The sequence below is a fragment of the Pseudofrankia coriaricola genome (genome assembly GCF_032027725.1).
Classification (GTDB): domain Bacteria; phylum Actinomycetota; class Actinomycetes; order Frankiales; family Frankiaceae; genus Pseudofrankia.
Genome location: NZ_JASNFO010000063.1, coordinates 1 through 57,671, shown reverse-complemented (window position 1 = coordinate 57,671; position 57,671 = coordinate 1). Strand labels below are relative to the sequence as shown.

Genomic DNA, 57,671 nt, shown 5'->3' with positions numbered 1-57,671 from the left:
GACACCGCCGGCCGGCGCGGTCCCGGTCAGCTCCTCGGCGCCGGAGCGGGCCCGCGGCAGCCGGGGCCGGCGGCGCACGGCGTTGCCAACGAGCGCGCCGGCCGCGACCACCAGCACGACGGCGACCACGACGATGATGTACAGGTACTCCACGCTTCGATCCTTCCAGCCCTCGCGAGTCGAGGTCGTCCCGCCCCAAGCACCGCCATGGCCACAGCGCCTGCATCACGCCAACACAGCCACCTCAGTAGGTGCGATGCCGCTCCGACGAGCAAGGCGCACACCTTCCAGCCCGGCGAGCCGAGGTCGTCCCGCCCCAAGCACCGCCATGGCCAAAGCACCTGCACCCGCCAGCCCAACCTCAGTAGGTGCGATATCGCTCCGACGAGCAAGGCGCGCAACCCAGCCACAGATGGTGACGGCGCATCAGCGCGGCGCCAAGCCAGCCACCTCGTCAGCCCGGGATCGGCCCCACCACCGCCATAAGCCAGGGCCCGGAACCACGTGGGGAGGGCGCTCTGCGCCCGACAGGCTGCGCCCGGCGGCGGGCGCGGAGCGTCCGCCGCGGGACAGCCTCAGGCGGAGGCCCGCTCGCGCAGCCGCTGGCTGATCACCGTGGTCACACCGTCACCGCGCATCGAGACTCCGTACAACGCGTCGGCGATCTCCATGGTGCGTTTCTGGTGCGTAATGATGATCAGCTGCGACTTCTGCCTGAGCCCCTCGACGGCGTTCAGCAGGCGGCCGAGGTTGCGGTCGTCGAGCGCCGCCTCGACCTCGTCGAGGACGTAGAACGGCGACGGCCGGGCCCGGAAGATCGCCAACAGCATCGCGAGGGCGGTCAGCGAGCGCTCGCCGCCGGACAGCAGTGACAGCCGCTTGACCTTCTTGCCCGGCGGGCGGGCCTCCACCTCGATTCCGGTCGTGAGCATGTCCTCGGGGTCGGTGAGCACGAGCCGGCCCTCGCCGCCGGGGAACAGCGTGTCGAAGACGATCTCGAACTCGCGGGCGGTGTCCTGGAACGCGGCGGCGAACACCTCGCGGACCCGGGAGTCGACCTCCTCGACGACGAGCAACAGGTCGCGCCGGGTGTTCTTGATGTCGTCGAGCTGCGCGGACAGGAACGCGGCCCGCTCCTGCAGGGCCTCGAACTCCTCGAGGGCGAGCGGGTTGATCTTCCCAAGCCGAACCAGCTGCTTCTCCGCGGTGGCGAGCCTCGCGGTCTGCTCGGCGCGGTCGAAGGGCCGCTCCTTGCCGCCCTCCTCGTCCGGCGGTACCGGCAGCGCGGGGCCGTACTCGGTGACCAGGTCGTCGGCGGCGATGCCGTGCTCCTCCAGCGCCTTGGCCTCGAGCGCCTCGGACCGCAGCCGCTTGGCCTCCCGGGCCAGCTCGTCCCGGTGAGCCTCGTCGCGCAGCGCGGACAGTGCCGCGGCGTAGGCGCGCACCCGGTCGCGCACTCCGGCGAGCTCGGTGTCGGTCGCCCGGCGGGCGGTCTCCGCCTGCTCCCGCTCAGCCGCCGCGGCGGCCAGCGAGGTCTCGCAGGCGGCGAGCGCCTGATCGGCCGCGGCCGCGACGGCGGCGGCGATCTTCGCCTGCCGCTCGCGCAGCGCCCGGGTGCGGGCGGCCGCGGCGCGGGCGGCGCGTTCCTGGGCGGCCTGGCGCAGCAGGGCGTCGGCCCGCCCGGCGAGCCCGCGGGCGCGCTCCTCGCTGGTGCGCACCGCGAGCCTGGCCTCGACCTCCTCGCCCCGGACCGCGGCCGTGGCGGCGACGAGCCGGTCGCGCTCCTCGGCCGACCGCTCGTCGACGTCCAGCTCGTCGTCGCTCGCCGCGAGTGCCGCCTCGAGCTCGGCGAGCGCGCCGTAGGTCTGGTCGCGCGTCGCCTCGGCGGCGAGCCGGCCGCGTTCCAACCGGCTGATCTCCCCGGCGACGGAGCCCCTGCCCCGGTCCAGCTGGGCGAGCTGGTCGGTCAGCGCCCGGTGGCGGGCGCCGGCGGCGGAGCGGTCGGCGTTGGCCGCGTCGATCGCGGCCCTGGTCCTGGCGACCTCCTCGCGGGCGGGCTCCATGGCGGTGCGCGACGCCTCAGCCCGCGCCTCGGCGGTGGCCATCGCGACCGCGGCCTCCTCCGCGGCGGCGGCGAGCTCGAGCAGCGAGGGCGCGTGCGCGCTGCCGCCGACCGCGGCCGGCGGGCCAAGGGTGTCGCCATCGCGGGTCACCAGCCGAAGCCCGGGCCGGGCCGCGGCGAGCCTGGCGGCGCCGGCCAGGTCGTCGACGACGACGACCCCGCCGAGGATGGCGGCCACGGCCGGCGCGAACCGCTGGTCGACGACCCGCACGAGCTCCAGCGCCGGCACGGCCTCGGCAGGCAGGCCGTCGGCGAGCTCGCCGGCGGCCGGCGGGGCGGGCGGCGGAAACGCGGGGACGAAGGCGGCCCGGCCGGCCTCGGCGGTCCGCAGCCAGCTCAGGGCGGTGACCACGTCGTCGACGGACCCGACGGCGAGCGCGTCGGCGGCCGGCCCCAGGGCGGCGGCGATCGCCACCTCCGCGCCCGGCGTGACCGCGAGGATGTTCACCAACCGCCCGAAGATCTGGATCGGGGTCCGCGGCGGTTCGAACACCCGCGCGGGCTCGGCTGGTCGCCCCTGCTTGCCCTTGCCAGCCGCTCTGCCCCCGCCGGCTCGCCCGCCACCCGTGCCTCCGGGCTCGGATCCACCGGTCTGGGAGGAAGCCCGCGCCTGGCCGCCGCCTCGCTCGTCCGTGGCGTCGCCGGTGGCCGTGAGCAGCGCGGCGGCGCCGTCGGCCGGGGCCAGCGACAGCGAGAGCGCGTCCCGGCGGGCGGCGGCCGACGCGCGGTCCCGGTCGGCGCCGCGCTCCTGGGTCCGCAGCGCCTCCAGCCGCTCGGTCGCCGCGGTGTGCAGGGCGATGGCCGACTCGTGCCGGCCGGCCAGTTCGTCCCGCTCCGTCTCGATCCTGGCGAGCTCTGTGTCGAGCGCCTCACGCGAGCCGCTGGCCTCGGCGTCGCGGGCCTGAGCCGCGTCGAGCGCCTCGGTAAGCCGGACGATGTCGGACTCCGCCGCCGCCGCGCGGGAGCGGGCCGTCTCGACCTTGCCCGCGAGCCTGGCGATGCCCTCGCGCCGGGCCGCGGCGGCGCGGCTCGCGGTGAGCAGGGCCTGCTCCTCCGCGGCGAGGGCGGCTTCCAGCTCGGCGCGCCGGCTCACGACCTCGGTCAGCGTGTCCCGGTCGCGTTCCAGACGGGCCTGCAGCGCGGCCTCGCGCTCGTGAACGGCCGCCGCCTCCTGCTCCAGTTCCTCGGGGTCGCGCCCGCCCCGGGTGGCCTGGGCGCCGGCTCGCAGCAGCCGGGCGCGCTCGGTGGCCAGCTGGCCGGTGCCCCGCAGCCGCTCGCGCACCGACGAGAGGGCGTACCAGGTCTCCTGGGCGGCGGCGGCGCGGGGGACGATCCGGGCGAGCTCGGCCTCGAGCGCCTGCTCCCGCTCGGCGGCGGCGGCGTGGGCGCCCTCGGTCTCGGCAAGCTTGGCCCGGACGGTCTCCTCGTCGGCGATGTCGGCGGCGAGCTCCGTCCGCGCGGTGACCAGGTCGTCGGCGAGCAGCCGCAGCCGCGCGTCGCGCAGCGTCGCCTGGATGACGCCAGCCTTGCGGGCGATCTCGGCCTGCCGGCCCAGCGGGCCCAGTTGGCGGCGCAGCTCGGCGGACAGGTCGGTCAGCCGGGTGAGGTTGGCGGCCATCGCCTCCAGCTTGCGAAGCGCCTTCTCCTTGCGCTTGCGGTGTTTGAGGACGCCCGCGGCCTCCTCGATGAACGCCCGGCGCTCCTCGGGGCTCGCGTGCAGCACGGCGTCCAGCTGCCCCTGTCCGACGATCACGTGCAGCTCGCGGCCGATCCCGGAGTCGCTCATGAGCTCCTGGATGTCCAGCAGCCGGCAGGAGGTGCCATTGATCGTGTACTCGCTCTGGCCGCTGCGGAACATCAGCCGCCCGACCGTGACCTCGCTGTACTCGATGGGCAGCGCGCCATCGGAGTTGTCGATCGTCAGCAACACCTCGGCGCGGCCCAGCGGCGGCCGCGACGGCGTCCCGGCGAAGATGACGTCGGACATCGTGCCGCCACGCAGCGCCTTCGCGCCCTGCTCCCCGAGTACCCAGGCCATCGCGTCGACGACGTTGCTCTTGCCCGAGCCGTTGGGCCCGACGACACAGGTGATCCCCGGCTCGAGGCGCAGCGTCGTCGAGCTCGCGAAGGACTTGAAGCCCCGCAGTGTCAGGCTCTTGAGGTACACCGGTCTCCGCAGCGATGGGGCGGTCGTGGTCGGGCCCGAAGGTCGCCCTCCGGATGAGCGCCGCGGTGCGCCGGAAACCGGACCGACGATCTTCGCCGCGACCGGCCGCCGATCAGGATGCCGATCAAGGACCATGGGCGCCGGCACCGCGGCCGGCCCGCATCCGGGCCGCCGCCAACGATATCCGCCAACTCACTGTCACGAACAGGACACGCCACTGTGCGCACGGAGTGGCCAGAACGCGATAGTCTGCCCGGCACCATCAGACTCACGCCGGGACACCAAGATCCGTAGATCACGGACATGCGTGCCCCACGCGGCCATCAACCACAGCGCGATCCCGCTCGGCCGGCCGTCGGCAACCTGGCACGACCCCGCCGAACCGGCCCGGGCCCGTCGCCAGGGTTGTCGGACACGTGGGTGTGCATGGTTGGAACGACAGGAGTAGGCACCCCACGAGAAGGGCAGCACTGACCCGAGGCGGGTGACCCGCCCGGCGACGCCGTCCAGCGGCCCGCGATGCGACGGCGATCTCCGGACCCGGAGAGCTCGTCGAGCCACGGAGCGGCTACGACAGCCACGAGAGCACGCGAACCGGTGGGCACGGACCGGACCCTCGTCGACATACCGCGGGGAGGCTCACAAGGAAACCACTCCCAAACCGACGGCCACGAGGCAGGCCGGAAGCCGAAGCGCCACGACGACATCCCGCCGGAGCGGACAGGCCAATGGGGACGTACCGGCCGGAAGCCCCAGAGGACCTCACCGACCAAGCACGATCACCGGGCCCACGGCAGCCGCGAACGCCCCGCAGGTGCGCCCACAAAACCGAGACGCCGCCGTCGGATCTTCACCCGACGAGGCGCGACGGCGAGCAGAACGGACAACTCCAGACCCGTACACCCACGCCACGGCGAGACCGTCGGGCCACGAGCGAGCGGGTGGCGGAGCCGATCTCCGGCCGACCCTGGGCACACGTAACGTCGCCCGAGGGTCGATCGACAAGATCGTTGGTCCGGGTAGCCAGCTCCGAGAACCGTCCGGGCGTTCGAGGATCCTTCAGCGATCCGAGAACAGACCGAGTGAGACTCGGCCTGAGGGTTCCAGGAGGCGGCCCCCAGCGAGACGTCTGACCCGACGCCTGGCGAAGCCGCTCGAAAGGCGGCTAAGAGGTCAGGTCAGGTCAGGGCCGGTTCGACGTCCAGCTCGCGGACGTCCTCAGGGACGTCAACGCCGACGAGCGCGTCGTTGACGTCACGCGTCCGGGCGAGCTCAGCCTCGAGCTCGGCTACGCGGGCACGCAGCCGACGTACCTCGTACGAAAGCCGGAGGTCGTTGCCGGAACCGACGTGGCCGAAAAGGGCCTTCGCCATGGTGATGGTCCTCCACGATGAGTGACCTTGCGGGATGCTGGGCGCGACAAAGCCCGGGACGAAGCCGGTAGACTCGTCCCTCCAACCACTGGTGTTACTCCAGCCGCTGGTCTACTCCGGCCAGCGTGCGTGACCTTGCGCCACGCACGTAGACGGAGTCCGCCCCAAAGAATGACCTAAGGTTCCCACACCCGGTCACCGAAAGTCAAGAGCATGCCACATGGCAGGGCATCCGTCCCTGAAACACGGGAATCTTGAGCCTCGTTTTGACCCGGCCGTCAGGCCTGTCTGTCCAGGTCAACGGGGTGCCGACGGCTCAGCGGCGCACAAACCCAGTCATGCCGCCTATCGCGGCACCGATCGTGTGTTCTACCCGATCGGTCCGCCCGGGGGTATGGCCGGTTACAAGGAGTTCCAGCAGCGCCTCGCAGGCGTCCGCCGGCCCCTCAGCCACGACATCGACTCCGCTGTCCGCGCGGTTGGTCGCCGAGCCCACCAGGCCGAGGCGGCGGCCCTTTGTGCGTACGTAGTCCCGGAATCCGACACCCTGCACCAGGCCGAACACGGTGGCGGTCAGCCGCACGCGTGCGCCCGCGTCGGCCGTCTCCCGCGCCTGGTCACCGCCGGTGTTCGCCGGTCCACCGGGCTCGACCGGCGGCCACTTCTGAGGAAGGTCATTCATCGGCACGGTAGGCTACTGAGCCATCGTGAACACGACATCTCTCCTCCTCAGCAGCCTGGCCCGGCGTGCCGCCCGGCCTGGCCGAAGCGCCGCGGTGGCGGCCATCGCAGTCGGGGCCGTCAGCTGCTCGATGCTGCTCGCCGGCTGTGGCCAGAACTTCCAACAGGACGGCGGCTCCGTGCCGGTGCCACGAGCCACGATCGTGGACGGGCCCAGCGCGACCCCGTTCGGCAACCCGAACGCGGTACCCGCGCCGAGCGACGGCTACGCGCCCCCGCGCACGGCCGGCCCGACCCAGACCGCCGCCCCGAACCTCCCTGGCGGCAAGCTCTAAGATCTCCCGATTCCGGGCGATCCCACTGTCCCGTTGGACGCTTGCCTCAACCGAGGGCACGACGGGCGGTTGGCGTCTCGACCCGGCCCTGGGTGCCGAGGTCGGCGCGCTGGCCGGCGCTGTAACCGGCATGGCCGCCGGAGCCGGACAGCTGACGTCCACGCGCCGCCCGCAGCTGCGGATAGACGCTCGCCAGGTGCGCCTCGACCCGGGAGGAGCGGTCGGCGAGCACAAGTGCCACCGAGGCCCCAGAGCCGGACTTTCCGGTTTCCGGCTCGGCCGCGGCCCTGGCGGCCTGTTCCGCGGCCGTCAGCCGCTGCTGCACGGCGACCGCGAACCCCGCCATCCAGGACCGGCGAAACGCCCGTGGGTCCTCCCAGGACGGGGGCACCGCGACAGCGATCCCGTGTGCCTGCTGGACGAGCAGCGAGGTGAACAGCAGCTGCGCCCTGGTGAGATCGGCCTCCATGCCGAACAGGTGCGCGGTGTGGCCGGTGCGCCCCTGCTGCCGCTCGGTGCGGTGCACCAGCCGGCAGCCCAGCGGCGCGACGATGCTGGCCAATAGAGTGATCTTGTCCCGCGCATATGGGGGGTGGATGTCGAGCACCAGGTCGGCGGCGGCGACCTTGCTCGGCCCGGCCTCCTCGAGCAGCGCACGGTCGATGCCGTACTGGGCGATCAGCTCGGCGGCCTTGGCGTTGTAGGTCTCCCTGGCCGCGTCGGTCAGCCCCTCGGCCTCGGCCATCGCGAGCAGTTTGCGTACCCGGCCGAGCAGGGCGTCCGAGTTCATGGGTCGTCTCCTTCGTCGACGCCGAGCACGGTCCATGGGCCAGATCGCGGACCGTCCGCTGACGAGCGGACCGGGTCAGGGTGCGCGGGCGGCATCCCTCGCGGTCCGCTCACGGGTCGTCCGCGACCCGCTGGCACGCCGTCAGGGTCCCCGGCCACCCGACCCGGTGGGCCCCCGGATGCGGCCCCTGAAGGGCGCTCAGGTTCCCGCGGTGCCCGACTCGCCGGGGCGCACCTGGTCAGGCCCAGTGTGGGTGCCGGCATGACCCTACGGACATCGGGGGGTGCACCCCCCGAATCGACACCCCACCGGGACTGGCGAAGAATCGTTGACGGCGCCGAACGCGGCCGGGTTCCTGCCGGCTGGGCCTACTTCGGCTGGACCTACCGGTAGGCCAGCGCACGTTCGCCCAAGCCGGCACGACGGGCGTCGCCACGTCGGGCCGGCGGCCTACCAGCGGCCGCCGCGAGGGCGGGGCTGGCAGGTGGGGCAGGTGAAGCTGGATCTGTTCATGAACGCGTCGCGGCGGATCTGGCTCGCGCACCGCCGGCACGGCGCTCCCTCGCGGCCGTAGGCCGCGAGCTCCCGCTCGAACAGTCCGCTGACACCCTCGGTGGAGACATAAAGCTGGTCGAACGACGTGCCGCCGGCCTCGAGCGCCGCGGTCAGCACGGCACGCACCTCGGCGAGCAGGCCGCGGGCTTCGGACCGTCGCAGGGTGTCGGTCCCCCTCGCGTAGTGCAGTCCGGCTGCCCACAGGGCCTCGTCGGCGTAGATGTTGCCGATGCCGCTGACCAGCCGCTGATCGAGCAGCGCCCGCTTGAGCCCGGTACGGCGAGCCCCGAGCCCGGCCACGAAGGCGTCGTCGTCGAACAGCGGGTCCAGCGGGTCGCGGGCGATGTGGGCGATCGGGTCGGGCAGCGACGCTCCCCCCGCCACGATCGCCATCCCCCCGAACGTCCGCTGGTCGACGAACCGGAGCTCGCGGCCGCCGTCGGTGAAGGTGAAGCGGATCCGCAGGTGGGTCTGGTCCGGCGTGCTCGGCGGCACGACAAGCAGCTGGCCGCTCATGCCGAGATGCCCGAGCAGCGCGTCACCGTCCTCGGCCGGCCGGAGCGGGGCGGGCAACTCGCCGGGCACGCCCGGAGTGTCCAGGTCACCTGGGGCCGCGAGCGCCAGCCACAGGTACTTGCCCCGGCGGCGGGCAGCCGTGATCGTCTGGCCGATGAGCGCCGCCTCGAAGTCGGCGGCGCCCGTCACGTGCCGGCGCACGGCGCGCGGGTGCAGCACACTCACTTTCGCGATCGTGCGGCCGACCACGCCGCGTTCCAGGCCGCGCCGTACCACCTCGACCTCGGGCAGTTCTGGCATGGCTCAGCCCGGCTCCCCCGCGGGCGCGGGAGCAGCAGCCTCGGCGCTGGCCATCCGTGCCAGCGGGTCCGTGAGACCGGCCTCCGGCGGCGTCGGGGACGGGCCGGCCGGGCCGCCGTCGCCTGGCAGGCCCGAAGCATCGGCGGTGGCCGCGGCAACGGAGGTGGCCGGAGCAAGGCCCTGGAGGGCTACGAACGCATGCTCGGCCGCGCGCTGCTCGGCCTCCTTCTTGCTGCCCCCCTCGCCCTCGCCGTAGATCCGGTCGGAGATGCGAGCTCTCGCCCGGAACCTCTTGGCGTGATCCGGGCCGGAGTCGGTGACCACGTAGTCGGGCGGGCCCATCCCCAGTTCGGCGGTGCGCTCCTGCAGGGAGGTCTTCCAGTCGAGGCCCGCGCCGCGGCCGGCCGCCTCGTCGAGGAGCGGGTCGAAGTGGCGGTGCACGAACTCCGAGGCGACCTCGAGCCCGAGCTCCAGGTAGACCGCGCCGATGAGAGCCTCGAGCGTGTCGGCGAGGATGCTCGGCTTGTCCCGGCCCCCCGTGGTCTCCTCGCCCTTGCCGAGCAGCAGATAGGGGCCGATGCCCGCCGGGCCGATGTCGCGGGCGACGGCGGCGAGCGCCCGCATGTTCACCACCGAGGCCCGTTGCTTGGCCAGCGCACCCTCGGCAAGGTCCGGGTGGCGCCGGTAGAGCGCATCGGTGACGACCAGCTGAAGCACGGCGTCGCCGAGAAACTCCAGCCGTTCGTTGGTAGGCAGGTTGCCGTTCTCGTAGGCGTACGACCGGTGGGTGAGCGCCCGGTCGAGCAGCCTGGGGTCGAGGCGCAGGTCGAGCGCGGTGAGCAGCCCCTCACGGCCCTGCGGGACCGTCGCGCCGCGGCTCACCGTCTCTCGGGTTCGCTCCGTCGCCGCACTCCTCGCTCCCCCGGTCGTCGCATCCGCGCCGAACGGGGACCCCTGCTCGCGGCCGTCCTCCGGGGTTCCTGCCGGATCGACGGAGTCGATCTGGGAGGTCCGCCTCGGACGACCACTCCGCTCGCTTGCTCCTGCGCTCACAGCGACAGCCCCGCGATCGCTCTGCGCCGGGCGATCAGGCGGGCGAGCTCGGCGCGGATCTGGGCGACGAGCCCGCCCCGCCATACCGTCGCCGCCGTCGCGAGCGCCGCCGGAATGCCGGTGGAAAGGTCGTCCGGGCCGCCGACGGGGTCGCCCGCCCGCACCGCGACACCGTCCACTCCCAACACGATCGTCCCCCCCTGCAGATCCGCGCCGGCCGGGCTACGCCAGGCCGGGTCGAGCCCCGTCGGCGTCTCCGGGAAGGCAGTCGTTGCCGCCGTCCTGACCGCCCGCAGACATGCCAGCACGACGTCGCCGGTGAACCCGTCGGTCACGACGACGTCGGGACCTTTGCCGGTCACCGTGCCAGCCTGGCCGGTGTCGACCAGCACTCCGGCGTCCACCTGGCCGACGTAGTCGACGCCAAGCGTGCCGAGCAGCCCGTGCGCCGCCCGGCGCATCGTGTCCGGCAGCGCGGGGCGGGCGGCGAGCAAGCCAACCCGCGGCTCACCGGAACCGGCACGCACCCTGGCGTAGGCCGCCCCGGCCAGCGCGAACTGGGCAAGGTCGTCCGCGGCCACGTCGACGGACGCGCCGGCGTCACACAGCACGATGCCTGGCGCGTGACCGACGTCCACGACGGCCGCCAGCGACGCCCTGGTGGCGCCGGGCAGCAGGCCGAAGGTGAACAGCGCCGCCGCGGCGACCGCCTCGGGCGGCGCGACCGAGACCATCGCGTCGGCGCGCCCGTCCCGGACCAGCCGGGCGGCCACGCGCACGCCGCTGTCCCGCCGCGCGCGCACGTCACGGACGGCGTCGGCGCCGGCGGGGATGCCCCGCGCGGCGGTCACCAGGTGGACGCGATCGCCGGTCACAATGCCGCGGCCGGCCAGGTCTTCGGCCGTCGGGCCTGGCGGGACGACGAGCGTGACCACCAGCTCCGGATCGGCATCCAGCGCGGCAGGCAGAGCGTCCAGCACCGATTCCGGTGGGACGCCCTCCCCGAGGAGGTCTACGGCGACGCGGATCACGTCAAGATCAGACGTCGAGCACCTGTCGGTCGTTGTACCGGCCGCAGGTCGGGCAGGCGTTGTGCTGCCGGACCACGTGCCCACGCGGGCAGCGCGACAACGCCGGCAGCGTCGCCTTCCACTGTGCCCGCCGAGACCGGGTGTTGCTGCGCGACATCCGCCGCTTCGGGACGGCCACTAGTCCTTCTCCTTCGTTTCCCGCCCGGCGACGTCGCCGACGGATCCAGCTTGGGTCAATGCCGACAGCGCGGCCCACCGGGGGTCGGCACTGTCGTGGGAGTGGTCTGGGCCGACCTCGTCCAGCCGCGCGCCGCAGTCGACGCACAGGCCAGCGCAGTCGGGGCGGCACAGCGGTGAGAGCGGCAGGTCGAGGACCAGGGCATCCCGCACGACCGGCGCCAGGTCGAGGTGGTCGTCCACGATCACGAGCACGTCCTCGTCCTCGTCGTCGATCTCGGCGGCCCGGTCGGGGTAGTAGAACAGCTCGCGCAGCTCGACGGACACGTGATCGTGCACCTCGTCCAGGCAGCGCGAGCACTCACCGACCAGGTCGGCCGACACCGTTCCGCTGACCAGCACGCCCTCGTGGACGGACTCGAGCCGGAGGTCCAGCTCTACCGGGCCGCCCTGCGGCACTCGCAGTACCGGCGTGCCCAGCTCGTTCGGCGCGAGCGCCCTCGTGACGACAGGCCTCATCGACCCCGGCCGACGGCCCAGCTCACGGGTGTCGAGCACAAAGGGGCCACGGGGGGTCTGACGGCGGGGACGGTGGTGTCCGGTCATCGCTTGTCCGGTCAAGGCTGCGGAGTTCACGGGATCTCATCAAGGTGGTGGTTGCTGGAGCGCATCTGGAAGCCACCGGCTCCAGGCACGGATAACTAGCCTATCCGATCCCAGCTTCCAACCCGGTCCCGGCCAACTCGACGCACCACCTCACCGATGCGAGGGCGCCCCAGCGCCCGGCAGGCACCGCGGCGTCCCCGCCGGATCCGGCGGAGCCCGGGGTCCCTTCCGGATCGCGGAGCCGGGGTCCCTGCCGGATCGCGGAGCGATCTGGGGGGTCTGCTGGGAGGTCTGCTGGGGTCTGCTGGCAGGTCCAGGTCGGTGCAGGCGACCGTCCCCGTCAGCGTCGCCCTAGGAGACCGCCGAATGACTCGGGACCGCGCCGGGCTCGTCCCAGGTTTGCCCCGATCGACCTATGCGGACGGACTCTGGCGAGTCGGGCCGCCGGAGCTACTTATTCGGCGGTCTCCTGGAGCCGTTCGCGCAGGTGCTTGAGGACGACGTCGGGGACCAGGCCGCTGACGTCGCCGCCGTAGCGGGCGACATCCTTGACCAGGCTCGAGGACAGGAACGCGTACTGCGGGTTCGTGCTCATGAACAGCGTCTCGACCCCGGCCAGCCGGTTGTTCATCTGCGCCATCTGCAGCTCGTAGTCGAAGTCGCTCACCGCACGCAGACCCTTGACGATCGACATGACGCCGTGTGCCTGGCAGAAGTCGACCAGAAGCCCATGTGACGTCTCCACGACGACGTTGGCCGTCGCCTGCGGATGGTCACGCACAGCCTCACGGATGAGTTCCATCCGTTCCTCGACGGTGAACAGCGTCGTCTTCGTCTTGTTGATCGACACCGCGACGATGACCTCGTCGAAGAGCTTGCTCGCCCGCATGATGATGTCGAGATGGCCGTTCGTGATCGGGTCGAATGAACCAGGACAGACAGCCCTCCTCATGATCGAGAACCGTACCAGAGGACGGCCTCCCCGTACCCCCTCGAACGGAGCTCGGTCACACCGTCTGGCCAGGTCGGGGGCGGCGAACGGCGAGTTCGCTCGACCACACAGACACCGTCCCTGTTCAGCCAGCACTGATCTACGAGCTGACGGAGCACCTCGGCGAGCCGAACGTCGTCAAGCGCGTACGGAGGGTCCAGGAAAACCACGTCGTAGGGCTGCCCGACAGTGGCGTCCACCACACGCTCCACGGCGCCCACGACGACCTCGGCGCCGGCGAGGCCCAACTCGGTGGCGTTACGCCGCGCGACCCTCGCCGCCGCCGGGTCACGCTCGACGAGCAGGGCATGCTTGGCGCCCCGCGACAGCGCCTCCAGGCCGACCGCCCCGCTGCCCGCGTACAGGTCGGCCACCCGGGCACCCGACAGGTCGACAAGGGTCGCCAACGTGTTGAAAAGTCCCTCCCGCGCTCGGTCCGAGGTGGGTCTGGTCCCCATTCCCGGCGGCACGGCGAGCCGGCGCCCACCCGCGACCCCACCCACGATCCGCGTCATCCGGTCCAAGCCTCCGGCCGATCAAGCGACATCATCAGCCGCGACCTGCTCTGATAGGCGATCAGCGCAACCCAGCCACCACAAGTGACAGCGCATCGGCGCACCACCAACCCAGCCACCTCCCCGACCCCGACTCAGGCCGACCCCGGCCATACGCATCAGCCCCGAATCCAGGCTAGGAGGGCGCTCTGGCGCCCGACAGGCGCCGCCCGGCCGGGGTCCCTGCCGGATCGCGAAGCGATCTGGGAGGTCTGGGGCGCGAAGCGTCCGGCCGCGGGAGCGCCCTAGCCCTTCTCGAGGTACTCGACGGGACGGTCGTCCAGGGCCAGCGCGACGCGGCGGGCCAGGGCCGGGTGGGAGGCGAGATCCGGGTCGGTGGCGACGAGACGGCCGGACTCCTCCCGGGCATCCAGGATCAGCCGCTCGTCCTTGAGCAGCTCCAGCAGGCGCACCGTGCGGCTCCGGCCGGACTGGCTCGCGCCCAGCACATCCCCCTCACGGCGCTGGCCCAGGTCGAGGCGGGCGAGCTCGGCGCCGTCGGTGGTGGCCGCGACGTTCGCGAGCCGCTGCGTGGCCGGCGTGTCGCCGTCGACCTCCGTGTGTAGCAGGCAGACGCCGGCGGCCTCCCCACGCCCGACCCGCCCGCGAAGCTGGTGGAGCTGGGAGACGCCGAACCGGTCCGCGTCCATGATGGCGATCACCGTCGCGTTGGGGACGTCCACGCCCACCTCGATCACGGTCGTCGCGACCAGCACGTCGACCTCGCCGGCCGCGAACCTGGTCATCACCGCGTCCTTGACGTCCGTCGGCAGCCGGCCGTGCAGCGCGGCGACCCGCAGACCAGCGAGCGGCCCCTCGGCGAGCCAGGGCAGCAGCTCCTCGACTCCAACCCCGGCGAGCGAACCCGCTCCATCGCCGAAACCGAGCTCATCGGCGCGGCCGCCCGCCTCCGCGGCGGGCGGACCCGTCCGCGACCCCGGTGGACGGCCCGGCGTGGTTCCGCTCGGTCCGTCCTCCGGCTCGAGCGGGTCCTCGTCATCGTCCTGGCCGGCCGCCACAGAGCTGATCCGTGGGCATACGACGTACGCCTGGTGACCGGCGGCCACCTCGTCACGGATGCGGCCCCAGATCCGGTCACGCCAGCTCGGATGCGCGGCCGCGTCCACGACGAACGTGGCGATCGGCGACCGGCCGGCCGGCAGCTGGGTGAGCGTGGAGACCTCGAGGTCACCGAACACCGTCATCGCGACCGTGCGCGGGATCGGCGTAGCCGTCATCACCAGCACATGTGGGGGGTCGGTGGCCCGGGTACGCAGCGCGTCGCGCTGCTCGACCCCGAAGCGGTGCTGCTCGTCCACCACGACGAGCCCCAGATCGCGGAAGGCGACACCCTCGTGCAGCAGCGCGTGCGTGCCGATCACCAGACCGGCGCCGCCGTCGGCGGCCGCCGCCAGCGCCTCCCGCTTCGCCCGGGCGCCGAGCGAGCCCGTGACCAGCGCGACCCTGGTCGCCGGCGGGGTCTCGTCCAGCTCCCCCGCCCGGCCGAATCCGCCCAGCAGGGCACGGATACCCCGGTAGTGCTGGACCGCGAGGGTCTCCGTCGGCGCGAGCAGGGCGGCCTGGCCGCCGGCGTCGACGACGGTGAGCATCGCCCGCAGCGCGACCACCGTCTTGCCCGATCCGACCTCGCCCTGCAGCAGCCGGTGCATCGGGACCGGCTCGGCGAGCTCGGCCTGGAGCGTCGCCCCGACCTCGCGCTGGCCGTCGGTGAGCGTGAACGGAAGCTGGGCGTCGAAGGCCGTCAGGATCCCGTCGGGGCGAGCCCGGCGGGCGATCGTCGCCATGGCCGAGATCTCGTGGCGGCGGCGGGCGAGGATCACCTGCAGCGTCATCGCCTCGTCCCACTTCAGCCGCCGGTGGGCCCGCTCGACGTCGCCCGTCGACTCCGGTTGGTGCACCAGCTCGTAGGCCTTGCGCAGGTCGACCAGCCGGTAGCGGGCCCGCAGGTCGGCGGGCAGCGGATCGGCCAGCTCGCCCAGCCCGCCGAGCAGCACCCGCACGCAGCGACCGATCGCCGGCGAGTTGACCTGCTCGGTGGCCGGGTAGATCGGCACCAGCGCCCGGGCCCACCGGTCCGGGTCGTCGCCAGGGCCGTCATCGTCCTCCAGCGGGTGCGTCTCCGGGTTGACCATCTGCAGGCGTTGGTTGAACCGCTCGACCTTGCCGGAGAACACCGCCACCGAGCCGCCGGACAGCCGGCGGACCGGCGACCTGGCTGGGTTGAAGTAGGTGACGGCCATCTGGGCGGTCCCGTCCGTCACGGTCAGGACCGCGTAGCGCCGTCCGGTGCGAGCAGTCTTGCTCTCGGACCTGACGACCCGCGCATGCACGGTGGAGACCTCGCCCTCGACGAGGTCGGCGAGGTTGGTCAGCTCCCCACGCCGGTGGTAGCGCCGCGGCAGGTGCTCGAGCAGGTCGGCGACGGTGACCAGCTCTAGCGGGCGCTCGCCCAGCCGCTTCGCGTCCTTCGCCGGCAGCAGGTGCCGCAGCGGGGTGTCCAGCTCGATCACATTCCCGATACTGCACCCGGACAGCGACAGTCTGGCGCCGCGTGCCGCCTGGCCGCGCCGCCCGCCGCGACTCGCGGGCACCTCAGGGAACCCGCGGGGACCCACGGCGGCCCAGGCACCAGTCGCGCTGTCTCTGCGGTAGCCTTCAGTGAGTACCGCCGTGTCCGGGTTGTTTCGGCGCCCGTTCGGCACCACTCGTCCGCCGGCATCCGCCCGTGGGCGGGCGCCAGCGGCGGGCCAGCGCGGCCGGAACCCCGGCCACGGCTTCATCAACAACCTCTCGGCGGAGTGTTTCTCGTGTCTTCGGTGTGCGACGTCTGCGGCAAGGGACCGGGCTTCGGCATGTCGGTCTCCCACTCCCACCGGCGCACGCGGCGGCGTTGGAACCCCAACATCCAGACCGTGCATGCCCTCGTCGGCCGCACCCCCAAGCGCCTGAACGTGTGCACCTCGTGCATCAAGGCGGGCAAGGTGACCCGCGCATAGGGCTGTCCCGCGCCGGACGCTTCGCGCCCGCCGCCGGGCGCAGCCTGTCGGACGCTGAGCGTCCTCCCCACGTGGTTCCGGACCCTGGCATATGGCGGTGGTAGTGCCTGGTTTCGGGCTGGCGAGGTGGCCGGCTTTGACGCAGCGCTGAGGCGCCGTCACTTTCTGTGGCTAGGTTGCGTACATAGCTTGCTAAAGAGGCGCCACGTGCGTGGCGCCTCTTTCTTGTCCGGTGATGGCGCTTATCCGGTGATGGCACGAATGCCCGCCGGCTGACGCCTCGCGCCCGACGAGGTGGCCGGCAGGCTGGCCCCCTGGCTCAGGCCGGTCTTCGCCGGGGGCGGACGAGGCGGCGCGGAGCCGAGGAACACTCCCGTCGTAGGACGCTTCGCGCCGGTGACCGGGGATGGAGACAACGGCTCACCACCGACCGGCGATCAGGCAGGTGCCCCTGACGATCCGCCGACCCAGGCGTGCTGATATGAGAGGGATCGTTTCTCGGACCCTCTTGTACCGGAGCCGCCGACATGCCCCAGACCTTGCCGGACCTGAACACGCTCAGCCTTGAGCAACTGGTCTCCTACACCGCCGGGCTCCCCGACGCGGCGCTTGAGGACCTGATGAGCGGGGCGGAGCGATCGGTCCTCCTCGACGAGTACTTCGACCGGATGGCGAAGCAGGCCGACCCAAACAAGATCAAGGACCAGAACGCGGTGGTGCACTTCCACATCACCGAGCGGCCGGGTGGCGGCACGGACAACTACGAGATGGTCATCCGGGACGGCGCCTGCGTCATCAACCGCCAGCCCGTCGAGAGCCCCAAGGTGACCGTCACCCTCGACGGCGTCCGCTTCATCAAGCTGATCAGCGGCACGGCCGACCCGACGAAGATGTTCCTGACCCGCAAGCTGAAGATCAGCGGCGACATGATCTTCGGTGGCAAGGTGCTCGGCTGGTTCGACATCCCCACTCCCTGATCCACGGGCGTCCGGGCGCGCGAGGCCTCGATACCGTCGCGCGCCCTTCGGCCTGGCCCGGTTCGGGACCCGCTCTCCGGCCCGGCCCGCCGTGCGCCCGGAGATCACGCGACCGGCCTCATGCCATCGGCCTCGGGAGATCAGCGATCTGAGAGGCCGGCGACGGCTGCCTGGGGCTGGTATAAGGCCGGACCCGCCAACACCCTCCGGGGCCCCTACCTGGCCAGTCGGTGAGAAGGAGCGATCGGGGGTGACGGCGCTTCCCCGCCCGCCGACGCGGCCGACGCGGCCCGCCACCGCCAGCCGTGATCGACCGGCCCGATCCCGGCCCCCAGGGCAAACCCCACCCGCAACGCGCCGGTGACGTAGTCCTTGGCGACCCGCGCCGCCGCCGGAACGTCGAGCCCCATCGCGAGCCCGGCGGCGATCGCCGAGGCGAGCGTGCAGCCCGTCCCATGCGTGTGTCGGTTGTCGGCTCGCTCGGCCCGCAGGACGACATCGGTCGTCCCATCGGTGAGCAGGTCGACCGCCTCACCGGGGAGATGTCCGCCCTTCACGAGCACCCAACGCGGCCCGAGGCTCAGCATCGCCTCAGCGGCCCGCCACAGCCCGGCCTCGTCGCGCACCTCGACGCCGGTCAGCAGGGCCACCTCGTCCAGATTCGGCGTCGTCACCGTGGCCAGCGGCAGGAGCAGGTCGCGCAGCACCGACACGGCGGCCGGCTCGAGCAGCCGGTGGCCGTGCTTGGACACTCCGACCGGGTCTACGACGAGCGGCGCCGAGAGCCCCCTCAGCTCCTCGGCGACCACCCGGACCAGCTCGGGCGTGGCCAGCATGCCGGTCTTGACCGCGTCCACACCGATGTCGCTGACCACCGAGACGATCTGTGCCCGCACGGCCTCGGCCGGCAGCTCCCACGCCCCCTGGACGCCGACCGAGTTCTGCGCGGTCACCGCCGTGACCGCCGTCATCCCGTGCACGCCGAACGCGGCGGCCGTCTTCAGGTCCGCCTGGATTCCGGCGCCGCCGCCGGAGTCGGAACCCGCGATCGCGAGCACCCGCGGGGGCGCGGTACCCGGCCCCGGAATGGCGGTGACGGCCGCGGCCGACGTCATCGTGATGCCCCGGAGGTGGCCCCGCCCGCCCCCGGCCTCGCGGCTCCGTCTGTCTTGCTGGTCACATTTCCTCCGTCACGCCGGTCACGGCCATGTTGTCATCCGGGCCCCTGGAACCGCGCCGCGCGACCGCGCCAACCCGACGGTTCGCCCACCTGAACCCAGGTTCGGCCTTGGCCAGACAAACGCATGGTGGTATCAATCACAGATCGGGGGTCGTGATTGTTCCGCGGTGGTGGCGCCGTCGCCCGAACCGAGGCCGGTCAAGCCCTCTGGCGGCACGGAGACTCGCGCGTTCACAGCAGTTCCTTCGGCTGGGAGCCTCTCCCGGAGGCCGATTGCCTGTTACCGTCTCTCGGCCCGTACTTCTGCTCGACGGGCTGTCGACGTCCGACGAGGGAGCGTCTGTGGTTCACGCGTACATCCTTATCCAGACCGAGGTCGGCAAGTCCGCGTCGGTGGCAAAGGAGATCGAGCAGATCCCCGGTGTCACGCAGGCGGAGGACGTCACCGGCCCGTACGACGTGATCGTGCGCGCGGAGGCGAGTTCGGTCGACGATCTGGGCAAGCTGGTCATGGCCCGGGTGCAGGCCGTCGAAGGAATCACCCGCACGCTGACCTGCCCGGTCGTGCATTTCTGACCGGATGAGCAACTGGCGGGCGGCCGGCCTGGCGGCCGCGATGGCACTTTTCGCCGCGGGATGCGCGGGCGGGCCCAAGCCGGTGACGGTGACGGGTGCGCCGACGCCGACCGGCGAGGCCGCCGCGTCGTGCCGGGCTCTGCTGGACGCACTGCCCGACTCGCTCGGCGAGGGGCTGGACCGGCGCCAGGTCACTCCGCAGGGGGTGGCCGCCGCCGCGTTCGGCTCCGCGCCCGTCCTGGTCACCTGCGGGGTCGAAGGCGTCGCCACCACCTACCGGCCGGACTCCGTCGTCTCCGAGCACGACGGTGTGCGCTGGTTCCCGGAGGAGGCCGAAGGGAGGTCACGCTGGTCGACGCCGACCAGGCGGCCGCAGGTGACGCTGACCTTTCCGGACGACATCGTGCCCTACAACGTGATCGCGGCTGTCAACCCCGCCGTCCTGGCCCATACCGTCGACACCGCGCCCTGAGCCCTGGGCCCTGAGACGAACGGAGGACGCCGGGGCTACCGCCGGTCACTACCGCAGGCCGCTGCCGCGGCGCAGCGCCAGCTCGATGAGGCGGTCCACCAAGGCCGGGTAGTCCAGGCCGCTGGCCGCCCACATCCGGGGGAACAGCGAGGTGGGGGTGAAGCCCGGCATCGTGTTCACCTCGTTGATGATCACCCCGCCGGCCGGGGTGAGGAAGACGTCGACCCGGGCGAGCCCGGCGCAGTCGAGCGCGCGGAACGCGGCGGCCGCCGCGGCGCGCACCCGGGCGGCGGTCTCGGGTGGCAGGCCGGCAGGGACGTCCAGGCGGGTGTTCGATGAGGCGTACTTGGCCTCGAAGTCGTAGAAACCGGCCGAGGAGTCGACGACGATCTCCGCTGGGACGCTGGTCTCAGGCTCGCCGCCGCCGAGCCGGTCGAGCACGCCGCACTCGATCTCCCGACCGACGATCGCCGCTTCGACGAGCACCTTCGGGTCCGACTCGCGCGCGGTCTTGATCGCGGTGTCCAGGTCCTCCCAGGCGTCCACCCGGCTGATCCCGATGCTCGACCCGCCCCGCGCGGGCTTGACGAACATCGGCAGGCCCAGACGCGCCTTGTCGGCCTCCGAGAGGGTCTCCCCCACCCGCAGCACCGCATACGGACCGACCGGCAGCCCGGCCGCCGCCAGCAGGGCCTTCATGTGCTGCTTGTCCATCGCGGCGGCACTGGCGAACACCCCGGAGCCGACGTAGGGCAGCCCGGCCATCTCCAGCAGGCCCTGGATCGTGCCGTCCTCGCCGTAAGGGCCATGCAGCAGCGGGAAGACCACGTCAACGTCCAGGCCGCCGGGCTCACCGCCGACGATCCCGGCCGCCAAGGCGGGCGCGGCCGCCGCCTCCGTGACGGAGTCCAGCGCGACGAGGGCGGCCCCGTTCGGGCCCGGTGAAAGGATGACGCCCTGGCCGGCGCCCGAACGCACCTCGGGCAGCTCATGGCCGTTACCGGCCAGCGCCGCCGGGTCGTCGGGCAGCGCCAGCCACCGCCCGTCCGGCGCGATGCCGACCGGGACGACCTCATACCGGTCGCGGTCCACCGCGGCCAGCACGCCGCGAGCGGACACGCAGGAGATCGCGTGCTCCGGGCCGCGCCCGCCAAACACGATCGCCACCCTGGGCCTTCGCGCGAAGCCAGCCATGCGGGGACAGTAACCGAGGGTCTGTTGCGGCCAGGTGAACCTCTTCCCACCGGCCCGGGCCCGAAGGGGCCAGGCGCGATGTGGGCGAGACGTGGTGTGGGCGAGACGTGGTGTGGGCGAGACGTGGTGTCCAGCGCCAACCGGGTGGCGCCGGGTCACACCGCCGAAGCCGTCTGGTTGAATTCCCGGGGCCGGCTGTCGTCGGCCCGAAGCCCTTGGACCACCGGATCGCGACCGACAGTGATCGCGCATTCCGCCTTGGCCCGCGTCCCGAGGGCGGGCCAAGAAGTTCGCCGCCCAGCGCGGCGCCTCGTGGCCCGCCCATTCCGCCCAAGGGGCGCCCCGGACTCCGGGAGACCCGCCCCGACCGCGAGGAGGCCACCCCATGCCCCCGACCTCCCAGCAATCCTCCCCGCCGGCCTCCCGGGCTGGCGAAGCCGACCCAGGAGGAGCCCCGGGCTCCGCGGGGCCGAGAGGAGCTACGCCGGCGCCTGGCTCTATCACCTCCCGGCGGGAGGCGCCCCAGGCCACGGCCGGCCCCGCGGCGCCGCTCCTGGCCCCTTCCGCCAGCGACCGGCACCGGTACCGGATCGTCGGCGGGCAGCCGCTGGTCGGCTCCGTGGAGGTCTCCGGCGCCAAGAACTCGGTGACCAAGCTCCTGGTCGCGACGCTGTTGACGGACGAGCCGTGCACGCTGGCGCGGGTGCCCCGCATCGTCGAGGTCGACGTCGTCCTCGGGATGCTCGCCGAGCTCGGCGCGCAGGTCGAATGGCTCGACGACCACCGGGTGCGCATCGCGACGCCACGGATCGCCGACGCGTCGCTGTCCGAGGCGTACTCGGGCGTCAACCGGATCCCGATCCTGATGATGGGACCGCTGCTGCACCGGGTGGGTGAGGCGGTCGTGCCGCTGCCCGGCGGCTGCCGGATCGGGAAGCGCCCCGTCGACTTCCACCTGGCCGGGCTGCGCGCGATGGGCGCGGAGATCGTTGAGCAGCTCCGGTCGGTGCAGGTCAAGACCCTGGGCCTGCACGGCGCGCATGTCGAACTGCCGTTCCCGAGCGTCGGCGCCACCGAGAACCTGCTGCTCGCCGCCGTCCGCGCGAAGGGCACCACGGTGATCTCGAACGCCGCCGTCGAGCCCGAGGTGATCGACCTCATCCTGTTCCTGCAGCAGATGGGTGCCCTGGTCGACGTCGAGGTGGACCGCACGATCGTGGTCCAGGGGGTGGAGCGGCTGCACGGCGCCGACCACACCGCGATCCCCGACCGGATCGAGGTCGCCTCGTTCGCCGCCGCCGCGGTGGCGACCAACGGCCGCGTCGACGTCCGCGGCGCTCATCAGGAGCACGCCGCGACGTTCCTGAACCACCTGCGCCGCCTCGGCGGCGAGTTCAAGGTCACCGACGGTGGGATCACCTTCTACCGGGCCCGCGAGCTCACCGCCACCCATGTGCAGACGGACGTCCACCCCGGCTACATGACCGACTGGCAGCAGCCACTGGTCGTGCTGCTCACCCAGGCCCGGGGCGCGTCGGTGGTCCACGAGACGATCTACGAGGACCGGTTCGGCTACACCCGCCAGCTCAACGAGATGGGCGCGAGCATCGCGCTTTCGACGACCTGCCTCGGCGGCAAGGCCTGCCGGTTCGCGGCCAGGGACTTCGAGCACTCGGCGGTCGTGTCCGGGCCGACCCCGCTGGTCGGCGGCGATCTGGAGATCCCCGACCTGCGCGCGGGCTTCGCCTACATCCTGGCCGCGCTGGTCGCGGGCGGCGCCAGCACGATCTCGGGCACCCGCTTCCTCGAGCGCGGCTATGAGGACCCGGTCGGCAAGCTCCGCTCGAGCGGCGCCCTCATCGAGCCGCTGCCCAGGTTCCCCGGGTATTTTGGCTGACGCAAAAATCCACGGGGACCCCTCGCGTCGGGCCGGGGCAGAAGGACCCCATCGGATGTCTCCCGCGCGGCTACGCCTCGGTGGGATCTTCGGAACAGTCGTCCGAAGATCCCACCGGAGCCTGGCATCAGGCCCACACCTCCGGCGACGCCCCGACAGGTCTTCACCCGCCGCCTCGGTACACGGGGCGGTTCTCGGGTCCCGGCTCTCGGCTCATCAGCTCCTTGACCGCCTCCAGCGGCGGCAGCCCGTCGTAGAGGACCCGTTCCACCTGCCGGCTGATCGGCATGTGCACGCCGAGCCGGTAGGCGAGCGCGAGCAGGGGGCGGCACGACCGCACCCCTTCCGCCACCTGACGCTGTTCGGCCAGCACCGCCTCCAGCGTCATCCCGCGGCCGAGCTTCTCGCCGACGGTGCGGTTGCGCGACAGCGGCGAGGAACAGGTCGCGACCAGGTCCCCCAGGCCCGCGAGCCCGGCGAAGGTCATGGGATCGGCGCCCAGCGCCACCCCCAGCCGGGAGGTCTCCGCGAGCCCTCGGGTAATGAGCGACGCGACGCTGTTCGCCCCGAACCCGAGACCCTCGACCATCCCGGCGGCGAGCGCGATGACGTTCTTCGTCGCGCCGCCGAGCTCGCAGCCGATGACGTCGGTGTTGGTGTACGGGCGCAGGTACGGCGTCCAGCAGGCGGCCTGGACGGCGGCCGCAGTCGCGGCCGAGACGCTGGCGATCACGGTCGCCGCCGGGTCCTCGGCCGCGATCTCCCTCGCCAGGTTCGGCCCGCTGACGACCGCGATCCGCTCCGGGCCGCAGCCCGCGATCTCGCCGATCACCTCGCTCATCCGCCGGCTGCTGCCGTCCTCGATGCCCTTCATGAGGCTCACGTAGATCGCCGTCGGCTCGACCAGCGGCGCCCAGGCGGCCAGCGCCGGGCGAAGCGCCTGCGCCGGCACGGCCAGCACCACGAGGTCGGACCGGGCCAGCGCCTCAGCCGGGTCCGATGTCGCCAGTACCCGGTCTGGTAACCGGACCTCGGGCAGGTAGCGCGGGTTCTGGTGCTCCCGGTTGATCGTCGCCGCCAGCGCGTCGTCGCGGGTGACCAACATCACCCTCCGCCCGGCGTCCGCGAGGATCTTCGCGAAGACCGTTCCCCACGACCCGGCGGTGAGCACCGCGGCCGCCCGCAGCGGACCGCCGCCGTCACTGCCGTTCGTCGTCATGCTGCCGAAGTCTCATCCACTCGTAACCGGCTCGTCGACCAGCTCAGCCGTACCGGGCTTGGGCCGACGTTATGTCAGCGCCCTCCGTGCGGCGGCGCCGCCACCGCGCTATGACCCGCCGGGGCACCCGCCGGACGTGGTCTCGACGTCTCGTCACGCCAGACAAGCCCATATGGTCGGGTCGTGGCGGGCGGGCGACCCAAGGGGTGGATCGTCGTGCTGCCGTTGAAGCGGCTGGGCGCGGCCAAGAGCCGCCTGGAGCACCCGGGCCGGGCGCTGCTCGCGCTCGCGATGGCGACCGACACCGCCGCGGCGGCGGCGGCCGTCGGTCGTGACGTCGTGACAGGCGTGCTGCTGGTGACCAACGACCCGGCGGCGAGCGCCGCGATCACGACTCACGCCGCGGACGGCGGTGACCTCGCGGGAGACGGCCCCGAGGGCCAGGGCCACGGAGGCCTGGCACCGGTGCTGGCCGTGCCCGACCTGCCCGACCTGGGGCTCAACGCGGCGCTGCGGCACGGCGCCAGGATCGCCACGCGGCGCTGGCCGGGGCATGGCATCGCCGCGATGTCGGCCGACCTCGCCGCGCTGCGGCCGGCCGAGCTGCGCGCCGCGCTGCTGGCGGCGCCGCCCACCGGCCGCGCGGTCCTCGCCGATGCCGCCGGAACGGGCACCGTCCTGCTGTGCGCGGCGCCAGGCAGCGAGCTGCTCCCCCGGTTCGGCGAGGACAGCCACGCGCTGCACCTGCGGTCGGGCGCCGTCGACCTGACCGGCGGGCTCGCGGCCACGGTTCCCGGTCTGCGCCGCGATGTCGACACGGTCGCGGACCTCGCGGCGGCGCGGCTGCTGGGCGTAGGCCCGGCGACCAGCGCCGCGCTCGCCACGGCGGCGGCGAACGCCGGCTGACCTCACCGTGCGGTAGAGGCCGGCGACGGCACAGGTAGAGGCCGGCGACGGCGGCCGTCCAGGCCGCAAATGCCAGCGCGCCCACCACCCAACCCGGAACAAGGCGAACCCGGTCGAGGAACGTCTCGCCCAGCAAGGAGAGTTCGCCGCTGGCGGCCGTCCAGGCCCGCCAGCCCTCACGAGCTCAAATACGCGCCGACCGCCGAGCCAGCCAGCGGCGCCACGGGCGCGGCGGCCGCCAGCAGCGGTGCGAGCGTCGCCAGCGGCGCCGGGCGGGCGAACAGGTAGCCCTGTCCCAGCTCGCAGCCGAGCAGGGCGAGGTCGGCGCGCTGCGCCCGCCGCTCGATACCCTCCGCGACCACCACGGCGCCCAGCGAGCGCGCGACCGTGATCACCGACCGCCCGAGCCGCGAGGCCCGCCCCGGGCCGAGCGGGTTCTCGATCAGGCACCGGTCGAGCTTCACGACGTCGACCGGCAGCTCGTGCAGCGCCGCGAGGTTCGTGTGCCCCGCGCCGACGTCGTCCACCGCGATGCTCGGCCCGAGCGCGCGGATGGCCTCCAGCACCCGCGCGGCGACGGCCAGGTCGGCGATCCGGAACGTCTCGGTGATCTCGACGACGAGCCGGCGCGGGTCGAGGCCACTGGCGCCGAAGGCTCTGGCGAACACGTCGGGCAACGCGGGGTCGGCGAGCCGCGACGCGGAGACGTTGACATGCAGCCGGGTCGCCGGGATGCCGCGCGCCGCCGGCAGCACCGCGGCGACCTCGGCACAGGCCCTGCCCAGCACGAGCTCGTCGAGCGTCCCCACCAGGCCCCCGTCCTCGGCGGCGGCCACGAACGTCAGCGGCGACACCGGGCCGCGCCCCGGTTCGGTCCAGCGCGCCAGCGCCTCCAGCCCGACCACGGCGCCGTCCACGAGCCGCACTATCGGCTGGTAGTGCACGTCGAAACCAGCCTCGTCCCAGCCGTGGTGGCGCACGGTCACGAGCGCCTCCGCCAGCCGGGCGCCCAGGGTCGCCCCCGTGACCTTCCCGGCGAGGCCTCCCTCGGCCTGCGCGGCCCGCTTCCCTGCCTGTTTGACGCCCTCGCCCAGGCCGCGGGCCACGGCGAGGCCGGGCGGGAACGGCCTCGGCAGGGCGACGAGGGCGGCGGCGGCCAGCAGCGGCGCCGCGAGCGCCCCGGCCGCCACCGCCGCCCGCGCGAGCCCCGACGCGGGCGCGGGGCCCAGCCCCACGCCGACGGCCTGCAGGACGGTCCAGCCCGCGAGCGCCATCGTCAGGCGCCCGAGCCAGCCGCGGTCGGGAGCCGTCGCCCTCCACAGCGACCAGCCCGCGACTCCGGTCGCGGCGACACCCGCGCCAGCGGCGCCGGCCTCGACGATCGTCACGGCGCCGTCGTCAGTGACGACCCGCGCGAGCCCGGCGACCAGCGCCGCGAGCAGCGGCACCAGGGAGGCCGGCCGCGCCGGAACCGAGACGGTCGGCGCCGGCCCGGCGGGGCGTCGGGGCGGCGCATGCCGGCCGGCTGGCATGCCGGTGGCGAGGACTCCGCCCGGGCCCAGCGGGCCGCCGATGCCCAGCGGGCCAGGCGCGCCCAGGGGGCTGCCCGCGGCCGCCGACCGGCTCACGGCGTCGATGTCTGTCACGGCCTGAGCCGCCTCCCTCTCCCGCACCGCGCGGTGCCCGCCGCGCCCGGCCCCGCCACCTGCGCGCGCTCGAGCCAGGCGCGCCCGCACGGGCGCGCCTCCGAACGGTGTCCCTGGGCCGGGTGCCCGCCGCCTGTCCCAGCCGCGATCCCGCTGAGGACAGGTCAGACCGACGGACAGTCATGCCAGTCGTGCATCCAACCCGCGCACACTTTGACACGCACCGTATCCGCACTGCGGCGGAACACTGCATCGAGTGGCGAATGAATCACGACCAGTCGCCGAAGTGGCGATCAAGTGGGCCATCGCGCGGGCCGCCGGAAGCCGGCGGAGACCGGAGTGGGCAGGCTGGCGGCGGCTGGGGAGCGGATTCGTGGTGAGGGCCGCCGCGGGTCACCACCGGCGTGTCGCGACACGCCGACGGTCGTGATCCACTTCCGGCCGCCCCCACGGACCCCCGTGAGAGGCGTCCGTGGGAGGCGCCTCTGGGAGGCGTCCGGCCGCGGGCGCCGGCGTCTTGCTCCGGGCGGTGGGGCGCTCAGCCCTCGCCCAGGTCGATGACGTCGACACGCTGGCTCGCGGCGAGGACACCCCGGCCGGTGCCTCGGTACGCGCCGGAGGTCGGCATGACGTCGTGGTAGTCCCGGCCGGCCGCGATGGTCACGTACCGGCGGTCGGCGAGCCGGTTGTGGCATGGGTCGAGCGCCACCGCCACGGCGCCCGCGCCGCCGGGCGCCGCCCAGGCCGCCCGGCCCCGGCCCGGCGTCGACGGGCCGGGCGGAGGCGGCGCCCAGCCATCGGGCAGGACCACCTCGACCCAGGCGTGTGACTCACCGTCACCGACGAGATGGCCGAGCACATACCGGGCCGGAAGGCCCGCCGCCCGGCACAACGCGATCATCACGTGCGCCTGGTCCTGGCAGACGCCCGCGCCGCCGGCGACCGCCTGCGCGGCTGTCGTCCCGACGTGGGTCGTGCCCGGGCGGTACGCGATGTTCTCGAACACCCATGCGCAGCACCGACGCGCGGTGGTCAGCGGATCCGGGCCGGTGAGCCGGCTCGCGACAGCGGTGAGCGTCTCGTCCGGGGTGGTCAGCGGCGTCGGCGTGTGCAGCCGCCGGCCGGTGAGCGCGGACGCGGGCAGCGCCGGCCAGCCGGCGGACGGGCCGCGTTCGACGATCGCCGTGACGTCGAAGTCGAGAACGGTGGGCACCTCGTCGAGGAAGACGGTCGCGGTCCGCGCCCCGTCGGGCCCGCGTTCCCAGCGGACCGACGCCGCGGCCGCCGAGACGGCCAGCTCCCCGTGCCGGGCGGTCTGGTCGCCGTGGCGGCGCGGCGGCAGCACGACCAGGCGGTGCGCCAGATCACGCGCGGGGCCGTCGTAGCTGTAGCGAAGCCGCTGGCGGATCCGGTAGGTCACCCGCCCGGCCGCCGCCAGGGCCTCCGCGCCGGCGTCGACCGCGGGTCTGCCCAGCAGATCACCATCGATGCCCGGCTGGCCGGCGCTCGGCTGGCCGGCGCCCGGGTGCTCGGCCGGCGTGGCGTGGCCGCCGTCCACCGAGGAGCCCTGGGCGGAAGGGACGATGGGGCGTGGCCGGGACAGCAGGTCCTGCACGGTCAGCGCACCCATCCCTCCCCCGCCGGGCCCAGACGCGGCGACACCCAACTACCGCCCGGCTGCCTCCGCCCGCCTCGTCGGCCGGCGAGCCGGATCGACGCTTCGGCTCTCCCAGGCCCGGCCGTCGCACCCACGCTAGGGGAATACCGGCGGGCGTCCGGCCTCGGGGCCGGCGCACAGGTGGCCGACGGCGTCTCCCGTGGACCGCGGCGGCCCGGAGACCCTCGCTGACGGACGTGCCGCCGCCAGCGCGAGCGGCCACCCGCCCGCCGCTCTCGCCCCGGGAGGGCGACACTCGTCAGCCTGCAGAGTGAGTCGTTTGGTAACCCGCTCGCAACCGATGGTCCGCCCAAAGTGTTTCCCGCTCATTAACAGACGTGATCCGGAACAGACGTCATCCGGACAGCGAGCGCCGTACGCACCACGGCGGGCGCGCCGAGTGACGACCGATGCAGGACATCGGGATCGGCTGCCGAGTTCACCTCGGGCTGGCACCATCGCTGGCATGGCTGAGCTGGTGGTGACGAGGTCCGGTACCCAGTCTGAGCAGGGTTCAGATCAGCAGCGGCGCAAGCCCCGCAGTGGCCTGCTTGAGCCGCTGGAGGCGCCCAGGCCCCCGCTGCCCTCCGACCTCCCGGATGACCGGTTCATCAACCGTGAGACGTCCTGGCTGGACTTCAACGCGCGTGTGCTGGCGCTCGCGGAGGATGTGAGCACTCCGCTGCTGGAGCGGGCCAAGTTCCTCGCGATCTTCGCGAGCAACCTGGACGAGTTCTACATGGTCCGGGTTGCCGGGCTGATGCGGCGGGAGGCGACCGGGCTCACCGTCCGCTCCGCCGACGGGCTGACCCCCCGGGCGCAGCTGGACCTGATCAGCGGCAAGACCGCCCAGCTCACCGACCGCGCGATCCGCTGCTTCACCGACGAGGTGCTGCCCTCGCTGGTGCACGCGGGCATCAGCATCCGGTTCTGGCACCAGCTGACCACCAAGCAGCAGCAGCGCCTGCACGAGTTCTTCCACGACCAGATCTTCCCGGTGCTCACCCCGCTCGCCGTCGACCCCGCGCACCCGTTCCCGTACATCAGCGGCCTGTCGCTCAACCTCGCGGTGACGGTGCGGGACCCGGGCGACGAGGCCGAGCGCTTCGCCCGCGTCAAGGTGCCGCAGAACGTTCCCCGGCTGATCCGGGTGGACCTCTCCCCCGAGGACGCCGCCGGCGACGAGACGGCCGGCCTGGACGGCGCGGGCAACGGTGTCGAGGGCGGCGCAGGCGAGCCGGAGCCCGACCGCTACGCGTGCTTCGTGCCGTTGGAGGAGGTGATCGCCGCCCATCTGTCCCAGCTGTTCCCGGGCATGGAGGTGGTCGACTCCCACATGTTCCGGGTGACCCGCAACGCCGACCTCGAGGTCGAGGAGGACGAGGCGGAGGACCTGCTGCAGGCGTTGGAGCGCGAGCTCGCCCGCCGCCGCTTCGGCCCGGCGGTGCGGCTCGAGGTGGACGCGGACATCGACGACGGCCTGCTGAAGATGCTCTGCCGCGAGCTGGAGGTCCTGCGCCGTGACGTGCACCTGGTGCACGGCCTGCTCGACCTGTCCGTGCTGTGGGCGCTGTTCGACCTCGACCGGCCGGAGCTGAAGTTCCCGCCGCGGGTCCCGGTGACCCACCCGAGCCTGGTCACCGAGGCGGGCGAGGCTGCGGACTTCTTCACGGTGCTGCGCGAGCGCGACGTGCTCGTCCACCACCCGTACGACTCGTTCACCACCTCCGTCCAGCGCTTCATCGAGCAGGCCGCGGCCGACCCGCGGGTGCTGGCGATCAAGCAGACGCTGTACCGGACCTCCGGCGACTCCCCGATCGTGGACGCGCTGATCGCGGCGGCCGAGGCGGGCAAGCAGGTGGTCGTGCTCGTCGAGATCAAGGCGAGGTTCGACGAGACCGCCAACATCCGGTGGGCACGTGAGCTGGAGCGTGCGGGCTGCCACGTCGTCTACGGCCTGATCGGGCTGAAGACGCACACCAAGACCTGCCTGGTCGTCCGCCAGGAGGAGGACGGGCTACGCCGCTACTGCCACGTCGGCACCGGCAACTACAACCCGAAGACGGCCAGGCTCTACGAGGACCTGGGCCTGCTGACGGCGGACGAAGAGGTCGGCGCGGACCTGACCGACCTGTTCAACGTGCTCACCGGCTACAGCCGCCAGACGGTGTACCGGTCGCTGCTGGTCGCCCCCGAGCGCATGCGCGACGGCATCATCGAACGGATCGAGCGGGAGGCGGCCGCGGCCAGGGCCGGCGAGCCCTCCGGGGTCCGGATCAAGGTGAACAGCCTCGTCGACGAACAGATCATTGACGCTCTCTACCGGGCATCCCGGGATGGCGTGCCGGTACGTTGCCTGGTGCGCGGCATCTGCGCGCTGCGTCCCGGAGTGCCCGGCCTGTCAGAGACCGTGCTGGTGCGCTCGGTCCTCGGCCGCTACCTCGAGCACAGCCGGGTCCTCGACTTCACCTCGCTGGACGAGGTCTGGATCGGCAGCGCGGACATGATGCACCGCAACCTGGACCGCCGGGTCGAGGCGTTGGTCCGGGTGACACAGGCCGACAACCGGAGGGCCCTGCGCCGGATGCTCGACTACGCGTTCTCGCCCGACGTGTCCGTCTGGGACCTCGCGCAGGACGGCCGCTGGGAGCGCCGCGTCACCGGGCCCCAGGAGAACCGTCTCTCGGACTACCAGGCCGATCTCGCCGCCTGGGCACTGCGCCGCGCCTGAGCCGGGACGGAGACCCCTCGGCGCGGCGCGGCCCGCCGTTTTCGCCGCCTTTCCGGAGGTGAAACACGGCGGGCCGACGCGACCCGCTCGGGCTTGGAGCTAGCCGAAGTCGCTCCCCCCGGAAGACCGGCTGGCGCCGGTCTTCCGGGGACCCCTGCGGCGATGATGGCGAAGCCTCGCGTGGCCGGAGGCCGTCAGACGCGGCCTAGTCGTTGGACGAGACGCTGGACTTGAAGTCCGAGCCCGGGCGGAACTTCGGCACCACCGACGCGGGGACGTGAACCGGTTCGCCGGTCGCGGGGTTGCGTCCGGTCCGCTCGGCACGCTCCACCCGCTCGAAGACCCCGAAGCCGGTGATCGTCACCTTCTCGCCGGCGGAGACGGCCTCCTGGATCGCGTGGAACACCGCGTCGACGGCCTTGGTCGCGTTCGACCGGCCGCCTTCGATCTGCTGAGCAATGCGGTCAACCAACTGGGACTTGTTCACAACAACCTCCGGACACCCCCCGCGGGTGCGGGGTGGGGAGCAGATCGGGCATCACACTGCGCTGCACCGTAGGCATCTCTACTGTCGAGGGCAATTCCCAGAAGCGTGTCGCGTCACACAAACCCGCACGTCAGCGGGTTCGAGACAATCGGCGACCGGATCACTCTCTTCTGTTGCGGCGCACAGTCGAACACGATCAGCACAATCAACCCGCCGATTTTCGAGCCGTTTCAGACGTTCTGTTACCGTTTGGTCGCCCGCCGCCGCGACCGACGCGGCCCCGTTCATCCCTGAGCGCGCAGCGCGAGGCATTGGCGGCGGGGTCAGCGTCACTGCCCACCCTGTCCGCGGCCCGACACCCGGATCGCCAGTTCCTTCGGCGCGCTCGGCCAGAACGGCACCGCCGGGCCAGAAACCCCGCCTTACCGGGAGCCCTTCCCGAGACGGCCTGGTCCCCACCGCCCGCCGGGCGGCGGGGACCAGGCCTCCGCTTCCCCGCCGATCCGACGGGGACCCTCGCGCCACTCGACGCGGAGGATCAGGCCGACGCCGTGGTGGGAAGCCAGGACGGGCGGGTCTGCTCGAAGGCTGTGATGGCATCGGCGTGGCGGAGGGTAAGGCCGACGTCGTCAAGGCCCTCCATGAGGCGCCAACGGGTGAAATCGTCCAGCTCGAACGGCGCGACGATGCCCGCGCCGCGGACCTCGCGGGCCCCGAGGTCGACGGTGATCTCCGTCGCCGGGTCATCCTCGACGGCCAGGAGCAGCGCGTCGACGGTCTCGGCCGGCAGGACGACCGTCAGCAGGCCGTTGCCCAGCGAGTTGCCACGGAAGATGTCGGCGAACTTCGGCGCGATCACGGCGCGGAAGCCATGGTCCTGCAGCGCCCAGACGGCGTGCTCACGGGAGGAGCCGGAGCCGAAGTTCGGCCCGGCCAGGAGGATCGTGGCGCCGGCGTAGGCCTGGTTGTTGAGCACGAACGACGGGTCGGTCCGCCACTCGGAGAACAGGCCCGCGCCGAAACCGGTCCGCTCGATGCGCTTGAGCCAGTCGCTGGGGATGATCTGATCGGTGTCGACGTCGCTGCGCCGCAGCGGCACCGCCCGGCCGGTGTGCGTGGTGAACGCCTCCATCGGGCGCTCTCCCTTCCTGACGAGGTCTGAGAAGTTGTTCAGGTCGTGACGTTCAGCGGCACGTAAGCGAGCTGGCCCGGAGGCGCGCCTCGCGGAGGCCCGGCCCACGCGCGAGGCGAAGGGCTCCCGGACAGGACCCGCTGTGGCCTGGTGACGTGCAGTGGTGGGTGACCCCGCGGCGCGGAGGCGCACCTCGCGGAGGCCCAGCCCACGAGCGAAGCGACGTGGGTTGGGCCGCAGCGAGGTCGCCGGAGCGCCCGTGAGCGGAGGAGGCGGACCTCCCAGATTGGCTCCGCAAGCTCCGCCAATCCGGCAGGAACCCCGTCGCGCGGAGGTCCCTCGGGAGCGAAGCGAGTGAGGGGCCGGAGCGCGGTGCCCGGACGGAGCGAACCAGAGACACAGCGAACCAATGTCACAGGTCGGCGGGAGCGGCGAACCGGCCGGTGACGGCGGTCGCGGCGGCGACCTCGGGCGAGACCAGGTGGGTCCGGCCGCCCTGGCCCTGCCGGCCCTCGAAGTTGCGGTTCGAGGTCGACGCGCTGCGCTCCCCCGGCTTAAGCGTGTCCGGGTTCATCCCGAGGCACATGGAGCAGCCCGCGCTGCGCCACTCGGCTCCGGAGGCGCGGAACACCTCGTCCAGGCCCTCGGCCTCGGCGTCCGCCTTGACCTGCATCGAGCCGGGGACGACAAGCACTCGCAGGCCGGCGGCGACCTTGCGGCCGCGCAGGATGTCGGCGGCGGCCCGCAGGTCGGAAAGCCGACCATTCGTGCATGAGCCGATGAACACCGTGTCGACGGCGATCTCGCGCAGCGGGGTGCCGGCGGTGAGGCCCATGTAGGCCAGCGCGCGCTCAGCGGCCGCCCGGGCGCCAGGGTCGGCGAACGAGGCCGGGTCCGGCACGGAGGCATCCAGCGGGACGCCCTGGCCGGGGTTGGTTCCCCAGGTGACGAACGGCGTGAGCGTGCTCGCGTCGATGACCACCTCCCGGTCGAACACCGCGTCCTCGTCGGTCGCCAGCGTCTTCCAGTAGGCGACCGCCGCGTCCCAGTCTGTGTCTCGGCCGTGCTCCGCCGCGGAGCCCTTCGGCGCGTGGGGGCGGCCCTTCAGGAACTCGAACGTCGTCTCGTCGGGAGCGATCATGCCCGCGCGGGCGCCCGCCTCGATCGACATGTTGCAGACCGTCATCCGGCCTTCCATCGACAGCGACCGGACCGCCTCGCCCCGGTACTCCAGGACGTAGCCCTGCCCGCCGCCGGTGCCGATCTCGGCGATGATCGCCAGGATCAGGTCCTTGGCGGTGACGCCCTCGGGCAGCGCGCCGTCGACCGTGATCGCCATGGTCTTCGGACGGCCCTGCGGCAGCGTCTGGGTGGCCAGCACGTGCTCCACCTGGCTCGTGCCGATGCCGAACGCGAGCGCCCCGAACGCGCCGTGGGTGGCGGTGTGGCTGTCGCCGCAGACGACCGTCATGCCCGGCTGGGTCAGGCCCAGCTGGGGGCCGACGACGTGCACGATGCCCTGGCCGGGGTCGTTCATCGGGTGCAGCCGGACGCCGAAGTCGGCGGCGTTCTTGCGCAGCGCCTCGACCTGGGCGCGGGAGACCGGGTCCGCGATCGGCAGCAGCGTGTCGGTGGTCGGGACGTTGTGGTCCTCGGTCGCGATGGTCAGGTCCGGCCGGCGGACGGGCCGGCCGGCGAGCCGCAGCGCCTCGAACGCCTGCGGCGAGGTGACCTCATGCACAAGATGCAGGTCGATGTACAGCAGATCGGGCTCACCGTCGGCACGTCGCACGACGTGCGCGTCCCAGACCTTCTCCGCGAGTGTGCGCCCCATTGGCCCACTCCTTCTCTGACAATGTCGCAGTGCTGTGTCGTCGCAGTGCTGTGTCCCGCCGCCGGCCAGCCCAGCCGTCTCGCCCTGAGACGGCACCCTCGGCGCTTCCGTTCGAAAGTCACCGTTCGAAAGTCACTGTTCGAAAGTGGCCGTTCGAGGGTCGCCGTCTCAGCGATTGGGATGGCAGTATCAACGTATGGAACAGCGTATCCCCTCTCCGGGCCTGGCCGTCGGCACCCCTGGGCTCGGCGCGGACAGCCTCACCGGCGCCGACGGCATCGGCACCCAGGAGGTGACCAGCGGGGTCGGCGTGCTGGACAAGGCGGCGCTGGTGCTCTCGGCCGTCGAGGCGGGCCCCATGTCGCTCGGCGAGCTGGTGGCGCGCACCGGGCTCAGCCGCGCCACCGCGCACCGGCTCGCGATGGCGCTGCAGACGCATCGGCTGGTCGGGCGGGACGCGGACGGGCGGTTCGTCGCCGGGCCGCGCCTGGCCGCGGGGTCGGCGACCGCCGCGCTGTGGCCGCTGCCCTGGCAGGTACTGCAGGCCGCCCCGACGGTGCTCGCGGAGCTGCGGGACGCCACCGGGGAAAGCACCCAGCTCTACGTGCGCCGTGGCGCCGAGCGGGTGTGCGTCGCGGCCGCCGAGAGCGGCAGCGGGCTGCGGGACACGGTCCCGGTCGGCGCCATCCTGCCGATGACGGCCGGGTCCGGCGCCCAAGTGCTGCTCGCCTTCGTCTCCGGCGACGATGCGGGCGGTGGCGAGGCGCCCGGCCAGGGACCGCGAACCGGAGGTGTCCCGGCCGGCTCGGTGTTCGACGAGGCGGTGCTGGCCGAGGTGCGCGCCCGCGGCTGGGCGCAGAGCGCCGGCGAGCGCGAGGCGGGGCTCGCCTCGGTGTCGGCGCCGGTCCGCGGTGCCTCCGGCGCCGTGATCGCCGCGCTGTCCATGTCCGGGCCCGACGGCCGGCTCACCCGTGCTCCGGGCGAGCTGTTCGGCGCCACCGTCGCGGCCGCCGCGGACCGGTTGTCCCTCATCGCCGGCTACACACGGGTGTCACATGTGACTACCCCCAGCGGACTACCCGCGGATGCGACAGCGTAGCCTTTTCCGTGTCGTCCTGGGTGATATCGGTAGTCTCAATGCCGGTACGTCAGGGTCGGTGGTCGCACGGTCGTGGCATTTCAGGCCGTGGCACGCCGGCGACCACTGGCCCCGGCCGCTGCTCCGGACCCGGCCCTGTGGCGTCGGTCCGGACCAGCCGGCCACCCGCCCAGGACCGACACGAGCCGTCGTTCGGGGGGTCGGACGGGCGGCTCGGGCGAGATCGTGACCGGGCATGCCGCGCGCCCCGCCGCGGCCTCGCCGTCGTGGCCGTCACCCGCCTCCCGCTGGGCGGCGCGTAGAGGGGGAGTCTGGCAGTGCGCACACTCGGCTCGCGGTACGTCCTGCACGAGCTGCTCGGGCAGGGCACCACCGGCGAGGTGTGGCGGGCCAGCCGCCGCGACGACGGTGCCGCCGTCGCCGTGAAGATGCTGCGCCCCGAGTTCGCCGACGACCCGGTAGTGGTCGACCGGTTTCTGCGAGAGTGGCAGATCCTCTACGACATTGACAGCCCCGATCTGGTACGCGTTCTCGATCTGGTCAACGAGCGGGACGCGCTGGCGATCGTCATGGAGCTCGTCGAGGGCACCGACCTGCGCGAGTACCTGCGCCACGAGGCGCCGCTGCCGGTCGACGAGGCCGTACGGATCGTCATCGACGTGCTGTGGGCACTCGACAACGTGCACGGCGCGGGCGTGGTGCACCGCGACGTCAAGCCGGAGAACGTGCTGCTGGAGAGCCGCGGCAACGGCCCGGCGGTCCGGCTCACCGACTTCGGTATCGCCCGGATGGTGGACACCCTGTCCCGCGGCCGCACCCCGGCCACCGGCCCGATCGGCACACCGCTCTACATGGCCCCGGAGCTCGGCACCAGCACGCCGCCCACCCCCGCCGTCGACATCTACTCCGCCGGCATCGTGCTCTACGAGCTGCTCGCCGGCATGCCGCCATTCGACGAGGCGAACCCGGCCGACATGCTCGCCGCGCATCGCGAGCAGGAGCCGCTGCCCATCAAGGGCGTGCCGCGGCCGGTGTGGGACGTTCTGGCGGCGATGCTGGCCAAGTCGCCGGCGCACCGCCCGCCGACGGCCGCCGAGGCGGCGCGCGCGCTGGAGTCCGCGCTGCGCCGCGACCGGGACCGCGACCTGGACCTGGACCTGGACGACGACCGGCGGCGAAACGACGACCGGGACTGGGACCGTCGCGAGGACACCTGGGAGCGCGGCGTCCCGGACCGCCGGAACGAGGCCGGCGACGCCATGGCCGGCGCCGGCGGCCGGCGCACCGCCGCCGCTGCGGCCGCCGGTGCGGGTGCGGGTGCGGCGCTCGGCATGACGAAGGTCGCCCACGCCGAGGCCGGCCAGGGAGGTCCGCCATACGGACCCGGCCGGGGCTACCCCGATGACGACTGGAACCCGGACGCGGCCACCGGCCTGATGCCGCCCGTGCCGGGGCCCCGCCCCGGCGGGCCGCGCGGCGGCGGCGCCTGGGACGACGACCACGACGCGCCGACGGGCATACTCCCGCCCGTCCCCGGCGCCGGCCCGGGCGGCCCGCGGCGCGGCTGGGACGACGATGACGAGCCGCCGACCGGCGGCCAGCCGGTCCGGGTACCCGGCCGCGCCGGGGCGACCCAGTCCGACCGCAACACGGTGATCTCGGCCATTCCCGCCTCGCGCCAGCCCGCGCCCGGAGGTGGCGGCGGACGGCCCCCCAGCCAGAACAACCGCCAGCAGCGACTCAAGATCGCCGCCGGAGCGGCGCTCGTCGTCGCCCTCATCGCGGGCGCCGGCGGCTGGGCGCTGGCCGCGTCGACCGGCGGCCAGTCCGGGGCCACCGACACCGGCAGCGAGTCCTCCGTCGGCGCGCCGGGCGTCAGGTCGACCCCGTTCGTCGACACCTCCGGCAACATCATCGACCCGGCGGCCACGGCGCCGTATGCCACGGTTGTAAACGGCACGACAGTCATGGTCACCCCCAAGTCCTCGGCCTCCGGCGCGTCGACGAAGCCCGGTTCTCCGTCGAACTCGACCGCCGCCGGCGCGCCGACGACCAGCGCCGCCCCGACGACACCGTCGACCGCGACCGTCCCCAACCTGATCGGCCAGAACGTGAGTGACGCTCAAGCCGCGGTCGCCGACGCCGGTTTCACCAACCAACTGCAGACGCAGCAGAAGTGCTTCGATTCGGACACGCCGATCGGGGAGATCCAGTCGCAGGCACCGGCCGCGGGCTCCCGGGCGGACAGGTCCACCACGGTCTCCGCGGTTGTCGCCGGCGACTGCGTCACGGTGCCCAACGTCGTCGGGATGTCGGTTGCCGACGCCAAGTCCGCGCTGGAGAGTAGAGGCTTCGCCGTGGGCTACCCATGGGGGACCTGCGACTATGGCACCTCCAGCGTCACCGGCCAGAGCCCGGCGAACGGCTCACGGCAGCTCCGATCAAGCTGGGTGAACATCGCCTACGACTGCAAGGCGTCGCCGCCGCCGCCCTCGTCCCCGTCAAGCGGCTGACCCTGGCCATCTGAACTGAACAGTCCGGCCCGCCCCGCGTCTCCGGGGTGGGCCGGACTGTTATCCCGACCAGTGCGGCACGTCAGTGACCCGACCCGGCTGCCCGGCGGCAGGTCGCTCGCGGGTGTGGACGACACGCCGCGTTGGCGCTGGCGGTAGGGACGCCGGCACCCGGACGAAACCACGCCGGCCCGAACGACCCGACGCTCCAGCGGGTGGTGGCGCGGCCAGGACAGTGATTGTCGGACCCCAGCCACAGGCCGCTGGCGTGTCAGCCTGAGCGGTCCAGGGGGAAGTCGTCGGGTGTCCGCCAGGACGACGCGACGCGGCGCCCCAGCGGGGCGGAGTGGCCAGGACCACCGCCACCGTCCAGGGCGATGCGGCCAGGGGCGGGGGCGTCGGCAGGGATGGGCCCGTGGGAGGGCCAGTCCCAGCGCGGCGGGCGCTGGCCCGCCAGCGGCGGCGTGGGGGCCAGCGCGGGCTCGTCGTGGGGGTAGTCCTGGGCCAGGCGCTCGGGACGCAGCCCCGGCAGGTCGGGCATGTTCGGAAGGTGGGTCGGGTCGTTGGTGGGCAGCGACAGCTCGGCGGCCCACATGTCGACCTCGACGTTGATCTCGCCGCCGTCCGCCGTCATCCGCAGCCGGCCGCCATGCACCTCGACCAGCCGGCGCACCACGTACAGGCCCATGCCAGCGCCGTCGATCGACCTCGTCGCCGAGCCGTCCCGCTGAGTGAACGGCTCGAACAGCCGGTCGATCGTCTCCTTGTCGAGGTCGGGCCCCTGGTTGCGGACCCGCAGCACGACCTCGTCACCGACCCGGCCCGCGATGAGACGGACGGGGGTCCCCGGCCAGGAGTGCACGAGCGCGTTGTCGACCAGGTTCGCGACCACCTGGTGCAGCGCCTGGCGGGACATCCGCACCGGCAGGTGCTCGGGCAGGTCGACCGCCACGGCGCCCGCCATGGAGGCGTGGCGCAGGCTGCCGAGCGCCTCGTGGACCACCTCGGGCAGGTCGGAGACGGTGTTGTCGTCGATGCCGGTCGCGGTCGCCGCGGTCAGCATGTTCTCCAGCAACCGGGACAGCCGCTCGGAGGAGTTCAGCGCCGAGTCGAGCATGACGTCCAACTGCTCGTCGGACATGCGGTGGCGGCGGCGGCGGATCGTCAGCAGGTTGCCGCGGATGCCGGCCAGCGGCGTGCGGAACTCGTGGGACACCGTGGCGACCAGGTCGGTGCGGATCTTCTCGGTCTCCTCCAGCCGCGCCATCAGGCTCTGCTGGCCCTCGTAGAGCTGGTGGCGGTAGCGCTCCGTCCGGCGGCGCTCCTTTTGGTTGTAGTGCCAGAAGACGACCTGGGCGCAGGCGAGCGCGACGATGAAGCCGGCGTGCATCGCGGCCAGCATCAGTGCGCTGTGCCGGGCGTTGTCGGTGAGCGCGCCCGGGCTGACCAGGTAGCGCAGCACCAGGTTCGAGATGAAGACGAACCCGATCGCCAGCACGTACACGGACCAGTCCTCGTACAGCGCGATCAGCGCGACGACGACGAAGAAGTGGAAGTACATCGGGCCGAGCCCGTCCGAGAGGTGGACGAGCACCACCGAGCAGCACAGCAGCCCGAGGCTCGCGGCCAGCGCCCGGACCCGTCGCGCGCCCGGCAGCGCGGCCGCGCCGAACAGCAGCAGCGACGGGCTCGCGGCCGCCAGGCCGTGCGTGAGGCTGAAGTCGCGCAGGAGCGCGTAGCCGACGATCGCCGGCAGGTGCAGCGCGAGGATCCACTTCAGCAACCGGTGACGAGCGGTCCAGTCCTCGAACGGCAGCCGGTGGCCGTGGGGCACCAGGCTCGCGACCCACCCGCCGGCGCGGCCGGCCCTGCTGTGCGCATCCGTCTGGCTGGGCTTCTCGGCCTGCCGGTGACGCTCGGCGGCGGGACGCTCAGACCGGACACCGACGTGTTTGGTCCGCGCGGCGCGCGCCCGCTCATGCCGACGCCGCGCCCGCTCTCCGAAGGGGGGACCGGCGGCGGACATCCGCGCAAGTTTCTACCGAGACGACCGGTAGCCGCCATGGTTGTCAAGGGTGGTGTGTGATGGCGACAGTGTCCACTTTTGACTAGGCACTCAGGACCAGCCCGGAACAGGCTAGACGGAGCATGGCGCCGCAAGGCGGCCACCGACAGTGTGGTCCGCGTCGGCGCCCCAAGGGAAGCCTTCGCTTCCACTGGTTTCGCGGACAACGGTGTACGGGTCACAAGCCCGTCACTGTCGGCGAGACAGCACCGTCGCAGGTCCCAGGTTGTTGCCCACGAGGAGGACACCGTGCCCCCAGTCGCCCTGACCGTCGCGTCTGCCCCGGCCTGCCTGTCGTCCCGGCGAGCCGCCGCCGTCGCCCCGTGCCCGAGCACCACGGAGGCTGTCCCGATGCCCGCGCTCGCGCCCGTCCTCCCGGAGCAGCCGGCCGCGCGTCCCCACCTGCGCCTCGTGACCGCCGCCGCCTCGCCTCGGGTCGACGACGTCGACGAGGCCGAGGTCATCGAGATCGTCCACGGCCACGGTGGCCCCGCCTCCTGCCGCTGCCGCGCCTGCACGATGGCCCGGCACCCCGCCGCCCTCCTCCCCCGTCTCACCGTCGTCCGCTAACCGGACCGGGAGAGAAGTAGCCGCCATAGCCACTCGCGCCTGCCTGGGCTTTCCAGCTCAGGCAGGCCGCGGAGGCATCGCGAACAGCAAGAAGCCCGTCAGATCGCTTGGATGATCTGACGGGCTTTCAAGCTTCTTCAAGCAACCCCCGAGCCTGTCGAAGCCAGACACCGGGCGTCCGGGGATGACCGCCGGAACAACATGGCAGCCAACGGGAAGATGACCGAAAGGTCATCAACTCAAGCAGCCCCCGAGCCTGGCGAAGCCAGACACTGGGGGTCCGGGGGTGGCCCCCGGAGCAAAATCGCGGCCGACGGGAAGATGACCAAAGGTCATCGAGCAGCATCGGCCAGCTCGTAGCCCCGACCGGATTCGAACCGGCGCTACCGCCTTGAGAGGGCGGCGTCCTAGGCCACTAGACGACGGGGCCAGACTTTTAAAAGCATCTACCACGCGCTCGCCGCAGTATGTCTCCACCCCGCGACGTCCCACACCATACACGACATCCGCCCGCCCCAGTGGGGGGTGTCGGGGGGCGAAGCCCCCTGACACGGGGGTTCCAGGGAGCCGCCCCCCTGGGCAGACATCGAGGCCCCGGGGAGCCGATCAACGATCGGCGAACAGGGCCTTGCTGGGGTACCAGGACTCGAACCTAGACTAACGGAACCAGAATCCGTTGGGCTGCCAATTACCCCATACCCCATGGGATGCCCGCGTGGGCGTTGCCTACTGTACCGCATCCCGCGAGGGTGGTTCGCTCCCAGGTCGGGAGATCGAACCGGCATCGAACCGGCCCGGAGAGAGCCGCTCCGGCACGGCCTAGGGGTGGGCTGCGGGGACTGGGTGGATGGGCTCGATACGGTCGCTGCGTGCGTATCGCTAGGTTTACAGACGGCTCGGAGCCAGCCTTCGGCGTGGTGGAGGGCTCGGTCGAGCGCGGCGAGGCGACCATTGCCGCCCTGACCCCCCACCCGTTCGGGCCTTTCACGTTCACCGGGGCCCGCCGGCCGCTTGGCGAGGTGCGGCTGCTGGCGCCCGTGCTGCCGAGCAAGGTCCTCGCGGTCGGCAAGAACTACGCCGACCACGTGAAGGAGATGGGTGGCGACGCCCCGCCCGAACGCCCGATCCTCTTCCTCAAACCGTCGACCAGCGTCGTCGGCCCCGGTGACCCGATCATCCATCCCGACCCGACCAGCCGGATGGACTACGAGGGCGAACTGGCGATCGTCATCAGCCGGCTGTGCCGCGATGTACCGCAGGAGCGGGCGATGTCGGTCGTGCTCGGATTCACATGCGCGAACGACGTCACGATGCGCGAGCAGCAAAGTGCCGACGGCCAGTGGACCAGAGCCAAGGGCCACGACAGCTTCTGCCCGCTCGGCCCGTGGATCGAGACCGACCTCGACCCTTCGAACGTCGGCCTCCGCACCACCCTCGACGGCGAGGTCCGCCAGAACTCCACCACCGCGGCCCTCATCCACACGATCCCGCAGCTGATCGCCTACATGTCGGCCGCGATGACGCTGCTGCCTGGCGACGTCCTCCTCACCGGCACACCCGCCGGCGTCGGCCCGATGCGCCCCGGCCAGACGGTCGCCGTCACCGTCGGCGGCGTCGGCACCCTCACCAACCCCGTCACCGCCCGCTGATCACCGTCACTCGCTCTCAACCCCTCAGAGCCTCGGCGCGGGTACCGGGCCGGTCCGCCACCGTGGGTGACCGGCGCGACGAGACGGGGCAGCCTGCCCACGCTCGGCACTGTGAGCTGGACCTCGGCCGGGTGGCTGTCAGGCCGGCGCGAGCATGGCAGAGAATTCGGAGCAGATCCGGCGGTGTGCCGTAGCCGGGGTATGAAGACCCGGTCACACGACTTAGGTCAGCGGACCGCCGGTGGGGGTCCACTGACGAACGAACGGAAACGGACAGAAGGAGCGGCATGACCGAGGCCGTCTACGAGGTTGGCGCACCGGAGCCCAAGCCGATCGACGAGGAGCTGAGCGTCAAGCTCGGTCACCTGGCGGAGGACGCGATCCTGCGCGGCAAGCCGAACCGCGACGAGCGGTGCGACAACTGCCTGTACTACCTGGACACCGACAAGGACATCTCGTACTGCTGGCACCCGAAGCTGCGGATCCTGGTCGGCGGCCCGTGGTGGTGCCAGTGGTGGGAGGAGATCCCCGAGGACTGACCACAGTCCGAGGCAGGACGGTTCCGAGGCAGGACGGTTCCGAGGCAGGACGGTACCGGCGGGCCGGGGCAAGCGGGCACGGTGTGCGCGCGAACCCGGCCCGCCGTCGCGTCAGGGACGCTGTTGCCTCCGACGGTCACCCTCACAAGATCCCGGGAAAGGCCCCCGGAAAGGTCTAGCGGCGGTGCCCGGCCGCGCGGCGGGTGTCCCGGGGCTCGGTGGTCGCCTCGGCCGCCGACCGCCCGGCCCGAGCCAAGGGCGGCGAAACGAGCCACGGGTGGCGCAGGTCGTGGTACGTCGGCTCACCGGTGAGCTCACGCATGTCGAAGAGGACCTCCTCGATCTCCGGGAGCTGTTCGCCATGCTCGCCGGCGCGCGCCAGCTCCTCGGAGCTGAAGTAGAACACCCGGACGAACCGGCCGTCCGGGCCAACCGCGGCCAGACCGCCGATGATGTCCTGCCGGCCCTCCGGAAGGTAGCGGAGCAGTTCCTTCTCCAGGGACCGCAGCCGCCACGGGTCGGTGGTGCGGCCCTGGATGACCTGCACGAAGCCCGCGTCGTCGGAGCCACCCTCGATCATCAGCACGGCGTCGGCGAACTCGGTGGTGACCACCGGGCCCAGGAAGAGCCGCTCCGTCCTGGCCCACCATTCCCGGTGGTCGGAGCGGGCCGAGAGCTTTGCCAGTGCCTCAACCGAGGCGAACCGGCTGAGACAGATAAACCGGTCGTCCTCGGTGATGCCGGCCGTCGAGCCCAGCCAGCCAGGCGTGCCCGATCCGATGTCGGCAAGCCACCGCTCGTGCTGGGCCCGCATCGCTGCGCGGTCCGGCACCCTTCCCTGGATCACCTGCAGAAACATCACGACCTCCGCGCCGCGTCCCACCCGTAACCACGAACGGACGGACCGTAACCCCGGACGGCCACAACTTCGAACCGATCTTCAGGGTGTCGGTGACAGCGGCCGTCCAGGCCGCGGCGCCACCGCCTCCACCGGTCCGACCTCACATGAGCGCCGTCCCCAAGGGAACACCGGGCCCGACAAAGGGCACTCACGGCTGGCCGGCTGGCCGCCGTCCAGGCCCGCCAGTCGGCATCCACCGCCCAGACCCAACAAGGCCACGCCCCGAAGCGAACGTGGACCCCCGACCCCCCGACCCCCCGATCGCGCGGGTCACGTCTGACGCCCGTCCAGGGCCGTCAGACGGTCAGACGGTCAGACGGCGGTGGGGTCGGGGAGTTCGCCCTGGCGACGCAGGCCGTGGGTGACGGCGTCCTGCAGGGCCTGCCAGGAGGCCGCGATGATGTTCTCGTCGACGCCAATGGTGTTCCAGCGTGACTGGCCGTCGCTGGTCTCGACCAGCACCCGGGTCACGGCGCCGGAACCCTCCCGCCCGTCGAGGATGCGCACCTTGAAGTCGGTCAGGTCGACGTCCTTGAGGCCCGGGTATGCCTTCGCGAGTGCCTCGCGCAGCGCCTTGTCGAGCGCGTTGACCGGCCCGTTCCCCTCGGCCGTGGAGACGTGCCGCTCGCCGCCGGTGGTGAGCTTCACGGTCGCCTCGCTCACGATCTCGCCGTCCGGGCGTTGCTCGACGATGACCCGCCAGCTGTCCAGCGTGAAGTAGCGCTCGGCTCCGTACACCTCGTCGCGCAGCAGCAGCTCGAAGCTCGCCTCGGCGGCCTCGTAGGAGAAGCCGTTCGCCTCGCGCTCCTTGACCAGCTCGACGATCCGGCCGAGGGCCTCCTTCTCGTCGGAAAGGTCCAGGCCCAGCTCGCGGCCCTTGAGCTCGATGGTGGCCCTACCCGCGAGCTCGGAGACCAGCATTCGCATGTCGTTGCCGACGAGGGCCGGGTCGATGTGCTGGTACATGTCCGGGTCGATCTTGACAGCGCTGGCGTGCAGGCCGCCCTTGTGGGCGAAGGCGCTCGCGCCGACGTAGGGCCGGTGGGTGTCGGGCGTCGAGTTGGTGATCTCGTCGATGGCGTGCGAGACGCGGACCAGCTCGCGCAGCTGGCCGGTCGGCAGCACCGGCGTCGAAAGCTTCGTCTCCAGGCCGGCGACGACGGTGAACAGGTTCGCGTTGCCGCAGCGCTCGCCGTAGCCGTTCGCCGCGCCTTGGACGTGGGTGACGCCCGCCTGCACGGCTACCAGGCTGTTCGCGACGGCGCAGCCGGAGTCGTCGTGGCAGTGAATGCCCAGGCGCGCCCCCGTGCCGTTGATCACGGCGCGCACAGTCTCGCCGATCTGGGTCGGCAGCATGCCGCCGTTGGTGTCGCAGAGGACGACGACGTCCGCGCCGGCCTCGGCGGCGGTACGAACCACTTCCAGCGCGTAGGCGCCGTCGGCGTGGTAGCCGTCGAAGAAGTGCTCGGCGTCGACGAAGACCCGCTTGCCCTCGGCGCGCAGATGAACGACCGTGTCGCGGATCATCGCCAGGTTCTCGGCGGGCGTGGTACGCAGCGCGCGCTCTACGTGCCGGCGGTCGGACTTGGCGACCAGGCAGACGACCGGGGTGCCGGCGTCGCGCAGCGCGGCCACCTGCGGGTCGTCGGCGGCGGTCTTGCTGGCGCGCCGGGTGGAGCCGAAAGCGGCGAGCTTGGCGTTACGCAGGGTGAGCTCGGTCTGGGCTCGGCGGAAGAACTCGGCGTCCTTCGGGTTGGAGCCGGGCCAGCCGCCCTCGATGAAGCCGACACCGAGGTCGTCGAGGTGGCGGGCTACCGCCAGCTTGTCGGCGACGGAGAGCGAAAGCCCCTCCTGCTGCGTGCCGTCCCGCAGAGTCGTGTCGTAGATGTGCAGGGACTCGGGGTCATATGGCCGCACGCTGCGCCTCTCACGGTGTCTCGCCCACAGGCCTCGGGGTACGCAACCCAACCGCATGGTCGCGCGTGCTCTGGCCGTATCGCCTGTATGCCTCCGGGGCGGGCGCCTGGCGAGCCTGCTCGCGCGTCCTTCGGCCTGATTCCCAAGCGTAGGACCGTCGAAGGGCGAAGAACATCACGCCGGCCGGGGCCCGCAGTAATCCCTGGGACAGCCATCCGTCGGCGAGGCGAACGCGGATACGTGCCCTCGCCCGTCGGATGTCGACGGGACCGGTCGGCTCTCCATCGCGGCCGGTCCTGGCGATGGCCGTCTCCCAGGGCTCGTCACGCGTCCGGCCCACTAGGGTCGGGTGACCGGAGCGCGCGACGAAGACGGGTTCACCGCCGGGTGTCCACCTTACGACGTAACACCCGCGACACGCCGCCACTGTGTCCCAGGTCGCCCCCGTTAACCTGCCCAGCTCAGCGCCGGTCTGTGAGGCCGGAAATCACCCGAACGCCAGACGGCCTCTGGCCACTCGCCCGCACGGAATGCGGCGAGCCAGGCCCTGCCCAGGGCGCGGCTGAGCCCCGCGCGTCACCTCCAGCACCGCGCGGGGACAGCAGAACGTGCGCCTGGACGGCCTAGGCCAAAGCCGCTCCCCCGGAAGATCGGCTGGCGCCGATCTTCCGGGGACCCCTGCGGCGATGATGGCGGAGCCTCGCGTGGCCGGAGGCCGTCAGACACGGCCTAGTCGCCAGCGAAGCGACGGAGGCGGTCCAGCTGGAGAATTGTGATCGTCTGGCCCTCGGAGAGGATCCACGTACGCCGCTCGAACTCGCGCAGGGCCTGGTTGACCGACTGGCGAGAACCGCCGAGCAGCGAAGCGATCTCGGTCTGGGTGAGCCCCAGCTCGATGACCGGCCGGCCGGCCTCGCGCGTCCGCATCAGCAGCAGTTTGGCGACCCGGCGTGGAAGATCCAGGAACACCAGATCCGCGTTGGCCCCGGTGAGCCGGCGCACATGCGCGACCAGTGCGCGGATGAGCTGCTCGGCCACCGCCGGGCGCTCCTTGACGAGCTCCCAGACGGCGGTCCGGTCGAGCACCAGCGCGGTGCTGGGCTCGAGGGCCTCGACACTCGCCGACCGGGTGCCCGGCTCAACGATGTTCAGTTCGCCAATGGTCTCTCGCGGGCCGTGGATGTTCAGCACGTGGTCACGGCCGTCGTCGGCCTTCGTGAGCACCTTCAACCGGCCCTGGGCCACCACCAGCAGGGTGTCCGCGGGCTCCCCCTCAGTGAAGACAACCTGGCCCCGCCGGTACCGGCGCGTCACCGCGCGGGCAGCAAGCCGCCGCAGGTCCTCCTCGTCAAGTTCCTTGAGCAGCGTGGTCGCACGGAGCAGCGCGACCGCCTCGTCGTCGTCGAGCATGGGCGAGACGTTAGCGGCTTTCACCGGTCTCTTGCTGCCCACATCACGCAGAACACGCCCGAATCGGGTTTCTGACGGGTGCGGCGCCGTAAATGCGCCAACCTCGCGCCAAACAGGGGCGACGCCTGCCATCGCTAGGTGGTTACGCGCTGCTGGTTCCAGCAGCGCACAACGTCACGCATCGACAGAACCCCAGCCACCGAACCACCCTCAGTCACAACGAGGTGGCGAAAACCGCCCCGGAGCATGGCGTCGGCGGCGGTATCGAGCGACCAGTCCGGGTCCGCGAACACAAGGTCACGGGTGAGATGGTCGGCGGAGACTTCCACGTCCGGGTCCTTGCCCGCGGCCAGCGCCAGCAGGATGTCCCGCTCGGTGAGGATGCCGTAGCCCGCACCGTCGGTGTCGAGCACGACCGCCGCGCCGACCCCGCGCCCGGCCATCAGCCGCGACGCCTGCCGGAGGGTGTGCCCTGGACCGATCATTAGCACCAAAGCGCTCATTCCATCCGAAACCCGCATGAGAACCTCCGACCGGACGGCGCTTGTGCGCTTGTGAAATCGGCTATGGAGGCAAGGTAAGGTTCAATCCGCCATCTGACCAGACCCCCGATTCCACTCGGCGCGTCGCGTGCCACGGCCGGCTCACCGCGCCGCGGGGTCCACGCCCTGCCCAGAGGTGCTACGGCGTAGCCATCCGCGGGCCAGAACACACGCCGCAAAGCGACGCGCCCCCGGCTGTTTCCAGCCGGGGGCGCGTGCGGAGCCGTTCGTGGTCACGCCCAGCGCGCCCACCTCACCGCCCCCTACAAGGACCAGACCAACCCCGCCCATGAGCACCGGTGCCGCAACCACACAACCGGGCGCGAAGCGTCCGGAGTCGCGAGGGAGACGGGCGCTCCGTCCGCGAACGGACCAACGCACCCGGCCCATCGACCCCAACCGGGACCAGCCACGGCTATACGCACCAACCCGTAACCAGGCCGCTCGGGCGCCCGGCGCCCGAGGTCAAGCGAGTAGGGGAGGCGCGAAGCGCCGATTCCTACTCGCTGACGTATTCGTTCCAGTCCTTGTAGCGGTCGAGCTGGCCGGTGGTGGCCTGGTGGAAGATCTCGGCGATCTCGCGGGTGACCAGGCCGGGGCGGCCGGTACCGACCGCGCGGTCATCGACCTCGGCGATCGGGACGATCTCCGCGGCCGTGCCGGTGAAGAACGCCTCGTCGGCGAGGTAGATATCGGTACGCACGATGTGCTTCTCGATCACGTCGTAGCCCTGGTCCGCGGCGATCTGCATGACGGAGGCCCGGGTGATGCCGCCGAGCGCGCCGTCGGTCAGCGGCGGGGTGACGAGGGTGCGGCCGGTGACGATGAAGACGTTCTCGCCTGAGCCGTCGGCGATGTGGCCGGTCGGGCTGGTGAGGATCGCCTCGTCGTAGCCGCCCTTGATGGCCGCGACCTTCGCGAGCGACGAGTTGAGGTACTGGCCGGTGGCCTTCGCGGCCGGCGGGGTGATGTTGACGTCGTTACGCCGCCAGCTGGAGATGATGACCCGGCAGCCCTTCTCCAGCGCCTCCTCGCCAAGGTAGGCGCCCCACGGCCAGACGGCGATCATCGACTCGACCTTGGACGGCAGCGGGTTGAGCCCCATCTCGCCGTAGCCGAGGTAGACCAGTGGCCGGATGTAGCAGGACTGGATGTTGTTCGCCATGACGGTGTCCTTGGCCGCCTGGACGAACTGCTCCTGGGTGAAGTCCGGCTCCATCATGTAGATCTTGGCGCTGCGGTAGAGCCGGGCGATGTGGTCGGTCAGCCGGAAGACCGCGCTGCCGCGAGGGGTCTCGTACGCACGGATGCCCTCGAACACCCCCCAGCCGTAGTGGAGGGTCGGGGTGAGGACGTGGATGCGAGCGTCGTCCCAGGCGACGAACTCCCCGTTCATCCAGATCTTCGAGGTAGGCGTGATGGCCACGGGCGTACTCCTCAGCAGGGCACCGACAGGAAGTCCGGTCGAGCGGAGCTCGACACCGGGGGTCCGGGGACCCGGGGGTCCCCGGGCGGATATCGCGGGCCACGGGAAGCTGACTAATGGTCAGCGAACAAGGTGACCCGCACGGGGCCGAGCTTCGCCGTGGTCGGGCCCTGCCGGCTGCCGTCGTACCGGTTCTACGGCTCTTTCGAGGATAGCTGTTCGGGGTCCGGGTGAGGAGTCGTGATGAATATCGGACGTCCATCGATCGGACACGGGGCCGCCCGACCAGGTGGGCTGGTCGGGCGAAGCCGGACAGGAGGCCAGGGCCAGCCCGGGACCGTCTGCCCGTCGGCGTCGCGGGGTCCCGAGCCGACGGGGAGACGGTTCGCGGCCGGGGCTAGGCGGCGGAGTTGGAGCGCTCGGCCAGGTCCTCGCCGACCTCGCGGGTCGAGAGCGGCTGGCCGGGGGACGCGGCGCGGGCCGCGAGCGAGGCGGCGACCGCCCGCTCGACGCGGGCCGCCTCGGCGGTGAGGCCGAGATGGTCGAGCAGCATGGCGACCGAGGCCACGGTGGCGGTCGGGTCGGCGACGCCCTTGCCGGCGATGTCCGGGGCACTGCCATGAACTGGCTCGAACATGCTCGGGTGCGCGCCGGAGGGGTCAAGGTTGCCGCTGGCCGCGAGCCCGATGCCGCCGGTGATCGCGGCTCCGATGTCGGTGATGATGTCGCCGAACAGGTTGTCGGTGACGATCACGTCGAACCGGCCCGGGTTGGTGATGAAGAACATGCTCGCCGCGTCGGCGTGCTGGTAGTCGACGCTGATCTCGGGGAACTCCGGCGCGACCTCGGCCACGGTCCGCGACCACAGGTCGCCGGCCTTCGTGAGCACGTTGTTCTTGTGGACGAGGGTGAGCTTGTGCCGCGGGCGGCGCTGCGCCCGGCGAAACGCGTCGCGCACGACCCGCTCGACGCCGAACCGAGTGTTGATGCTCTCCTCGGTCGCGATCTCCTGCGGGGTGCCCTTGCGCAGCACACCCCCAGCACCGGCGTACGGCCCCTCGGTGCCCTCCCGAACGACGACCATGTCGATCGTCGGGTCGCCGGCCAGCGGCGAGGTCACCCCCGGGTACAGCTTCACCGGGCGCAGGTTGACGTGGTGGTCGAGCTCGAACCGCAGGCGCAGCAGCAGGCCGCGCTCCAGCACGCCGGAGGGCACGCCAGGGTCGCCGACAGCGCCGAGCAGGATCGCGTCGTGCCCCCGGAGCTCCCCGAGCACCGAGTCGGGCAGCGTCTCGCCGGTCTCCCGCCAACGGCGCGCACCGAGGTCGTACTCGGTGGTCTCCACCTTGTCGTGCACCGCCCGAAGGACCCGCAGGCCCTCCGCGACCACCTCCGGGCCGATCCCGTCGCCACCGATAACCGCAAGCTTCATGGCTGCTCAGCCTATCCGCCGACCAGCGAGCGCTCTCGGCACACGGACCGCCGGCCCAAGCGACCTCGTCGAGCCGCTACTACGCAAAGCATCCAACCGCACACGGCTGAGAGCCCCGCTGCCGCGGTCAGCGGCCCAGCCGGAGGGCCGGACTGGCCCCGCTCCCAGCTCAGAGAGGTCCCCGGTCTCTCGCGCGCCCGCTCCAACTCCGAATCGTGTCGGATTACCAAGCCTAGAGGCCGCGCGGGTTGGCATTCCGACTCGGTCATCCACGACCCATGCGGAGCGTGTCGGATGGGCGAGCCTCTAGGCTCGCCCATCCGACACGGTTGGCGTTCCTGGGCTCAGCCCGCGGCGGACGTGACCTCCGCACGGGCCCGGGCGGCGCGGTTGACCGCGCTGACGACGGCGCGCAGCGAGGCGGTGACGATGTTCGGGTCTACGCCGACGCCCCAGAACACCTTGCCGCCGGCGGCGTCCTCGACCTGGACCTCCAGGTAGGCGGCGGCGCGGGCATCGGCGCCGGCGCCGATCGCGTGCTCGTGGTAGTCGTGCACCTTGACCGTCACGCCCCTGGTTGACAGTGCGTCGACGAACGCGTCGATCGGCCCGTTGCCGACGCCGGTGAGTACCTTCTCGGCGCCGTCCTGGCGAACCGAGACATTCACCTCATCACGCGCGCCCCCGCCGGCCGACGTCGTGAACCGGACGACCTCGAGCGCCGCCTGACCCGCGGTGGAGTCCAGGAAGTACTCCGCGCGGAACATGTCCCACAGCTCGGAGGCGGTGACCTCGCCGCCCTCGCCGTCGGTATGCCGCTGGACGACCTGGGAGAACTCGATCTGCAGCCGGCGCGGCAGGTCCAGCCCGTGCTCGGACTTCAGCAGGTAGGCGACGCCGCCCTTGCCCGACTGGCTGTTGACCCGGATGACGGCCTCGTAGGTGCGGCCGACGTCCTTCGGGTCGATCGGCAGGTACGGAACCTCCCAGACCCTCTGAGCGGTCCGCTCCATCGCCTCGAGGCCCTTCTTGATGGCGTCCTGGTGGGAGCCGGAGAATGCCGTGTAGACGAGGTCGCCGCCGTACGGGTGCCGCGGGTGCACGGGCAGCTGGTTGCAGTACTCGACGGTCCGGCGGATCTCGTCGATCTCAGAGAAATCGATCATCGGGTCGATCCCCTGGGAGAACAGGTTCATCCCCAGCGTCACCAGGCAGACGTTGCCAGTGCGCTCGCCGTTGCCGAACAGGCAGCCCTCGATCCGGTCGGCGCCGGCCAGCACGCCCTGCTCCGCGGCGGCGACCGCGCAGCCGCGGTCGTTGTGCGGGTGCAGCGACAGCACCACCGCGTCGCGCCGGGTCAGGTTGCGGCCCATCCACTCGATCTGGTCGGCGTACACGTTGGGCGTCGACATCTCGACGGTGGCCGGCAGGTTCAGCACGACCGGGCGGTCCGCCGTCGGCTCCCAGACGTCCATCACGGCCTCGCAGACCTCGACGGCGTAGTCGAGCTCGGTGCCGGTGAACGACTCGGGGCTGTACTGCCAGCGCAGGTCGGTGCGGTCGTCCAGCAGCTTCTCGGCGTACTGGACGGTCCAGCGGGCGCCCTGGACAGCGATCTCCGTGATGCCGGCCCGGTCCTGGCCGAAGACGACCCGCCGCTGCAGCGTGGACGTCGAGTTGTACAGGTGCAGCAGCGCCCGGCGGGAGCCGACCAGGGACTGCACGGTCCGCTCGATCAGCTCCTCGCGGGCCTGGGTCAGCACCTGGATGGTGACGTCATCCGGGATCAGGTCGCCCTCGACCAGCTGGCGGATGAAGTCGAAGTCGGTCTGGCTCGCGGCCGGGAAGCCGACCTCGATCTCCTTGTAGCCCATCCCGACCAGCAGCTCGAACATCTTCAGCTTGCGTTCGGGCGTCATCGGGTCGACCAGGGCCTGGTTACCGTCGCGCAGGTCGACGCTGCACCACATCGGCGCCTTCGTGATCTGGGCGTTCGGCCACGTCCGGTCGGGCAGCGGTACCGGCTGGAACGGCCGGTACTTGTCGATGGGCATGCCAGACGGGACCTGCGGGTTGTTGATCACTGCATCTGCTTCCTGTCGGGACCCTCAGCTTTGAAGGCCACCCGGGGTGCGGCGGGAGGCTCCACGCCCCGCCTTCGGACGCGCCGCGCCCGACCTCTGTGGTCTGGGGCGGAGCAGAAGTGCGGGGGGAGCCTGATTCGAGGCCGGTGACTTGGCTGGGTATGCGCGAGCAGACTCCGCGACGAGGAAGCCAGCCGGAAAAGTCAGGCCCCGCCGCGGCAGCTAAGGAGCAGGCCGCCCAGCCGTAGCCGCGGAAGCGGCGACGGCTGCAAGACAGGAAGCGAGGCATACATGGCGTCAACACACTACCCCAGTCGCGGGCCTCGTCCAGCTCGTCCAGCTATGGACCAGCCAGGAGAGCCCGCCCCACGCCGACTCCGCTCGGCTCAATCTCGCGTGACCAGACCGCCTCGCCCCAGCGCCGCCGGTCCGGCTCTCCTGGCTCCGGCCGTGACGGGTGTGGCCAAGGTCCCAGAACACAGACGACTCGCGGAGGTGACTTGACTCGCGCCGCGATCGTCCGCCAAGGTAGGTGGGTGCGTCAGAGCCTTCTTGTACGCGGAGAGCGTGCGTAGTCGACCCGCCCCAGCCAGTCTGGGACCGACTCGTACGCAGCCCCTCAGTGCCCTTGGCACGGGGGGCTTTTTAGTGCCCTCAGTGACATCAAGGACGCAGCCACACAGGAACGTCAGCACTCGGTGACACCACGTATGAAACGAGAGTCGGGCCCATCCGGCCAGACCCTGAACTCCCAGCAAGCCTCCCGATCGGCGATGCCGGTCCGGGGGGAACCCGGCGCCCAGGCCGCGGCGCCCGCCCCACCCCCGGCCAACGTCAAGGAAGACGGCAGATGACTAGAGAGATCACCGGAGCCCAGTCGCTCGTCCATTCCCTGGAAGCGGTCGGGGCCGACGTTGTCTTTGGCATCCCGGGCGGCGCGATCCTGCCCGCCTACGACCCGCTGTACGACTCGACGCGGGTCCGGCACATCCTCGTCCGCCACGAGCAGGGCGCCGGGCACGCCGCGGAGGGCTATGCGCAGGCGACGGGCAAGGTCGGCGTCTGCATGGCCACCTCGGGCCCGGGGGCGACGAACCTGGTGACCCCGATCGCCGACGCCTACATGGACTCGGTGCCGATCGTCGCCATCACCGGCCAGGTCTCCCGGCCCGCGATCGGGACGGACGCCTTCCAGGAGGCGGACATCTGCGGCATCACGATGCCGATCACGAAGCACAACTTCCTGGTCCAGTCCGCGGACGACATCCCGCGCACGATCGCCGAGGCGTTCCACCTGGCGTCCACCGGCCGGCCGGGCCCCGTGCTCGTCGACCTGCCGAAGGACGTCCTGCAGTCGGTCACGTCGGTGCTGCCGCACGAGGTGTGGCCGCCGGCGCTCGACCTGCCCGGCTACCGGCCGGTGACCCGCCCGCACGCCAAGCAGGTGCGCGAGGCGGCCAAGATGATCAGCTCGTCGCGCCGGCCCGTGCTCTACGTGGGTGGCGGCGTGATCAGGTCCCGCGCCGCCGCGGAGCTGCGCATCCTCGCCGAGCTGACCGGCATCCCGGTGGTCACCACGCTGATGGCGAGGGGCGCGTTCCCCGACTCGCACCACCTGCACCTGGGCATGCCCGGCATGCACGGCTCGGTGGCGGCCGTCACCGCGCTACAGAAGGCCGACCTGCTGATCGCGCTGGGCACCCGGTTCGACGACCGGGTCACCGGCAAGCTGTCGACGTTCGCGCCGCACGCGCAGATCATCCACGCCGACATCGACCCGGCTGAGATCGGCAAGAACCGCGCCGCCGACGTGCCGATCGTGGGCGACTGCCGGGAGGTCGTCGCCGACCTGATCGGCGCGCTGCAGGCCGAGGGCCGCCCCGACCTGGGCGGCTGGTGGGAGCAGCTGAACAGGTGGCGCGGCACCTACCCGCTCGGTTACACGGAGCCCACGGACGGCTCGCTCGCGCCGCAGTACGTCATCCAGCGGATCGGGCAGATCGCCGGCCCGGACGCCGTGTACACCGCGGGCGTCGGCCAGCACCAGATGTGGGCGGCCCAGTTCATCTCGTACGAGAACCCGTACACGTTCCTGAACTCCGGCGGCGCCGGGACAATGGGCTACGCGGTGCCGGCGGCGATGGGCGCCAAGGTCGGCCGTCCCGACACGACCGTGTGGGCGATCGACGGCGACGGCTGCTTCCAGATGACCAACCAGGAGCTCGCGACCTGCGCGCTGGAAGGCATCCCGATCAAGGTCGCCGTCATCAACAACGGGGCGCTCGGCATGGTCCGCCAGTGGCAGACGCTGTTCTACGACAAGCGTTACTCGAACACCGACCTCGGCACCCACCCGGCCAGCTCCCGCACCGGAGTGAAGCGGGTCCCGGACTTCGTCCGGCTCGCCGAGGCGCTCGGCTGCGTCGGGCTGCGCTGCGAAACGGCCGCCGACGTCGACAGCACGATCGAGAAGGCGATGGCGATCGACGACGCGCCGGTGGTCATCGACTTCGTCGTCCACCCCGACGCGATGGTGTGGCCGATGGTCGCCGCCGGCTCAAGCAACGACGACATCAAGGTCGCCCGCGACCTCGCTCCCGACTTCGACTACAGCGGCGACGCCGAGGTCAACATCTAATGCTGGTTCGCTCCGTCCGGGCGCGGCGCTCCGGCCCCTTGCTCGCTTCGCTCCCAAGGGACCTCCGCGCCGCGTCCTCCTCCGCTCACGGGCGCTGCGGCGACCTCACTGCGGCCCAACCCCTTCGCTTCGCTCGGGGCCGGGCCTCCGCGAGGCGCGCCTCCGCGCCCAGCGCGGTCGCCTGCCGCTGCACGTCACCAACCCACGAGAACAAGGCCGAGGGCCCGCTCGAGGACACATCGCTGCGCTCATGGACGGGGCTCCGCGGAGACGCGCCTCCGCGCCGCGTGGCTGGGTTCGTGATTCGTCGTGAACAGACCGGACCTGGTGCTCGGCGTTTTTCGATCGAGCACGCCACAGGATCTTTGGAAGGGCAATGACGCCGTGACCACCCACCACACGCTGTCCGTTCTCGTCGAGAACAAGCCCGGAGTGCTGGCCAGAGTGGCCAGCCTGTTCTCCCGGCGCGGCTTCAACATCGAGTCGCTGGCCGTCGGGCCGACCGAGCACAGCGACATCTCCCGGATGACGATCGTCGTCGCCGTCGACGAGCTGCCGTTGGAGCAGGTCACCAAGCAGCTCAACAAGCTCGTCAACGTGCTGAAGATCGTCGAGATGGACTCGGACGTCTCGGTCCAGCGCGAGCTGCTGCTCGTCAAGGTGCGCGCCGACGCGGCCGCCCGCTCGCAGGTGCTCGAGCTCATCGGCCTGTTCCGCGCCAAGGTCGTCGACGTGGCCTCCGACGCCGTCACCGTCGAGGCGACCGGTACCCGTGACAAGCTGGACGCGCTGGTCCGGGTCCTGGAGCCGTTCGGGATCAAGGAGCTGGTCCAGTCCGGCATGGTCGCGCTCGGCCGAGGCTCCCGCTCGATCACCGACCGAAGCCTGCGCGCCCTGGAGAGAACCGCCTGACCGCCCGCCGGGGGTAAGATCACCGGTCGCACCTCCGGTCGAGGCCCGCAACCTGCGCGCCACCACCGCGGGACACCTCGGCCCAAGGCTTACGGGCAGCTCACGCAACCTGACAGCCTGGCTCCGCTCAGATGCTCTACACCCAGCCCCAAGACCAACCGAGGGAGGGCGCTCAGCGCCCGACCAGGCGGAGCGGCCCGCGGGCGCGCCAGCGCCCTTCGGGCCGATCGCCACACGCAACGAGGAGATCGCGCACGATGGTCGAGATCTACTACGACGACGACGCCAACCTGGAGGACCTCGCCGACCGCAAGGTCGCGATCATCGGGTACGGCAGCCAGGGCCACGCGCACGCGCTGAACCTGCGGGACTCGGGCGTCGACGTCCGGGTCGGCCTGCCGGAGACCAGCAAGAGCCGCGCGAAGGCGCAGGAGGAGGGCCTGCGGGTCGTCACCCCGTTCGAGGCCGCCGCCGAGGCGGACATCATCATGATCCTCGCGCCCGACACCGCGCACCGCAAGATCTACGCCGAGTCGATCCTGCCCAACCTCAAGGCGGGCGACGCGCTGGCCTTCGGCCACGGCTTCAACATCCGCTACAACCTGATCACCCCGCCCGAGGGCGTGGACGTCTTCATGATCGCCCCCAAGGGCCCGGGCCACCTGGTCCGCCGGGTGTTCCAGGAGGGCAAGGGCGTGCCCTGTCTCGTCGCGGTCGAGACCGACGCGACCGGCAAGGCCCTGGCGACCGCGCTCGCCTACGCCAAGGGCATCGGCGGCACCCGCGCCGGCACGCTGCGCACCACCTTCACGGAGGAGACCGAGACCGACCTGTTCGGCGAGCAGGCGGTGCTCTGCGGCGGCGCGTCCGCGCTGGTCCAGGCCGGGTTCGAGACCCTCGTCGAGGCCGGCTACCAGCCGGAGATCGCCTACTTCGAGTGCCTGCACGAGCTCAAGCTCATCGTCGACCTGATGTACGAGGGCGGCATCTCCCAGATGCGCTACTCGATCTCCGACACCGCCGAGTACGGCGACGTCACCCGCGGCCCGCGAGTGGTCACCCCCGCGGTCAAGGGCGAGATGCGCAAGATCCTCGACGAGATCCAGGACGGCACCTTCGCCCGCGAATGGGTCGCCGAGGACGACGCCGCCCGCCCGAACTTCACCAAGCTCGTCGAGGAGGGCAAGGCCCACCAGATCGAGAAGGTCGGCGAGCAGCTCCGTTCCATGATGTCCTGGATCAACAAATAGGGTCTGGCGGGCGGAATCGGCGCTTCGCGCCTCCCCGCCGCCAGACCATCGGGCGCTGAGCGCCCTCCCGGCTGGTCCCGGGTCCAGGCATATCACCGTGGTCCCACCTGGTTGGGGCTCGATGACGTGGTCGCGTGACGCATGCGCCGATGCGCCGTCGCCAGCCTTGGCGGGTTCGCGCTGGTTCGTCGGGCGCTGAGCCCGACCTCCCAGCAGACCTCCCAGCAGACCTCCCAGATCGCTTCGCGATCCGGCAGGAACCCCGGCTCCGCGATCCGGCAGGGACCCTGCTCCCGAGCTGGTCCGGGTCCAGGTATATGACCGTGGTTCCACCTGGTTGGGGCTCGATGGCGTGGCTGGGGCTCGACGGCGTGGTTGCGTGGCGTTTGCGCCGATGCGCCGTCGCCAGTCTTTGGCTGGGTCACGTCGGTCCGCCGCCCGCGGTTCGGGTACCGCCAGGGCGAATAACCACAGATCACCGCTCACGGGTCGTCGGGTGGCCCTCAGAAAACAGCCACCACACGACCCCCCGCGAATTGGACCCGTGG

Annotated in this window: 45 protein-coding genes and 2 tRNA genes (1 of these 47 running past the window's edge); 16 read left to right on the top strand and 31 right to left on the bottom strand. The window is 72.1% G+C overall.

Annotated elements, in window-relative coordinates; genetic code table 11:
• The 4 genes from ftsY to QOZ89_RS29895 all read right to left on the bottom strand — a co-directional run.
• On the bottom strand, positions 1-153 hold the start of the coding sequence (gene ftsY / locus QOZ89_RS29910; RefSeq protein WP_071050570.1) for a signal recognition particle-docking protein FtsY. 1,017 nt of this gene lie to the left of the window's left edge; only the first 153 of its 1,170 coding nucleotides appear in the window; the start codon lies at positions 151-153; the stop codon falls past the left edge of the window.
• Positions 154-575: 422 nt separating this feature from the next.
• Positions 576-4,289 (bottom strand): chromosome segregation SMC family protein, encoded by a 3,714-nt coding sequence (locus tag QOZ89_RS29905; RefSeq protein WP_071050571.1) that lies wholly within the window; start codon positions 4,287-4,289, stop codon positions 576-578.
• A 1,178-nt stretch (positions 4,290-5,467) separates the two neighbouring features.
• Positions 5,468-5,662, bottom strand: a complete 195-nt coding sequence (locus tag QOZ89_RS29900) for a hypothetical protein (protein ID WP_071050572.1) — start codon at positions 5,660-5,662, stop codon at positions 5,468-5,470.
• Positions 5,663-5,978: 316 nt separating this feature from the next.
• Positions 5,979-6,245 carry an acylphosphatase gene (locus tag QOZ89_RS29895; RefSeq protein WP_071050643.1) on the bottom strand — a complete coding sequence of 89 codons (267 nt, stop codon included), beginning with the start codon at positions 6,243-6,245 and terminating at the stop codon, positions 5,979-5,981.
• A 124-nt stretch (positions 6,246-6,369) separates the two neighbouring features.
• On the opposite strand from QOZ89_RS29895, the gene QOZ89_RS29890 reads away from it, so the two are divergent.
• Complete coding sequence (locus tag QOZ89_RS29890) at positions 6,370-6,678, top strand: hypothetical protein (RefSeq protein ID WP_071050573.1); 309 nt, start codon at positions 6,370-6,372, stop codon at positions 6,676-6,678.
• A gap of 46 nt (positions 6,679-6,724) precedes the next feature.
• Here QOZ89_RS29890 and QOZ89_RS29885 read toward each other — a convergent pair whose 3' ends face one another.
• The 9 genes from QOZ89_RS29885 to QOZ89_RS29845 form a co-directional block, all read right to left on the bottom strand.
• A complete protein-coding gene (locus tag QOZ89_RS29885; RefSeq protein WP_071050574.1) occupies positions 6,725-7,468 on the bottom strand; it encodes a DUF2786 domain-containing protein in 744 nt (247 codons plus the stop codon).
• 450 nt (positions 7,469-7,918) lie between these two features.
• Entirely contained in the window at positions 7,919-8,839 is a 921-nt protein-coding gene (gene mutM, locus QOZ89_RS29880; RefSeq protein ID WP_071050575.1) for a bifunctional DNA-formamidopyrimidine glycosylase/DNA-(apurinic or apyrimidinic site) lyase, read from the bottom strand.
• A gap of 3 nt (positions 8,840-8,842) precedes the next feature.
• Positions 8,843-9,721, bottom strand: a complete 879-nt coding sequence (gene rnc, locus QOZ89_RS29875) for a ribonuclease III (RefSeq protein ID WP_071050576.1) — start codon at positions 9,719-9,721, stop codon at positions 8,843-8,845.
• A 167-nt stretch (positions 9,722-9,888) separates the two neighbouring features.
• Entirely contained in the window at positions 9,889-10,923 is a 1,035-nt protein-coding gene (locus QOZ89_RS29870; RefSeq protein WP_071050577.1) for a phosphate starvation-inducible protein PhoH, read from the bottom strand.
• Positions 10,924-10,930: 7 nt separating this feature from the next.
• Positions 10,931-11,101, bottom strand: a complete 171-nt coding sequence (gene rpmF, locus QOZ89_RS29865) for a 50S ribosomal protein L32 (protein ID WP_071050578.1) — start codon at positions 11,099-11,101, stop codon at positions 10,931-10,933.
• Positions 11,101-11,706: a YceD family protein gene (locus QOZ89_RS29860; protein WP_071050579.1), complete on the bottom strand. Its 606-nt coding sequence runs from the start codon at positions 11,704-11,706 to the stop codon at positions 11,101-11,103. The genes rpmF and QOZ89_RS29860 overlap by 1 nt, the downstream gene beginning before the upstream one ends.
• Before the next feature lie 454 nt (positions 11,707-12,160).
• On the bottom strand, positions 12,161-12,658 hold the full coding sequence (coaD, locus tag QOZ89_RS29855; RefSeq protein ID WP_071050580.1) for a pantetheine-phosphate adenylyltransferase: 498 nt from the start codon (positions 12,656-12,658) through the stop codon (positions 12,161-12,163).
• Positions 12,655-13,212 (bottom strand): 16S rRNA (guanine(966)-N(2))-methyltransferase RsmD, encoded by a 558-nt coding sequence (rsmD, locus tag QOZ89_RS29850; RefSeq protein ID WP_071050581.1) that lies wholly within the window; start codon positions 13,210-13,212, stop codon positions 12,655-12,657. The genes coaD and rsmD overlap by 4 nt, the downstream gene beginning before the upstream one ends.
• A 284-nt stretch (positions 13,213-13,496) precedes the next feature.
• The gene (locus QOZ89_RS29845) at positions 13,497-15,782 is read right to left on the bottom strand and encodes an ATP-dependent DNA helicase RecG (protein WP_071050582.1); all 2,286 of its coding nucleotides are present in this window, start codon (positions 15,780-15,782) and stop codon (positions 13,497-13,499) included.
• Positions 15,783-16,079: 297 nt separating this feature from the next.
• Here QOZ89_RS29845 and rpmB point away from each other — a divergent pair, with 297 nt between their 5' ends.
• Both rpmB and QOZ89_RS29835 read left to right on the top strand, forming a co-directional pair.
• Positions 16,080-16,268: a 50S ribosomal protein L28 gene (gene rpmB, locus QOZ89_RS29840; RefSeq protein WP_007516655.1), complete on the top strand. Its 189-nt coding sequence runs from the start codon at positions 16,080-16,082 to the stop codon at positions 16,266-16,268.
• A gap of 527 nt (positions 16,269-16,795) precedes the next feature.
• A complete protein-coding gene (locus tag QOZ89_RS29835; protein WP_071050583.1) occupies positions 16,796-17,245 on the top strand; it encodes an SCP2 sterol-binding domain-containing protein in 450 nt (149 codons plus the stop codon).
• 215 nt (positions 17,246-17,460) lie between these two features.
• On the opposite strand, the gene thiD is transcribed toward QOZ89_RS29835, so the two are convergent.
• Entirely contained in the window at positions 17,461-18,360 is a 900-nt protein-coding gene (gene thiD / locus QOZ89_RS29830) for a bifunctional hydroxymethylpyrimidine kinase/phosphomethylpyrimidine kinase (protein WP_071050584.1), read from the bottom strand.
• A gap of 407 nt (positions 18,361-18,767) precedes the next feature.
• Between thiD and QOZ89_RS29825 the strand changes: the two genes are divergently transcribed.
• Both QOZ89_RS29825 and QOZ89_RS29820 read left to right on the top strand, forming a co-directional pair.
• On the top strand, positions 18,768-19,001 hold the full coding sequence (locus QOZ89_RS29825) for an Lrp/AsnC family transcriptional regulator (RefSeq protein ID WP_071050585.1): 234 nt from the start codon (positions 18,768-18,770) through the stop codon (positions 18,999-19,001).
• 4 nt (positions 19,002-19,005) lie between these two features.
• A complete protein-coding gene (locus QOZ89_RS29820) occupies positions 19,006-19,473 on the top strand; it encodes a DUF3515 family protein (protein ID WP_083419092.1) in 468 nt (155 codons plus the stop codon).
• Positions 19,474-19,521: 48 nt separating this feature from the next.
• Here QOZ89_RS29820 and QOZ89_RS29815 read toward each other — a convergent pair whose 3' ends face one another.
• Positions 19,522-20,667, bottom strand: coding sequence for a D-alanine--D-alanine ligase family protein (locus tag QOZ89_RS29815; RefSeq protein ID WP_071050586.1), 1,146 nt, complete (start codon positions 20,665-20,667; stop codon positions 19,522-19,524).
• Positions 20,668-21,052: 385 nt separating this feature from the next.
• Between QOZ89_RS29815 and murA the strand changes: the two genes are divergently transcribed.
• On the top strand, positions 21,053-22,564 hold the full coding sequence (gene murA, locus QOZ89_RS29810; RefSeq protein ID WP_312626847.1) for a UDP-N-acetylglucosamine 1-carboxyvinyltransferase: 1,512 nt from the start codon (positions 21,053-21,055) through the stop codon (positions 22,562-22,564).
• Between the two features lie 163 nt (positions 22,565-22,727).
• Here the strand turns inward: murA and QOZ89_RS29805 are convergent, their stop codons facing one another.
• Entirely contained in the window at positions 22,728-23,783 is a 1,056-nt protein-coding gene (locus QOZ89_RS29805) for an NAD(P)H-dependent glycerol-3-phosphate dehydrogenase (protein ID WP_198543362.1), read from the bottom strand.
• Between the two features lie 183 nt (positions 23,784-23,966).
• Between QOZ89_RS29805 and cofC the strand changes: the two genes are divergently transcribed.
• Positions 23,967-24,689, top strand: a complete 723-nt coding sequence (cofC, locus tag QOZ89_RS29800) for a 2-phospho-L-lactate guanylyltransferase (protein ID WP_071050587.1) — start codon at positions 23,967-23,969, stop codon at positions 24,687-24,689.
• A 176-nt stretch (positions 24,690-24,865) separates the two neighbouring features.
• On the opposite strand, the gene QOZ89_RS29795 is transcribed toward cofC, so the two are convergent.
• Both QOZ89_RS29795 and QOZ89_RS29790 read right to left on the bottom strand, forming a co-directional pair.
• Positions 24,866-26,335 carry an EAL domain-containing protein gene (locus QOZ89_RS29795; protein ID WP_071050588.1) on the bottom strand — a complete coding sequence of 490 codons (1,470 nt, stop codon included), beginning with the start codon at positions 26,333-26,335 and terminating at the stop codon, positions 24,866-24,868.
• Between the two features lie 538 nt (positions 26,336-26,873).
• Positions 26,874-27,965 carry a transglutaminase family protein gene (locus QOZ89_RS29790; RefSeq protein ID WP_312626841.1) on the bottom strand — a complete coding sequence of 364 codons (1,092 nt, stop codon included), beginning with the start codon at positions 27,963-27,965 and terminating at the stop codon, positions 26,874-26,876.
• Between the two features lie 493 nt (positions 27,966-28,458).
• Between QOZ89_RS29790 and QOZ89_RS29785 the strand changes: the two genes are divergently transcribed.
• A complete protein-coding gene (locus QOZ89_RS29785; RefSeq protein ID WP_071050589.1) occupies positions 28,459-30,723 on the top strand; it encodes an RNA degradosome polyphosphate kinase in 2,265 nt (754 codons plus the stop codon).
• Positions 30,724-30,928: 205 nt separating this feature from the next.
• Here QOZ89_RS29785 and QOZ89_RS29780 read toward each other — a convergent pair whose 3' ends face one another.
• From QOZ89_RS29780 to leuC, 3 genes are all read right to left on the bottom strand, one after another.
• The gene (locus tag QOZ89_RS29780) at positions 30,929-31,210 is read right to left on the bottom strand and encodes an HU family DNA-binding protein (RefSeq protein WP_071050590.1); all 282 of its coding nucleotides are present in this window, start codon (positions 31,208-31,210) and stop codon (positions 30,929-30,931) included.
• A 538-nt stretch (positions 31,211-31,748) separates the two neighbouring features.
• Complete coding sequence (leuD, locus tag QOZ89_RS29775) at positions 31,749-32,342, bottom strand: 3-isopropylmalate dehydratase small subunit (RefSeq protein WP_071050591.1); 594 nt, start codon at positions 32,340-32,342, stop codon at positions 31,749-31,751.
• A 412-nt stretch (positions 32,343-32,754) separates the two neighbouring features.
• Entirely contained in the window at positions 32,755-34,176 is a 1,422-nt protein-coding gene (gene leuC / locus QOZ89_RS29770; protein ID WP_071050592.1) for a 3-isopropylmalate dehydratase large subunit, read from the bottom strand.
• Positions 34,177-34,372: 196 nt separating this feature from the next.
• Here leuC and QOZ89_RS29765 point away from each other — a divergent pair, with 196 nt between their 5' ends.
• The gene (locus tag QOZ89_RS29765) at positions 34,373-35,275 is read left to right on the top strand and encodes an IclR family transcriptional regulator (RefSeq protein WP_083419094.1); all 903 of its coding nucleotides are present in this window, start codon (positions 34,373-34,375) and stop codon (positions 35,273-35,275) included.
• A gap of 317 nt (positions 35,276-35,592) precedes the next feature.
• Positions 35,593-37,788 carry a serine/threonine-protein kinase gene (locus QOZ89_RS29760; RefSeq protein WP_071050593.1) on the top strand — a complete coding sequence of 732 codons (2,196 nt, stop codon included), beginning with the start codon at positions 35,593-35,595 and terminating at the stop codon, positions 37,786-37,788.
• A 271-nt stretch (positions 37,789-38,059) separates the two neighbouring features.
• On the opposite strand, the gene QOZ89_RS29755 is transcribed toward QOZ89_RS29760, so the two are convergent.
• Complete coding sequence (locus tag QOZ89_RS29755; protein ID WP_071050594.1) at positions 38,060-39,814, bottom strand: sensor histidine kinase; 1,755 nt, start codon at positions 39,812-39,814, stop codon at positions 38,060-38,062.
• Between the two features lie 288 nt (positions 39,815-40,102).
• On the opposite strand from QOZ89_RS29755, the gene QOZ89_RS29750 reads away from it, so the two are divergent.
• Complete coding sequence (locus QOZ89_RS29750) at positions 40,103-40,423, top strand: hypothetical protein (protein WP_071050595.1); 321 nt, start codon at positions 40,103-40,105, stop codon at positions 40,421-40,423.
• 357 nt (positions 40,424-40,780) lie between these two features.
• Here QOZ89_RS29750 and QOZ89_RS29745 read toward each other — a convergent pair.
• Together QOZ89_RS29745 and QOZ89_RS29740 are read right to left on the bottom strand one after the other, a co-directional pair.
• Positions 40,781-40,853: transfer RNA gene (locus QOZ89_RS29745), tRNA-Glu, on the bottom strand.
• A 201-nt stretch (positions 40,854-41,054) separates the two neighbouring features.
• Positions 41,055-41,126: transfer RNA gene (locus QOZ89_RS29740), tRNA-Gln, on the bottom strand.
• A 166-nt stretch (positions 41,127-41,292) separates the two neighbouring features.
• Between QOZ89_RS29740 and QOZ89_RS29735 the strand changes: the two genes are divergently transcribed.
• Positions 41,293-42,072: a fumarylacetoacetate hydrolase family protein gene (locus tag QOZ89_RS29735; protein ID WP_071050596.1), complete on the top strand. Its 780-nt coding sequence runs from the start codon at positions 41,293-41,295 to the stop codon at positions 42,070-42,072.
• A gap of 287 nt (positions 42,073-42,359) precedes the next feature.
• The gene (locus QOZ89_RS29730) at positions 42,360-42,611 is read left to right on the top strand and encodes a hypothetical protein (RefSeq protein ID WP_071050597.1); all 252 of its coding nucleotides are present in this window, start codon (positions 42,360-42,362) and stop codon (positions 42,609-42,611) included.
• Between the two features lie 175 nt (positions 42,612-42,786).
• On the opposite strand, the gene QOZ89_RS29725 is transcribed toward QOZ89_RS29730, so the two are convergent.
• The 7 genes from QOZ89_RS29725 to leuA form a co-directional block, all read right to left on the bottom strand.
• A complete protein-coding gene (locus tag QOZ89_RS29725) occupies positions 42,787-43,470 on the bottom strand; it encodes a hypothetical protein (RefSeq protein ID WP_083419109.1) in 684 nt (227 codons plus the stop codon).
• 354 nt (positions 43,471-43,824) lie between these two features.
• Entirely contained in the window at positions 43,825-45,429 is a 1,605-nt protein-coding gene (gene cimA, locus QOZ89_RS29720) for a citramalate synthase (protein ID WP_312626829.1), read from the bottom strand.
• A 729-nt stretch (positions 45,430-46,158) separates the two neighbouring features.
• Complete coding sequence (locus QOZ89_RS29715; RefSeq protein ID WP_007516342.1) at positions 46,159-46,863, bottom strand: Crp/Fnr family transcriptional regulator; 705 nt, start codon at positions 46,861-46,863, stop codon at positions 46,159-46,161.
• Between the two features lie 110 nt (positions 46,864-46,973).
• Positions 46,974-47,360 (bottom strand): CBS domain-containing protein, encoded by a 387-nt coding sequence (locus tag QOZ89_RS29710; RefSeq protein ID WP_071050599.1) that lies wholly within the window; start codon positions 47,358-47,360, stop codon positions 46,974-46,976.
• A gap of 520 nt (positions 47,361-47,880) precedes the next feature.
• Positions 47,881-48,807, bottom strand: a complete 927-nt coding sequence (gene ilvE / locus QOZ89_RS29705) for a branched-chain-amino-acid transaminase (protein WP_071050600.1) — start codon at positions 48,805-48,807, stop codon at positions 47,881-47,883.
• A gap of 397 nt (positions 48,808-49,204) precedes the next feature.
• Positions 49,205-50,239: a 3-isopropylmalate dehydrogenase gene (locus tag QOZ89_RS29700; protein WP_071050601.1), complete on the bottom strand. Its 1,035-nt coding sequence runs from the start codon at positions 50,237-50,239 to the stop codon at positions 49,205-49,207.
• A gap of 344 nt (positions 50,240-50,583) precedes the next feature.
• Positions 50,584-52,293 (bottom strand): 2-isopropylmalate synthase, encoded by a 1,710-nt coding sequence (gene leuA / locus QOZ89_RS29695; RefSeq protein WP_312626909.1) that lies wholly within the window; start codon positions 52,291-52,293, stop codon positions 50,584-50,586.
• A gap of 760 nt (positions 52,294-53,053) precedes the next feature.
• Here leuA and QOZ89_RS29690 point away from each other — a divergent pair.
• The 3 genes from QOZ89_RS29690 to ilvC all read left to right on the top strand — a co-directional run bounded on the left by QOZ89_RS29690 (position 53,054) and on the right by ilvC (position 57,123).
• Positions 53,054-54,961, top strand: coding sequence for an acetolactate synthase large subunit (locus QOZ89_RS29690; protein WP_312626907.1), 1,908 nt, complete (start codon positions 53,054-53,056; stop codon positions 54,959-54,961).
• 384 nt (positions 54,962-55,345) lie between these two features.
• On the top strand, positions 55,346-55,873 hold the full coding sequence (gene ilvN / locus QOZ89_RS29685) for an acetolactate synthase small subunit (protein WP_071050603.1): 528 nt from the start codon (positions 55,346-55,348) through the stop codon (positions 55,871-55,873).
• Positions 55,874-56,130: 257 nt separating this feature from the next.
• Positions 56,131-57,123 (top strand): ketol-acid reductoisomerase, encoded by a 993-nt coding sequence (gene ilvC / locus QOZ89_RS29680; RefSeq protein ID WP_071050604.1) that lies wholly within the window; start codon positions 56,131-56,133, stop codon positions 57,121-57,123.
• The last annotated feature ends 548 nt before the right edge of the window (positions 57,124-57,671 follow it).

Bases quoted from the DNA above. Each gene is read 5' to 3' on its own strand.
- QOZ89_RS29900 (WP_071050572.1), bottom strand. From the start codon at position 5,662: ATGGCGAAGGCCCTTTTCGGCCACGTCGGTTCCGGCAACGACCTCCGG.
- QOZ89_RS29885 (WP_071050574.1), bottom strand. From the start codon at position 7,468: ATGAACTCGGACGCCCTGCTCGGCCGGGTACGCAAACTGCTCGCGATG.
- mutM (WP_071050575.1), bottom strand. From the start codon at position 8,839: ATGCCAGAACTGCCCGAGGTCGAGGTGGTACGGCGCGGCCTGGAACGC.
- QOZ89_RS29860 (WP_071050579.1), bottom strand. From the start codon at position 11,706: ATGACCGGACACCACCGTCCCCGCCGTCAGACCCCCCGTGGCCCCTTT.
- coaD (WP_071050580.1), bottom strand. From the start codon at position 12,658: ATGAGGAGGGCTGTCTGTCCTGGTTCATTCGACCCGATCACGAACGGC.
- rsmD (WP_071050581.1), bottom strand. From the start codon at position 13,212: ATGACGCGGATCGTGGGTGGGGTCGCGGGTGGGCGCCGGCTCGCCGTG.
- QOZ89_RS29835 (WP_071050583.1), top strand. From the start codon at position 16,796: ATGCCCCAGACCTTGCCGGACCTGAACACGCTCAGCCTTGAGCAACTG.
- thiD (WP_071050584.1), bottom strand. From the start codon at position 18,360: ATGACGTCGGCCGCGGCCGTCACCGCCATTCCGGGGCCGGGTACCGCG.
- QOZ89_RS29820 (WP_083419092.1), top strand. From the start codon at position 19,006: ATGAGCAACTGGCGGGCGGCCGGCCTGGCGGCCGCGATGGCACTTTTC.
- QOZ89_RS29815 (WP_071050586.1), bottom strand. From the start codon at position 20,667: ATGGCTGGCTTCGCGCGAAGGCCCAGGGTGGCGATCGTGTTTGGCGGG.
- murA (WP_312626847.1), top strand. From the start codon at position 21,053: ATGCCCCCGACCTCCCAGCAATCCTCCCCGCCGGCCTCCCGGGCTGGC.
- QOZ89_RS29805 (WP_198543362.1), bottom strand. From the start codon at position 23,783: ATGACGACGAACGGCAGTGACGGCGGCGGTCCGCTGCGGGCGGCCGCG.
- QOZ89_RS29790 (WP_312626841.1), bottom strand. From the start codon at position 27,965: ATGGGTGCGCTGACCGTGCAGGACCTGCTGTCCCGGCCACGCCCCATC.
- QOZ89_RS29785 (WP_071050589.1), top strand. From the start codon at position 28,459: ATGGCTGAGCTGGTGGTGACGAGGTCCGGTACCCAGTCTGAGCAGGGT.
- leuD (WP_071050591.1), bottom strand. From the start codon at position 32,342: ATGGAGGCGTTCACCACGCACACCGGCCGGGCGGTGCCGCTGCGGCGC.
- leuC (WP_071050592.1), bottom strand. From the start codon at position 34,176: ATGGGGCGCACACTCGCGGAGAAGGTCTGGGACGCGCACGTCGTGCGA.
- QOZ89_RS29765 (WP_083419094.1), top strand. From the start codon at position 34,373: ATGGAACAGCGTATCCCCTCTCCGGGCCTGGCCGTCGGCACCCCTGGG.
- QOZ89_RS29755 (WP_071050594.1), bottom strand. From the start codon at position 39,814: ATGTCCGCCGCCGGTCCCCCCTTCGGAGAGCGGGCGCGGCGTCGGCAT.
- QOZ89_RS29730 (WP_071050597.1), top strand. From the start codon at position 42,360: ATGACCGAGGCCGTCTACGAGGTTGGCGCACCGGAGCCCAAGCCGATC.
- QOZ89_RS29725 (WP_083419109.1), bottom strand. From the start codon at position 43,470: ATGTTTCTGCAGGTGATCCAGGGAAGGGTGCCGGACCGCGCAGCGATG.
- QOZ89_RS29710 (WP_071050599.1), bottom strand. From the start codon at position 47,360: ATGCGGGTTTCGGATGGAATGAGCGCTTTGGTGCTAATGATCGGTCCA.
- QOZ89_RS29700 (WP_071050601.1), bottom strand. From the start codon at position 50,239: ATGAAGCTTGCGGTTATCGGTGGCGACGGGATCGGCCCGGAGGTGGTC.
- leuA (WP_312626909.1), bottom strand. From the start codon at position 52,293: ATGCCCATCGACAAGTACCGGCCGTTCCAGCCGGTACCGCTGCCCGAC.
- ilvC (WP_071050604.1), top strand. From the start codon at position 56,131: ATGGTCGAGATCTACTACGACGACGACGCCAACCTGGAGGACCTCGCC.